Annotated in this window: 42 protein-coding genes, 1 other RNA gene and 2 pseudogenes (1 of these 45 running past the window's edge); 10 read left to right on the top strand and 35 right to left on the bottom strand. The window is 77.1% G+C overall.

Translation table 11 applies throughout. The features are described 5' to 3' along the window. Positions 1-874, bottom strand: the 5' end (the start) of a protein-coding gene (locus tag ACFY07_RS22405) for an immune inhibitor A domain-containing protein (RefSeq protein WP_390870969.1). Its footprint begins 1,502 nt before the window's first position; 874 of the gene's 2,376 nt are visible here — the first part of the coding sequence; it begins with the start codon at positions 872-874; its stop codon lies beyond the left edge, outside the window. 430 nt (positions 875-1,304) lie between these two features. On the opposite strand from ACFY07_RS22405, the gene ACFY07_RS22400 reads away from it, so the two are divergent. Further along, positions 1,305-1,601, top strand: coding sequence for a hypothetical protein (locus tag ACFY07_RS22400; RefSeq protein WP_390870967.1), 297 nt, complete (start codon positions 1,305-1,307; stop codon positions 1,599-1,601). Positions 1,602-1,806: 205 nt separating this feature from the next. On the opposite strand, the gene ACFY07_RS22395 is transcribed toward ACFY07_RS22400, so the two are convergent. After that, the gene (locus ACFY07_RS22395; RefSeq protein ID WP_390870965.1) at positions 1,807-2,499 is read right to left on the bottom strand and encodes an RDD family protein; all 693 of its coding nucleotides are present in this window, start codon (positions 2,497-2,499) and stop codon (positions 1,807-1,809) included. 76 nt (positions 2,500-2,575) lie between these two features. Continuing rightward, positions 2,576-4,663: an RDD family protein gene (locus ACFY07_RS22390; RefSeq protein WP_390870963.1), complete on the bottom strand. Its 2,088-nt coding sequence runs from the start codon at positions 4,661-4,663 to the stop codon at positions 2,576-2,578. Between the two features lie 387 nt (positions 4,664-5,050). Between ACFY07_RS22390 and ACFY07_RS22385 the strand changes: the two genes are divergently transcribed. Then, positions 5,051-5,458 (top strand): SsgA family sporulation/cell division regulator, encoded by a 408-nt coding sequence (locus ACFY07_RS22385; RefSeq protein ID WP_230745648.1) that lies wholly within the window; start codon positions 5,051-5,053, stop codon positions 5,456-5,458. 76 nt (positions 5,459-5,534) lie between these two features. Here the strand turns inward: ACFY07_RS22385 and ACFY07_RS22380 are convergent, their stop codons facing one another. From ACFY07_RS22380 to ACFY07_RS22370, 3 genes are all read right to left on the bottom strand, one after another. After that, positions 5,535-6,887 (bottom strand): glycosyltransferase 87 family protein, encoded by a 1,353-nt coding sequence (locus ACFY07_RS22380; protein ID WP_390870961.1) that lies wholly within the window; start codon positions 6,885-6,887, stop codon positions 5,535-5,537. 314 nt (positions 6,888-7,201) lie between these two features. Further along, positions 7,202-8,638 (bottom strand): sensor histidine kinase, encoded by a 1,437-nt coding sequence (locus tag ACFY07_RS22375; protein ID WP_390870958.1) that lies wholly within the window; start codon positions 8,636-8,638, stop codon positions 7,202-7,204. Further along, a complete protein-coding gene (locus tag ACFY07_RS22370; RefSeq protein WP_390870956.1) occupies positions 8,635-9,375 on the bottom strand; it encodes a response regulator transcription factor in 741 nt (246 codons plus the stop codon). Before ACFY07_RS22370 ends, ACFY07_RS22375 begins: the two co-directional genes overlap by 4 nt. Before the next feature lie 75 nt (positions 9,376-9,450). On the opposite strand from ACFY07_RS22370, the gene ACFY07_RS22365 reads away from it, so the two are divergent. Then, positions 9,451-10,011 carry a hypothetical protein gene (locus ACFY07_RS22365; RefSeq protein ID WP_390870954.1) on the top strand — a complete coding sequence of 187 codons (561 nt, stop codon included), beginning with the start codon at positions 9,451-9,453 and terminating at the stop codon, positions 10,009-10,011. A 165-nt stretch (positions 10,012-10,176) separates the two neighbouring features. Here the strand turns inward: ACFY07_RS22365 and ACFY07_RS22360 are convergent, their stop codons facing one another. Together ACFY07_RS22360 and hppD are read right to left on the bottom strand one after the other, a co-directional pair. Further along, entirely contained in the window at positions 10,177-11,541 is a 1,365-nt protein-coding gene (locus tag ACFY07_RS22360) for an FAD-binding oxidoreductase (RefSeq protein WP_390870952.1), read from the bottom strand. A 198-nt stretch (positions 11,542-11,739) separates the two neighbouring features. After that, positions 11,740-12,888 carry a 4-hydroxyphenylpyruvate dioxygenase gene (gene hppD / locus ACFY07_RS22355; protein ID WP_230745629.1) on the bottom strand — a complete coding sequence of 383 codons (1,149 nt, stop codon included), beginning with the start codon at positions 12,886-12,888 and terminating at the stop codon, positions 11,740-11,742. 177 nt (positions 12,889-13,065) lie between these two features. On the opposite strand from hppD, the gene ACFY07_RS22350 reads away from it, so the two are divergent. Next, positions 13,066-13,545 (top strand): Lrp/AsnC family transcriptional regulator, encoded by a 480-nt coding sequence (locus ACFY07_RS22350; RefSeq protein WP_390870950.1) that lies wholly within the window; start codon positions 13,066-13,068, stop codon positions 13,543-13,545. A gap of 39 nt (positions 13,546-13,584) precedes the next feature. On the opposite strand, the gene ACFY07_RS22345 is transcribed toward ACFY07_RS22350, so the two are convergent. The 6 genes from ACFY07_RS22345 to ACFY07_RS22320 form a co-directional block, all read right to left on the bottom strand. Beyond that, the gene (locus tag ACFY07_RS22345) at positions 13,585-14,388 is read right to left on the bottom strand and encodes a S16 family serine protease (RefSeq protein WP_230745625.1); all 804 of its coding nucleotides are present in this window, start codon (positions 14,386-14,388) and stop codon (positions 13,585-13,587) included. Positions 14,389-14,676: 288 nt separating this feature from the next. Then, positions 14,677-15,327: an IclR family transcriptional regulator gene (locus ACFY07_RS22340; RefSeq protein ID WP_230745623.1), complete on the bottom strand. Its 651-nt coding sequence runs from the start codon at positions 15,325-15,327 to the stop codon at positions 14,677-14,679. A gap of 347 nt (positions 15,328-15,674) precedes the next feature. After that, positions 15,675-16,112, bottom strand: a complete 438-nt coding sequence (locus tag ACFY07_RS22335; protein ID WP_390870947.1) for a DUF2752 domain-containing protein — start codon at positions 16,110-16,112, stop codon at positions 15,675-15,677. Between the two features lie 4 nt (positions 16,113-16,116). Next, positions 16,117-16,383 carry a TM2 domain-containing protein gene (locus ACFY07_RS22330; RefSeq protein ID WP_374228223.1) on the bottom strand — a complete coding sequence of 89 codons (267 nt, stop codon included), beginning with the start codon at positions 16,381-16,383 and terminating at the stop codon, positions 16,117-16,119. 198 nt (positions 16,384-16,581) lie between these two features. Then, on the bottom strand, positions 16,582-18,366 hold the full coding sequence (locus ACFY07_RS22325; RefSeq protein WP_230745612.1) for a DEAD/DEAH box helicase: 1,785 nt from the start codon (positions 18,364-18,366) through the stop codon (positions 16,582-16,584). Between the two features lie 111 nt (positions 18,367-18,477). Continuing rightward, entirely contained in the window at positions 18,478-20,037 is a 1,560-nt protein-coding gene (locus tag ACFY07_RS22320; RefSeq protein WP_390870944.1) for an MFS transporter, read from the bottom strand. A 123-nt stretch (positions 20,038-20,160) separates the two neighbouring features. Here ACFY07_RS22320 and ACFY07_RS22315 point away from each other — a divergent pair, with 123 nt between their 5' ends. Then, positions 20,161-21,069, top strand: coding sequence for an alpha/beta fold hydrolase (locus tag ACFY07_RS22315; protein WP_390870942.1), 909 nt, complete (start codon positions 20,161-20,163; stop codon positions 21,067-21,069). 169 nt (positions 21,070-21,238) lie between these two features. Here ACFY07_RS22315 and ACFY07_RS22310 read toward each other — a convergent pair whose 3' ends face one another. The 6 genes from ACFY07_RS22310 to ACFY07_RS22285 all read right to left on the bottom strand — a co-directional run bounded on the left by ACFY07_RS22310 (position 21,239) and on the right by ACFY07_RS22285 (position 28,751). Next, positions 21,239-23,662 (bottom strand): xanthine dehydrogenase family protein molybdopterin-binding subunit, encoded by a 2,424-nt coding sequence (locus ACFY07_RS22310; protein ID WP_390870940.1) that lies wholly within the window; start codon positions 23,660-23,662, stop codon positions 21,239-21,241. Next, complete coding sequence (locus tag ACFY07_RS22305; protein WP_390870937.1) at positions 23,659-25,053, bottom strand: (2Fe-2S)-binding protein; 1,395 nt, start codon at positions 25,051-25,053, stop codon at positions 23,659-23,661. Before ACFY07_RS22305 ends, ACFY07_RS22310 begins: the two co-directional genes overlap by 4 nt. Further along, positions 25,050-25,943, bottom strand: a complete 894-nt coding sequence (locus ACFY07_RS22300) for an FAD binding domain-containing protein (protein ID WP_390871072.1) — start codon at positions 25,941-25,943, stop codon at positions 25,050-25,052. Before ACFY07_RS22300 ends, ACFY07_RS22305 begins: the two co-directional genes overlap by 4 nt. 346 nt (positions 25,944-26,289) lie before the next feature. After that, complete coding sequence (locus tag ACFY07_RS22295) at positions 26,290-27,666, bottom strand: family 20 glycosylhydrolase (protein ID WP_390870935.1); 1,377 nt, start codon at positions 27,664-27,666, stop codon at positions 26,290-26,292. 44 nt (positions 27,667-27,710) lie between these two features. Then, positions 27,711-28,007, bottom strand: a complete 297-nt coding sequence (locus ACFY07_RS22290) for a DUF3039 domain-containing protein (RefSeq protein WP_230745603.1) — start codon at positions 28,005-28,007, stop codon at positions 27,711-27,713. Positions 28,008-28,181: 174 nt separating this feature from the next. Continuing rightward, a complete protein-coding gene (locus ACFY07_RS22285; RefSeq protein WP_390870933.1) occupies positions 28,182-28,751 on the bottom strand; it encodes a YqgE/AlgH family protein in 570 nt (189 codons plus the stop codon). Positions 28,752-29,067: 316 nt separating this feature from the next. Between ACFY07_RS22285 and murA the strand changes: the two genes are divergently transcribed. After that, positions 29,068-30,408, top strand: a complete 1,341-nt coding sequence (gene murA / locus ACFY07_RS22280) for a UDP-N-acetylglucosamine 1-carboxyvinyltransferase (RefSeq protein ID WP_230745599.1) — start codon at positions 29,068-29,070, stop codon at positions 30,406-30,408. A 293-nt stretch (positions 30,409-30,701) separates the two neighbouring features. Here murA and ACFY07_RS22275 read toward each other — a convergent pair whose 3' ends face one another. After that, on the bottom strand, positions 30,702-32,249 hold the full coding sequence (locus ACFY07_RS22275) for an ATP-binding protein (RefSeq protein ID WP_390870931.1): 1,548 nt from the start codon (positions 32,247-32,249) through the stop codon (positions 30,702-30,704). Between the two features lie 408 nt (positions 32,250-32,657). Between ACFY07_RS22275 and ACFY07_RS22270 the strand changes: the two genes are divergently transcribed. Continuing rightward, positions 32,658-33,392: a hypothetical protein gene (locus ACFY07_RS22270; protein ID WP_390870929.1), complete on the top strand. Its 735-nt coding sequence runs from the start codon at positions 32,658-32,660 to the stop codon at positions 33,390-33,392. A gap of 162 nt (positions 33,393-33,554) precedes the next feature. On the opposite strand, the gene ACFY07_RS22265 is transcribed toward ACFY07_RS22270, so the two are convergent. The 11 genes from ACFY07_RS22265 to ftsE form a co-directional block, all read right to left on the bottom strand. Beyond that, entirely contained in the window at positions 33,555-33,836 is a 282-nt protein-coding gene (locus ACFY07_RS22265; protein ID WP_055585110.1) for an HU family DNA-binding protein, read from the bottom strand. A 455-nt stretch (positions 33,837-34,291) separates the two neighbouring features. Continuing rightward, positions 34,292-35,770: an NAD-dependent malic enzyme gene (locus ACFY07_RS22260; protein WP_230745586.1), complete on the bottom strand. Its 1,479-nt coding sequence runs from the start codon at positions 35,768-35,770 to the stop codon at positions 34,292-34,294. A 424-nt stretch (positions 35,771-36,194) separates the two neighbouring features. Next, positions 36,195-38,423, bottom strand: a complete 2,229-nt coding sequence (locus tag ACFY07_RS22255) for a HelD family protein (RefSeq protein WP_390871069.1) — start codon at positions 38,421-38,423, stop codon at positions 36,195-36,197. A 417-nt stretch (positions 38,424-38,840) separates the two neighbouring features. Beyond that, positions 38,841-39,431, bottom strand: coding sequence for a CGNR zinc finger domain-containing protein (locus ACFY07_RS22250; protein ID WP_390870927.1), 591 nt, complete (start codon positions 39,429-39,431; stop codon positions 38,841-38,843). Between the two features lie 231 nt (positions 39,432-39,662). Beyond that, entirely contained in the window at positions 39,663-40,910 is a 1,248-nt protein-coding gene (locus tag ACFY07_RS22245; protein ID WP_390870925.1) for a uroporphyrinogen-III synthase, read from the bottom strand. Between the two features lie 279 nt (positions 40,911-41,189). Continuing rightward, positions 41,190-42,635 (bottom strand): nitrate/nitrite transporter, encoded by a 1,446-nt coding sequence (locus ACFY07_RS22240; RefSeq protein ID WP_390870923.1) that lies wholly within the window; start codon positions 42,633-42,635, stop codon positions 41,190-41,192. A 222-nt stretch (positions 42,636-42,857) separates the two neighbouring features. Beyond that, positions 42,858-43,228, bottom strand: a transfer-messenger RNA (tmRNA) gene (ssrA, locus tag ACFY07_RS22235). 164 nt (positions 43,229-43,392) lie between these two features. Further along, a complete protein-coding gene (gene smpB / locus ACFY07_RS22230; RefSeq protein WP_390870921.1) occupies positions 43,393-43,869 on the bottom strand; it encodes an SsrA-binding protein SmpB in 477 nt (158 codons plus the stop codon). Positions 43,870-43,972: 103 nt separating this feature from the next. Beyond that, positions 43,973-45,373 carry a S41 family peptidase gene (locus ACFY07_RS22225; RefSeq protein ID WP_390870919.1) on the bottom strand — a complete coding sequence of 467 codons (1,401 nt, stop codon included), beginning with the start codon at positions 45,371-45,373 and terminating at the stop codon, positions 43,973-43,975. Positions 45,374-45,528: 155 nt separating this feature from the next. Continuing rightward, positions 45,529-46,437, bottom strand: a complete 909-nt coding sequence (ftsX, locus tag ACFY07_RS22220) for a permease-like cell division protein FtsX (RefSeq protein ID WP_390870917.1) — start codon at positions 46,435-46,437, stop codon at positions 45,529-45,531. Positions 46,438-46,458: 21 nt separating this feature from the next. After that, positions 46,459-47,148, bottom strand: a complete 690-nt coding sequence (ftsE, locus tag ACFY07_RS22215; RefSeq protein ID WP_230745571.1) for a cell division ATP-binding protein FtsE — start codon at positions 47,146-47,148, stop codon at positions 46,459-46,461. Between the two features lie 346 nt (positions 47,149-47,494). Between ftsE and ACFY07_RS22210 the strand changes: the two genes are divergently transcribed. After that, entirely contained in the window at positions 47,495-47,689 is a 195-nt protein-coding gene (locus ACFY07_RS22210; protein ID WP_390870914.1) for a hypothetical protein, read from the top strand. Between the two features lie 139 nt (positions 47,690-47,828). Here ACFY07_RS22210 and prfB read toward each other — a convergent pair whose 3' ends face one another. The 3 genes and pseudogenes from prfB to ACFY07_RS22195 all read right to left on the bottom strand — a co-directional run bounded on the left by prfB (position 47,829) and on the right by ACFY07_RS22195 (position 53,389). Continuing rightward, positions 47,829-48,938 carry a peptide chain release factor 2 gene (prfB, locus tag ACFY07_RS22205; RefSeq protein ID WP_390870912.1) on the bottom strand — a complete coding sequence of 370 codons (1,110 nt, stop codon included), beginning with the start codon at positions 48,936-48,938 and terminating at the stop codon, positions 47,829-47,831. A 1,075-nt stretch (positions 48,939-50,013) separates the two neighbouring features. Then, positions 50,014-51,279, bottom strand: a pseudogene (locus ACFY07_RS22200) (serine/threonine-protein kinase); the annotation flags it as partial. 166 nt (positions 51,280-51,445) lie between these two features. Further along, positions 51,446-53,389: a protein kinase gene (locus ACFY07_RS22195; protein WP_390870910.1), complete on the bottom strand. Its 1,944-nt coding sequence runs from the start codon at positions 53,387-53,389 to the stop codon at positions 51,446-51,448. 564 nt (positions 53,390-53,953) lie between these two features. Here ACFY07_RS22195 and ACFY07_RS22190 point away from each other — a divergent pair. Next, on the top strand, positions 53,954-56,938 hold the full coding sequence (locus ACFY07_RS22190) for an FtsK/SpoIIIE domain-containing protein (RefSeq protein WP_390870908.1): 2,985 nt from the start codon (positions 53,954-53,956) through the stop codon (positions 56,936-56,938). Positions 56,939-57,336: 398 nt separating this feature from the next. After that, a pseudogene (locus tag ACFY07_RS22185) lies at positions 57,337-57,671 on the top strand (carbohydrate ABC transporter substrate-binding protein); the annotation flags it as partial.

Here is a 57,671-nt window from a genome sequence, read left to right as displayed (position 1 = left end):
CCTCGCCGGCGTGCACGATCTGGAAGTGGTCGATGTAGCCGTCGGGCTCGTTGAAGTTGCCGTCGCCGTCGTAGTCGTACCGGTCCCACTGGTCGTAGGACGCGAGCTCGGCCTTGATGTCGGCGGTGGTGCGGCCCTTCGCCTGCTGGTCGGCGACCCAGGTGTTGACGCCGTCACGGATCAGCTGCTGCGCGTTGGCGCAGACGTGCGCGCCGCAGTAGTCGCTGCCGTAGCGGGCCTCGTTCCACGGGACCTTGACCCAGTCGGTGACGTCGCCGTCGACCGAGTAGCGGCCCGAGGACTGCTTCTCGTAGTAGGTCTTGAGCGAGTCGCCGGCCTTGCTGAAGTACATGTCCTGGTAGTGCTGCTGGTTGTAGTCCGGCAGCCAGTCCGTGGAGTTGTCCTTCGTGCGGTCCGGGGCGGCGATCGTGTTGTGCGCCGGGCCGGGCTGGCCGCCGTACTTGACGACGGCGGGCTTGGGCCCGCTGCCGTCGGGGTCGTACATGGTGGTGTTGTCCACCTGGTCGCCGAACTCGACCAGGATGGTGAAGATCTTGTCCGTACGCTCACGGCCGAGCTCGACGTACTTGTCCCGGGCGAGCTTCACGGTCTCGCTGCCGTTGCGGTTCTCGACCTTGGCGGTGCCGTCGAGGACCTTCTCCAGGGCGGCCTTGCGCTCGGCCTGCTGCTTGACGCCCATCGGGCCCGGCAGGTCGTGGTCGACCTTCTGGACCTGGGTGTCTGCCGGGTCGTGGCTCACCGGGGCGGCGTCCTGACCGGCGGCGGAGGCCGTGCCGGGCAGCGCCGCAGCGGCGAGCGCGGCTATGAGCGCCGCGGTCGCGGTACCCGCGACGGCTCTCTTGGTCGTCTTCAACGTGGTGACGTCCTCCCCATGACTGCCTGGTCCCTGGAGTCTGGCGGTGGCCGCCCAGTGAACCAGTGAGTACCAAGTGGAGGACATTTGATCGGACCGGTACGACAAAAGAAAGACCTTGACCCGCACATGACTTTGGCTTTAGGCTCCGCGCCCGCGTGCGCCCCTGACGGCACGTCACGGATGCACCCGTTGCGTGACGACTGCCACAGCCCGTCCACCGGGAGGTGAGCCCGTGCGCCCCCCGTGCACCCCTCCACGGGGGTTAGTCTGGTCTCACCAGCACATGCACCGGGTATCTGCACAGCGGATCTGCTGACGTCCCGACCGCCGTCCGCGCATCGCGCAGCACACGCACGGGAGGCACGGGCGGGGGGCCGGCCGATCCCACCCCGCCCCGCACACCCCCGATGCGAAGGACGGAACCGCCATGCCCCGCCCCACCCCCGCCCAGATCTGCTGGGGAACCCTCGCCGTCGTCTCCGCCACTACGGTGCTGCTCGCCGTGTCCGGCGCCGACAGCGTCCCCGCCGTCACCGTCCTGGTGGTCTTCGGACTCGCCCTGGGCACCCTCGCCACCGCGCTCCTCGTCCCCGGCCGCGCCCCCCGGGACAGCCGGGACGTCGCCCCGGGCGCCGTGCCCGGCGCAGCGCCCGGCGTACCGGGCCGGCGGATCCCGGCCGCCGCGGAGCGCGAGTACGCCGAACCGTCACCCGGGCGCCGCTGAGGCACGGCCGGAAGGGCTCCGGACGCCGCGCCCGGCGCGGCGCGGATGCCCGGAGTACCGGCGCACCCGCGGTCCTGCACGAAGCCGACCGGGCGTCAAGACGTGAAAGCGCCATGTCGACACGTCACCGGTCCGCCGCAGGGACGGGCGGACCGCACCGGTGCACCGCCGGGCGGTCGGGCCGCCGGTCCGCCGGGCCGCCGGCTCACGGGGCGGTGGAGACCACCACGGTCCGCACCGCCTTGTCGTGCACGCACTGCCGGTAGGGCTGGTCGAAGAGGCACAGTCCTCCGTCGACGACCACCCACAGGCCGCAGCACAGCATCGAGGGCAGGGTGTAGACGGCCGCCCTGCCCCACGCCTCCCCCGGGGTGGGCACGGCGCCGTCCGCGAGCCGGGCCACCCGCACCTTGACCGCCTTCTTGCCCAGCGTCTGGCCGTCGCGCGACAGCATCAGGCTCTCGTAGACCCAGTAGACGAGGCCGAAGACGAGGGAGAGGGCCACCTCGCCGCTCCGGGTGCCCCAGTCGAAGAACCATCCGAAGAGCAGGCCGCAGACGACGCTCACCAGGACGGCGTCGATGATGCGGGCCAGCAGCCGCCTGCCGCGGTTGCCGAGCGGCGGCATCCCCGGCACCGGGCCGCCGCCGGGCTCGCCGTGGGGCGGGGCCTGGCCGTAGGGCGGGGGCGGCGCCTGGCCGTAGGGGGACCCCTGGCCCTGCGGGGGCCACTGCCCCGGCGGGGGCTGGCCGCCCGGCGGGGGCTGCTGCCCGTACCGGGGCTCGCCGCCCGGGGGCGGCGGGGGCGCGGCGCCGGGCGGGGGCGGCTGCTTGTCGAACGACGGCGGGCCGGAGCCCTCCTGCTCGGGGCCCGGTCCGGGCGGCTCCTGGGTGCTCATGGTCCGAGTAGAACACCGGGGGAACGCCGCCATCCGGACACGGACGCGCCGATACGGCCAAGCGGGTCAACGGGTCTCAGTCGTCCGCCGCGACGAAGGTCCCGCCCGCCTTGTCGTGCCAGCACTGGCGGAGCGGGCGGTCGAAGAGGCACCACAGCGAGTCCAGGAAGCCGCCGAGCAGCACCGCGCCCAGCAGCTGCTGCACCAGCCAGCGGCGCACCGAGGCGCCGAGGCCCGGAGGCCGGCGGGACTCCGTGTCCAGCACCCGCACCCGCAGCAGGCGCTTGCCCGGAGTGCGGCCCCAGCGGGCCGTGGGGACGGCCTCGTAGAGGAAGCCGATGCAGAGGACCACCAGCAGGAACAGGCCCGCCTTGCCGAGCACCGTCGGATCGATGAGCCACACCCGCACGGACCGGCCGGACGCCTTGGCGGCGTCGATCTTCTCCTGCAGGTGGTGCACGGCGGAGGACGCGAGCGGGATGCCCACGGCGGCGGCGAGGGCCGCGACGACGAGGGTGTCGACCGCGCGGGCGCACAGGCGCCTGGCGTACCCGGCCGGCCGGGCCCTGCGGCGCTCCTCGGCGGCCGCCTGGCGGCGGGCCGCGGCCTGCGACGGCGCGGGGCGCGGGGCGGCCGGCGCCGCGTCGGCGGCAAGGGTCCCGGGGGCCTTCGGCGGCGCGGCGTCGGAGGGGCGGGGGGCGGCGTCGCGGGTGGGGATCCTCGTCCGGGTCGCCTGGTCGGCGGGGGCGAGGGCCGGGGCGGGGGCCGGAGCGGGAGCGGGGGCGGGGGCGGGGACGGCGGAGGGCCGGGTGCCGGAGGAGCGGTCGCAGGGCGCGGCGGGGGAAGGCCGGTCGGCCGCGCTGGCAGCGCCGGCGCTGCCGGCGGCGGGCTTCCCCGACGCCGGGGCGGTCGGGTTCGCGGACGCCGCGGGTGCGGGCGCGTCGGTCCCGGCGGACGCCCCGGCCAGGCCGGATGCGGGCTTCCCCGGCGCGGCGGGGGCAGCGGCGGCGGCCGACGCGTCCTCGGTCCGGGGGGCGGCAGGGCGGCCGGTCCCGGCGTCGGCGACCCCCCAGGAGACCCACCGGGGCTCCGCCTCGGACTCCATCAGTCCGCGCTGTCTCAGCGCGTCCGCCTGCCAGCCGGACCGGGCGTCCCGCCCCTCCGGGGAGCCCTGCGCACCGGCCGGGGGCCCCGGTTCGGCCCGGTCGGTGGCGGGGGCCGCCGCTCCGGCCGGGGTCGGGGGCACGGCTGCGACCGCGGCCGCGGTGTCGTGCCGGGCGGGGCCGCCGGGGGCCGGGGACGGCTCGGGGGTGGCGGCCCGGGACCGGGGGGTGTCCGCGGCCGGGGACGCCGGGGCCGCCGCGGCGGGGGACGCCTCCGGCAGCGCGGGCCGGGCGGCGGGGGGCGCCGCGGCCTCCGGGACGCCGGCCCGAGGGGCGTCGGACCGGGGGGCGTCGGCCGGTGCGGGCCCCGGCTCCTGGACCTGCACGGGGGCCGGGCGGCGGACGACGGGGTGGGCGGGGGTCGCCCAGGGGCTCTGCTTGCGGTCGTGGGCCGGGAACGGCGAGGCCGGGGCGCCCGACGGGAGCGCGGCCGGGACGGGCCCGGTGCCGGGGCCGGTCGTGAACGACGTGCCGCCGGTGGTCTCGTCGAAGAAGACGGGGCCGGACTCGTCGAGCCGGGCCGGTCCGGCCCAGCCGCGGGCGGGGCCGGGCGGCAGGGCGGTCCGCTCGGCGGCGGGACCGGCCGGGGAGGCCGCCCGGGGGCCGGAGGACGCCGCCGGCGCCGCCGCCCCCTCGACCGTCGGGGGGTCTGCGGGCTCCCCCGGGCCAGGGGGCTCGGCGGCGGCCGGGGGTGCAGCGCCGCCCCTGGGCTCCGCGGCGGCCGGGGGCTCCGCGGCGGCCGGGGCGCCCTCCTGCGCGGCCCCGCCCTCCGTCCCGCCGGGGACCGCCGGGGGCGGGACGGGCCGCGCCGTCGGCACCTGCCGCCGCGCCACCACGCGGGGCGGGGCGAGGACCTCCCCCGGCCGGGGCGCCGGCCGGGTGGTGCCCGGGGCCCAGCCGTGCCCGTCCCAGTAGCGGACGAAGCCGGGGATGGACGGGTCCGGGTAGTAGCCGGGCACCGGCGCCCCGGCCGTGGTGCCGGAAGAGGGTCGGTCCGTCATCTGTCCCCTGTCCCGTGGTCCGCTCTGGCTGTCGGGTGGTGGCCCCGCTCCTGGTACGCCCTCCCCCCGCCGCGGGTTCGAGGGCGGCGGCGGGACGCGGGGACCGCCCGGGCACGCATCGGTACAGGACGCACCCGAGCAGTGACAAAGCGTAGTACCCGCACGCCTCCCGGTGGGGCCGTTGCCGAAGGAAGACCCGGTCGGGGGGCCCGCCGCGCCCCCGGTGGACGGCGGCCGTCCGGCGCGGCCCCGCCGGACAGGGGAGGTACCGGACGGCGGAAGGCGTGTAAGAGTGCTCCGTCCGGGGGCTCTCACGTATCACGGACCGGTGGCGGGGCAGACGCGTCATGCCGCCGGGAGGCTCCGGTGCAGAGAGGAAGTCACCCCATGGAGACCTTGGTCGAGCACGAGCTCGAGCTGAACCTCGTGCTCTCGCCCGAGCGGAGTGTCCCCGTGCCCGCCCGCCTGTCGTACGGCGCGCACGACCCCTACGCCGTCCACATCACCTTCCACCTCGGCTCGGAGACCCCGGTGACCTGGGTGTTCGCCCGGGAGCTGCTGGCCGAGGGGACCTTCCGGCCGTGCGGGCAGGGCGACGTCCGGGTGTGGCCGGGCCGCGCCGACGGGCGGGGGGTGCTCAACATGGGGCTGAGCTCCCCGGCGGGCGACGCGCTGCTGGAGGCGCCGCTGGCGGCGGTCACGGCGTGGCTGGAGCGCACGCACCGGCTGGTGCCGCCCGGCAGCGAGGGCGACACGCTGGACCTCGACACGGGGCTGGCGCAGCTGCTGGCCTGACCTGCGGGACGGCCGGGGCCCGCAGGACGGGCCCCGGGCTGCGGCGTGCGGCGGCCCGGTCCCGGCCGCGCCGCCGTCAGCGGACGGGGGCGGTCTCGCGGCGCACGCCCGGCCGCTGGGCGGGCAGCGTCGCCGGGGTGCGGCGCAGGGCGGCCCGGCGGCTGCGGACGCGGGCCGCCGCGAGGGCGAGCACGGCGAGGCCGAGCAGCGGGTAGAGGGCGGCCGGGACCTGCTGCCAGACCGGCAGGTCCAGGTCGCGCGGCCCGTGGTGCGGCACCAGCCACATGCCGTAGGAGCAGAAGCCGAGGAGGACGACGCCCAGGATCGGGCGCCACCGGAGCCTGCGGACGGCCTCCGGCCGGGACCTCTCGTGGGCGGCCTCGGCGCCGAGCAGGACGGCGAGCGGCACGCACCACACCCAGTGGTGGGTCCAGCTGATCGGGGAGACCAGCAGGGCGGTGACCGCGGTGCAGACGACGCCCCAGGCCTCGGCGCGCGGCAGGTGCGGCGCGCTGCGCCCCGCCCACGCGGCGACGGCGAGGCCGAGGACCGCCGCCGCGGCGCCGGCCGCGAGGCCCGCGGTGCCGGGCTCGGCGGTGTGCAGGAGGCGGGCGACGGCGCCGCGCACGGACTGGTTGTCGACGATCTCGGTCTTGCCGACCCGGCTGGAGTCGAAGAGGTAGGTGGTCCAGAAGCCGTGGGAGGCCGCGGGGAGGGCGGTCCAGCCGATCGCGACGGTGACGAGGTAGGCGCCGAAGGCGGTGAAGGCGGCCCGGACCCGGCCGGTGAGCAGCAGGTACACGGCGAAGAGGCCGGGGGTGAGCTTGATGCCGGCGGCGATGCCGATGCCGACGCCCTTGGCGCGGCCGGCGTCGGACCGGGTGAGGTCCCACAGGATCAGGCAGAGCAGGGCGAGGTTGACCTGCCCGTAGCGCAGGGTGGTCCAGACGGGCTCCAGCCACACGCCGAAGCCGGTGGTGAGCAGGACGGCGGCCGGGCGCAGCTCGCGGCGCGGCCAGCCGGCCAGCCGGCAGGAGAGCCAGGCGGCGGTGCCGAGGAGGAGGGCGTTGCCGCCGGTGACGAGGAGGCGCAGCAGGCCGACGCCCGCCCACGCTGTCGGCACGAAGAGCATCGCGGCGAACGGCGGGTAGGTGGCGGGGAGGTCCCACTGGGAGACGCGGATGGTGTAGAGGTCCGTGCCGTCGAGCACGGCCCGGCCCTCCGCCCGGTAGACCAGCATGTCGATCATGGAGGTGCCGACGAGGTGCCGCACCACGGCGTACAGCGTCAGGGAGAGCGCCGCGGCGGCCGCGGCGGCCAGTGTGGGGCGGCGCGGCGCCTCGCGCAGCGCCCGGAGGAACGCCGGACCACCGCCCGCACGTCCCGCTCCGGCCGTCCCTGCCGGCCGTTCCTGCTCCACCACTGCCACGTCCGCACTCCGTTCCCACGTCGAACCCCGCGACCCTACCCGATGGCTCCGGCGCACCCCGGGGCCCGTGGGGAGGACGGACCGGCCCCGCGGCCCGGTTCCGGGGCACGTCCGGGGCGCCTGCCCCGGGGCGGCGGGACGCACACGGCGCCGGACGCGGCGGGCGGGTACCGGAACGGGGTGCCGGTACCCGCGGGCCCCGGCCTGCGGGCGGGCACGGGCCGGCGCGGGCCGGCGCGGGCCAGGCCGGTGCGGGTCCGCGCGGGCCGGCGGACCCGGTGCGGGTCCGCGCGGGCCGGGCCGGTGCGGGCGGGTCAGCGGCGGGAGGCGGCCCGGGCGCCGCCGCGGCGGCGGGAGGCGGGGCGGCGGGCGCGGGCCAGGCGGCGGCTGAGGCCCTCGGTGCGGGCCTCGGCGCGGGTCCGGAGCCGCAGCCGGATCTCGGTGCCGCCGAGCAGGGCGGACCGCCCCACGGCCATGTCGCCGCCGGTGGCCTCGGCCATCTTGCGCACGATGTCGAGCCCCAGGCCGGTGGAGCCCTCGCCGCCCTGCCCCTCGCCGCGGCGGAGCGCGGCCTCGGGGTCGGCGATGCCGGGTCCGGCGTCGGAGACCATGAGGATGACGGCCTCGTCGCCGGTGTGCACGTCGACGGAGAAGGCGGTGCCCTCCTTGGTGTGCCGGAAGACGTTGCCGAGGAGCGCGTCGACGGCGGCGGCGAAGTCGCCGCGCTGCACGGGGACCACGGCGGGGGCGTCGGCCCCGGCGAGCTGCCAGGCGCGGCCCTCGTCCTCGGCGAGCGCGGACCAGAAGCCGACCCGCTCGCGGATGACCTCGGCCGCGTCGCAGCCCACCGAGACGGCGGGCTGGTCGTCGACGGTGCGCCGGGCGGCGCGGATGATCTGGTCGACCTCCCGCTCCAGCTGGGCGACGGCGTGCCGGGTGGCCTCGGCGGCGTCGCCCTCGCCCAGGGAGGCGGCGTTGAGCCGCAGCACCGTGAGGGGGGTGCGCAGGCGGTGGGAGAGGTCGGCGGCCATCTCCCGCTCGGCGGCGAGGAGGTGGACGACGCGGTCGGCCATGGCGTTGAAGGCGACGGCGGCCTCCCGCAGCTCCTGCGGGGTGCCCTCGGCGCGGCGGCCCTCCACCGGCACCCGCACGGCGAGGTTGCCGGAGCCGAGCGAGCGGGCGGCGGCGGCCAGGCGGCGGGCGGAGGAGACGATGCGGGCGCCCATCCGGTCGGCGACGGCGACGGAGATGGCGACCAGGGCGAGCGCGACGAGGCTGAGGACGATCCAGGCGGTGGCGACGCCGCGGGTGAGGTCGTCCTCGGGGACGAACACCTCCACGACGGCCTTGCGGTTGATGTCGACCGCGATGGGCTGGAGGAGGGTGAAGCCGCCGGGCACCCGGACGGTGAAGGAGCGGCCGCGGCGGATCGCGGTGGCCAGGTCGCCCTCGGCCGCGCGGGCGGTGCCGACGGTGGAGAGCGCCTGCGGGGCGACCGTGCCGCTGGGCGGGGGGATGTGGACGGCGACGCGGCGGTCGGCCCCGGCCTGGGTGGAGGCGACGGCGCGCTGGAGGGCCTCGCGGTCGGTGGTGATGGCGAGCGCGGGGCCGAGCGCGGCGGCCTGCCGCTCGGCCGCGGCGAACGCCCGGTCGCGGGCCGTCTCACGGACCATCAGGCCCAGCGGGATGAGGAAGGCGAGCGCCACCATGGTGGTGCCGGCGATGGCGGCCTTCACCAGGGCCCATCTCACCGGTGGTGCCCCCAGGCGGTGTCGGCGGGGGCGTGGGGGGCGTGCGGGACGGCGTCCGACGGGGCCTCCAGGCGGACGCCGACGCCGCGCACGGTGTGCAGGTAGCGGGGGCGGGAGGCGGTCTCGCCGAGCTTGCGGCGCAGCCAGGACAGGTGCACGTCGATGGTCTGGTCGCCGCCGTAGGTCTGCCGCCACACCTCGGCGAGCAGCTCCTTGCGGGGGACGACGACGCCGGGCCGGGCGGCGAGGAAGGCCAGCAGGTCGAACTCACGGCGCGTCAGGTCGAGCATCGCGCCGTCGAGGGCGGCCTCGCGCCGCTGGAGGTCGATGTAGAGGCCGCCGACGCGGAGCAGCTGCGCGGTGGGCGACGCCCCGGCCCCGGCGCGGCGCAGCACGGCGGCCATGCGGGCGGAGAGGTGCTCGCCGGAGAAGGGCTTGGTGAGGTAGTCGTCGGCGCCGTCGTTGAGCAGCCGGACGATCTCCGCCTCGTCGTCGCGGGCGGTGGAGATGATGACGGGGACGTTGGTGAGTCCGCGGATCATCTTGAGGGCCTCGCTGCCGTCGAGGTCGGGCAGTCCGAGGTCCAGGATGACCAGGTCGCAGCCGACCTGGGCGACCTCCCTCAGCGCCTCCAGTGCGGTGCCCACGCTGCGGACGGCGTGGCCGGCGTCGGAGAGGTGCCGGATGAGGGCGGAGCGCACGAACGGGTCGTCCTCGACCACGAGCACAGTTGCCATGGCCCGCACCGTACGCCATACGGGTGATTCGCGTGCATGACATCGCGAGGCTCGCGATACGGCAGTATTGCGACGGTGCGGAGAGGGATCCTGCAGACCGGCGCGTGGGCGGCGGCCACCGGCGCGGCGGTGTCGCTGTCCTGGCTCGGTGTGCACGCGGTGCTGTCGGACGGCGCGTTCGACCCGCCGCGGACCCCGGCCGTCCCGGCGCCCGGCGCCCCGGACGGTCCTGACGCGTCGTCGACCCGGCTGCCGGAGGGCGAGCTGGGGCCCGCCACGGCGCGGGCGCCGCAGCCGTCGCGGACACCGCAGGCGCGCTCCTCCCCCTCGCTCGGGCGGGCGGGGAGGGTGCCCGGTCCGCGGCGGCCGGACGCCCCGCCGTCCGCGGGGGGCGCCTCCCCGGGGGTGCCCGGCGGCGACGTGCGGAGCGTGTCGGTGGACGGCGAGCGGGTGGCGGTGGAGTTCCACCCCGACTCGGCGGAGCTGGTGTCGGCGGCGCCCGAGCCGGGGTGGGAGATGCAGGTGTGGCACGGCGACGGGTGGCTGCGGGTGGACTTCTCCCGGGACGGCGTCACCGACTCGGTCTTCGTCACCTGGAACGGCCACCCGCCGGCGGTGCAGACCGTGGAGGGGTGACGGACCGTCGGTTCCCCGTGAGCCCCGGGCGCCCCGGGCGCCCCGGGCGCCCCGGGCGCCCCGGGCGCCCCGGGCGGGCCGGGCGGGCCGGGCGGGCCGGGCGGGCCGGGCGGGCCGGGCGGGCCGGGCGGGCCGTACCGCCTCGCCGGCCCGGCCGACGGGGCGTCAGACGACCTTGCCGGGGTTGAGCAGGCCGAGCGGGTCGAAGACGGAGCGGATGCCGCGCTGGAGCTCCAGGCCGACCGGGCCCAGCTCGCGGGCCAGCCACTCCTTCTTCAGCAGGCCGACGCCGTGCTCCCCGGTGATGGTGCCGCCCAGCTCCAGGCCGAGGGCCATGATGGCGTCGAAGGACTCCCGGGCGCGGGCGGCCTCGGCCGGGTCGGCGGCGTCGAAGACGACCACGGGGTGGGTGTTGCCGTCCCCGGCGTGGGCGCAGACGCCGATGGTCAGGCCGTGGCGGTCGGCGATCGCGGCGACGCCGTCGATCATCTCCGCGAGCCGGGAGCGGGGCACGGCCACGTCGTCGATCATGGTGGTGCCGAGCCTCTCCATGGCGGGCAGCGCCTGGCGACGGGCCTCCAGCAGCAGGTCCGACTCGGCGGCGTCGGCGGCCGGCACGACCTCGGTGGCGCCCGCCGCCCGGCACAGCTCCCCGACCGCGTCGAGGTCGGCGGCCGGGTCCGGGGTGTCGAACGCGACCAGCAGCAGCGCCTCGGTGGTCTCCGGCAGGCCCATCCGGGTCATGGCGTTGACGGCCCGTACGGTCGTGCGGTCCATCAGCTCCATCAGCGACGGGGTGTGCCCGGAGGCCATCACCGCGCAGACCGCGTCGCAGGCGGACCCGGTGGAGGGGAACTCGGCGGCCAGGACGAGCTGCGGCGCCGGGGCGGGCCGCAGCGCGAGGACCGCCCGGACGACGATCCCGAGGGTGCCCTCGGCGCCGACGAAGAGGCGGGTCAGGTCGTAGCCGGCGACGCCCTTGGCGGTGCGGCGGCCGGTGCGCAGCAGGCGCCCGTCGGCGAGGACGACGTCCAGGCCGAGGACGTACTCGGCGGTGACGCCGTACTTCACGCAGCACAGGCCGCCGGAGCCGGTGCCGATGTTGCCGCCGATCGTGCACGACTCCCAGCTGGAGGGGTCCGGCGGGTAGGCGAGGCCGTGCGCGGCGACGGCGCGGGAGAGGACGGCGTTGACGACGCCCGGCTCGACGGTGGCCGTGCGGTCGACGGGGTCGATGTCGAGGATGCGGTCCATCTTCGTGAGGGAGAGGACGATGCAGCCGTCGACGGCGTTGGCCGCGCCGGACAGGCCGGTGCGGGCGCCCTGCGGGACGACGGGCACCCGCAGCCGGGTCGCGGTGCGCATCACGTGCTGCACCTGCTCGACGGTGGCGGGGTGGACGACGACGGCGGGTGCGCCGGCGTCGCAGAAGCCCGCCATGTCGCGGCGGTAGGCGGCGGTGACGTCGGGGTCGGTGGCGACCGCGTCGGGCGGAAGGCCCTCGAGGAGCAGTTCGACCAGGTCGCTCATGGGTGCGTCGCCTCCCGGGCGCGGTGCGTGGGTGTCCCGGAGATCCACTCTTCCGTGCACGGCGGGTCCGGACAAGCCCCCCGGGTGGGCGGCGGGGCCCGGCGGTGTTCCGCCGGGCCCCGCCGCAGGCCGCTCGCGCGCCAGCAGCCGGCCAGAGGCCGCCGCGCCGACTCCGGCCGCTCGCGCGCGAGCAGCCGGCTAGAGGTTGCCGCGCCTTTCCTGCTCGCGCTCGATGGCCTCGAACAGCGCCTTGAAGTTGCCCTTGCCGAAGCCCATGGAGCCGTGCCGCTCGATCATCTCGAAGAAGACCGTCGGCCGGTCCTGGACCGGCTTGGTGAAGATCTGCAGCAGGTAGCCGTCCTCGTCCCGGTCGGCGAGGATCTTCAGCTCGCGCAGCTGCTCCAGCGGCACGCGGGTCTCGCCGACCCACTCCCCCAGGGTGTCGTAGTAGCTGTCGGGGGTGTCGAGGAACTCCACGCCCGCCTCGCGCATGGCCCGGACGGAGGCGACGATGTCGTTGGTGGCGAGGGCGATGTGCTGCACGCCGGGGCCGCCGTAGAACTCCAGGTACTCGTCGATCTGCGACTTCTTCTTCGCGACGGCCGGCTCGTTGAGCGGGAACTTCACCTTGCGGGTGCCGTCGGCGACCACCTTGGACATCAGTGCGGAGTACTCGGTGGCGATGTCGTCGCCCACGAACTCCTTCATGTTGGTGAAGCCCATGACCCGGTTGTAGAAGGACACCCACTCGTCCATGCGGCCGAGCTCGACGTTGCCCACGCAGTGGTCGATCGCCTGGAAGAACCGCTTGGCGGGCGGCGCGGCGATCGGCCCGCGGGCGGTGTAGCCGGGCAGGTACGGGCCGTCGTAGCCGGAGCGGTCGACCAGGGTGTGCCGCGTCTGGCCGTAGGTGGCGATGGCGGCGAGGACGACCGTGCCGTGCTCGTCCTTGAGCTCGTACGGCTCCTCCAGGGAGGTGGCGCCGTGCTCGACCGCGTAGGCGTGGGCGGCGCGGACGTCGGGGACCTCGATGGCGAGGTCGACGACGCCGTCGCCGTGGGCGGCGACGTGCTCGGCGAGGAACCGGCCGTGGTCGGTGTCCGGCTTGATCACCGAGGTGAGGACGAACCGGGCGCCGCCGGACTCCAGCACGTAGGAGGCGGTCTCGCGGGTGCCGGTCTCCGGGCCCGCGTAGGCGGTGCAGCGCATGCCGAAGGCGGTGGAGTAGTAGTGGGCGGCCTGCTTGGCGTTGCCGACGGCGAAGACCACCGCGTCCATGCCCCGCACCGGGAAGGGGTCGGCCTGGCCGGCGTGCGAGGGGCTGGTGAGCGGAGTGGTGTCGGTCATGGCGGCCTCCCTGTGGGGCGTACGCGTTCCGGTACCCGGGTTGTGCAGCTGTGTGCGCTCACCGTGGCGCCGCTCACACGGTTGCGCAACCGTTCGCCGGAGGGCTGGTCAGTCTGTACAGCGGTACTGCGGCCGGTGCAGCATTCCTGTACAGGTTGCGCACCGACGGGAGACGCCGTGGACGACACCCCTCTGGACGGCCTCGACGGCCGCCTCATCACCCTGCTCGCCGAGGAGCCCCGGATCGGGGTGCTGGAGTGCTCCCGGCGGCTCGGCGTGGCCCGCGGCACCGTGCAGGCGCGGCTGGACCGGCTGCGGGCCCGGGGGGTGATCCGCGGTTTCGGCCCGGAGCTGGAGCCGGCGGCGCTGGGCTACCCGGTGACGGCGTTCGCGACGCTGGAGATCGCCCAGGGGCAGGGCCGGGCGATCCGGGCCCACCTGGCGTCGGTGCCGGAGGTGCTGGAGCTGCACACCATCACCGGGCAGGGGGACATGCTCTGCCGGATCGTGGCCCGCTCGAACGCCGACCTGCAGCGGGTGATCGACCGGGTCGTGGGGTTCGACGGCATCGTGCGCGCCTCCACGGCGATCGCCCTGGAGAACCCGGTGCCGTACCGGGTGCTGCCGCTGGTGGCGCAGGCGTCCGGCACCGGCTGAGGGCCGGAAGGCCGGGGGCCGGAGGAAAGCGCCGGAGGGTCAGCAGGAAGGGACGGGGCCGCCGTTCCGCAGCGCCGCGAGGGCCTTCAGGGCGCCGTCCAGGGTGTCGACCGGGACCAGCCGCAGCCCCTTCGGGGTGTCCACCTTGGCGTCGGAGCACTCGGCGCGCGGGACGAGGAAGACGGTGGCGCCGTCGCGGGCGGCGGCCCGGGTCTTCAGCGCCACCCCGCCGACGGGTCCGACCCGGCCGGCCTCGTCGATGGTGCCGGTGCCCGCGACCACCCGGCCGCCGGTGAGGTCGCCGCCGTGGCCGTCGCCGTCGAGCCTGTCGATGATGCCGAGGGTGAAGAGCAGGCCGGCGCTGGGGCCGCCGACGTCGGCGAGGTCGAGGGAGACCTTCACCCGGCCGGGTGCCAGGTGCAGGTGGCGCAGGGCCACGGCGGTGGCCGCGTCCTGGGACTGCCGCATGTCGGCGGTGTTCTGCTTCTCCACCTCCTCGGTGGAGCGGCCGGAGGGGTAGACGGCCTCGCTGGGCACCACGGCGCGGGCCGGGTCGGGCCACGCGGCGAGGGCGTCGGTGAGGCTGATCTCCTCGCCCGGCGCGGTGGCGGCGATGGTGGTCATGCGGAGCTGCCCGCTGGTGCTGCGCACGGGGGCGCCGGTGATGGTGATCACCTGCTTGCCCCGGTACCGGCCGAGGGTGTCGGCGGTGATGCCGGGCTGCATGATCGTGTACGGCAGCGGGGCGAGCGCCGCGACGGCGTACAGCGCGGCGAGCAGCAGGGCGCAGAGGGCGAGGGCACGGACGCGGGGGGAGGGCAGGGCTGCAGGCACGTCCGGCATCAAAACACAGCCGGCGCGGGAGTGTGCACGCGGACCGCCCGGCTCGCCGGTCACGGCGGGGCCCGGCGGACGGCCGGGCGGCCGGGCAGTCGTGCAGGCGGGCGGCCGTGCAGTCGGTCGTGCAGGCGGGTGGCGGCCGGCCGGGCAGGCGGCCGGGCGCACCCCGGGCGGGCCGGCACCCTGCAGGCCCGGGGGCCCGGCGCGGGCGGCCCTGCGGGGGCCGGCGCCGGTCCGGGGCCCTGGTGCGGCCCGCGGCGGTGCGGGACGGCCCGGGGCCGGCCCGGGGCCTCAGCGCAGGGCGTCCGCGACCTCGGTGGCGGCCTCGACGACGCGCGGGCCGACGCGCTCGGGGACGAGCCCGCTCAGCATGACCACGCCGACGCTGCCCTCGATGCCGCTGAGCCCCACCAGGGCGGCGGCCGCACCGCAGGCGCCGGACTGCTCCTCGGCCCGGGTGATGACGAACCCCGGGTCGGGCCGGTGCCCGTTGCCGGTGGCGCGGGCGGCGAGGATGGCGCGGCCGGCGGCGCTGTCGTCGAGGGCGTGGCGCAGGCCGGTGCGGTACGCGACGTGGAAGTCGGTCCAGCTGGGCTCGACGACGGCGACGGCGAGCGCCTCGCTGCCGTCGACGAGGGTGAGGTGGGCGGTGGCGCCGAGGTCCTCGGCGAGGCTGCGCAGGGCGGGCAGTGCGGCCTCGCGCAGCAGGGGGTGCACGCGGTGGGCGAGCCGCAGCACGCCGAGGCCGACACGGGCGCGGCCGCCGATGTCGCGGCGGACGAGGCCGTGCTGCTCCAGGGTGGCGAGGAGCCGGTAGACCACGGTGCGGTTGACGCTGAGTCGGCCGGCCAGCTCGGTCACGGTCAGGCCGCGCTCGGAGTCGGCGAGGAGCTTGAGGACTCTGACGCCCCTGTCGAGGGTCTGGGAGGTCTCGGCGGTCACGACGCTCGTTCCTTTCCGCGGCGGTCACCGGTCCCGACGGAGGGACGGGCTCCGTTCGGACGCGCAGGGGCAGGCGACGGCGTCGTCGGCGTCGTCGGCCCCGCGGCGCTTCCCCCGTGGAAGCGTGCACGAAAGGTAGTGAGCCGGAAGCACTCAGCGGAAGTGGTTGTCCAAAATTCGGTCATGATCGTGACACCGCAGCGGTTCCATCACGGACATCCCGGTCGAAACGTCCGGTCACCGAGACCTTTCCGTGTCCTGGAGCGGCCCGGGGTCCGGAGTCCGGACACGCACCGTCTGCGGCACGGCCGGCGGGAGGCGGGGACCCGGTCCGCCGGGGTGCGGGCTCAGAGCAGGTTGCGGAGGACCGTCCAGGCGGCCGCGGCGCCCAGGACGCCGAGGGTGCCGGTCCGGCCGAGCCGCGGCCGGTACCGGCGCCCGCGCAGGCCGTGCCCGAGCCACCGCCCGTACAGGAGGGCGACGGCCGGCAGGGCGGCCAGCAGCGCGGCGTTGTCGTGCCAGGCGGCGGCACCGTGACCGTGCATCAGGTCGTAGGCCATCCGGGTGCCGCCGCAGCCGGGGCACAGCAGGCCGGTGACGAGGTGCCAGGGGCAGGGCGGCAGGAGCTGCCCGGGGCGGTGGGGGTCGCGGCTCCAGAGGTACGCCGCGCCGGCCGCGGCAGCGGCGAGCACGCCGAGCGGCCCGGCGGCGGGGTGGGGCCGCCGGGCCGCTCGGGGGCGCCCCCCGCCCGGCGGGCCGGGAGGGGGCGCGGAGGTGCCGGACACCGGGTCAGCCGCGCAGCACGCGGCCCTGGGCGTCGGTGCGGTCGTTGCTGACGAGGAAGAGGACACCGTCGATCAGCGCCCAGACGCCGAGCCCGCCGCAGGTGAGCAGCTGGGCGATGCCCATGCCCACGTGGCCGGTGTAGAAGCGGCCCACTCCGAAGCCGCCCAGGAAGAGCTGCAGCACGCCCGCGACGATCTTCGACTTGTCGGAGAGCGGGCGGCCGTTGGCGTCGACGGGCTGGGGGGCGCCGGGGGCGGTGGGGTGGGACACGGGGTTCTGGTCTCCTCGGGGTGGGCAGCACGGAGCACCGGACGCGGGGTCCGGGCTCCGGGAAGGGTCGTGCCGCGTGGCGGCGAGCGGCACACTAGCCGATCATCGGACCGGCTGTCTCCGCCGTTTCTCCCCCGGTTCCGCGCAGTCCCGCACACGGGCGCTCCGCCGCGCACCCGCTCCCGCCCCCGTCCCCGGTCACCGCGCGGCGGAGGCCCACTCGCGGATCTTGGCGATGCGCCCCTTGAGCTGGCCGGCCGTCGCCTGCGCCGTCAGCGGCCCGCCGCACACCCGCCGCAGCTCGTTGTGGATGGTGCCGTGGGGCTGGCCGGTGCGGTGGTGCCAGGCGGCGACCAGGGTGTTGAGCTCCTTGCGCAGCTCGCGCAGCTCCTGGTGGGTGACGACGGGCCGGTTCTCGGCGGGCACCTCCAGGAGGTCGGCCTCCTCGGCCGGCTTCGCCTTGCTGCGCTGGATCTGCCGGTGCTGCCGCTTCTGCAGCAGCATCTGGACCTGGTCGGGCTCCAGCAGGCCGGGGATGCCGAGGTACTCCTCCTCCTCCTCGCTCCCGGGGTGGGCCTGCATGCCGAACTCCATGCTGTTGTACAGCACCCGGTCGAAGACCGCGTCCGACTCCAGCGCCTCGAAGGAGAACCCCTCCTGCTGGCCGTCCGGCTCGTCCTTGGCCTGGTTGGCCTGGGCGACGAGGGCGTCCTCCTCGTCGAAGAGCCCCTCGCTCTCCTTCTTGGGCCGGTCCAGGACGTGGTCGCGCTGGAGCTCCATCTCGTTGGCGAAGCCCAGCAGCATCGGCACCGACGGCAGGAAGACCGAGGCGGTCTCGCCGCGCTTGCGGGCGCGGACGAAGCGGCCGACGGCCTGGGCGAAGAAGAGCGGGGTGGAGATGGAGGTGGCGTACACGCCGACCGCGAGCCGGGGCACGTCGACGCCCTCGGAGACCATGCGGACGGCGACCATCCACCGGTCGTCGCTCTCCGCGAAGTCGGAGATCCGCTGGGACGCCTCGGCCTCGTCGGAGAGGACGAGGGTGGCGCGGTGGCCGGTGAGCTCGCGGATCATCTTGGCGTAGGCGCGGGCGGCGGTCTGGTCGGAGGCGATGACGAGGCCGCCCGCGTCGGGGACGGCCTTGCGGACCTCGGTGAGGCGCCGGTCGGCGGCGCGCAGCACGTTGGGCATCCACTCGCCCTGCGGGGACAGGGCGGTGCGCCAGGCCTGGGCGATGGCGTCCTTGGTCATGGGCTCGCCGAGCCGCGCCTCGACCTCGTCGCCGGCCTTGGTGCGCCAGCGCATGTTGCCGCTGTAGGAGAGGAAGATCACCGGCCGCACGACGTGGTCGGCGAGGGCGTGCCCGTAGCCGTAGGTGTAGTCGGCGACGCTCTTGCGGATGCCGTCGGAGCCCGCCTCGTAGCTGACGAACGGGATGGGGTTGGTGTCCGAGCGGAAGGGCGTGCCGGTGAGGGCGAGCCGCCGGGTGGCGGGCTCGAACGCCTCGAAGCACGCCTCGCCCCAGGACTTGCTGTCGCCCGCGTGGTGGATCTCGTCCATGATCACCAGGGTCTTGCGGCCCTCGGTGCGGTTGCGGTGCAGCATCGGGTTGACGCCGACGCCCGCGTAGGTGACGACGATGCCGTGGTAGTCCCGGGAGAGCGGCCCGGAGGAGTACGCCGGGTCGAGCCGGATCCCTATCCGCGCCGCCGCCTCGGCCCACTGCTTCTTCAGGTGCTCGGTCGGGGCGACCACCGTCACCTGCTGCACCAGGTGGTTGTGGAGCAGGTACGACGCCAGCGTCAGCGCGAACGTCGTCTTGCCGGCGCCGGGCGTCGCGACCGCGAGGAAGTCGCGCGGCTGGGTCTCGACGTACTTGTCCAGGGCCCCCTGCTGCCAGGCGCGGAGCTTCCCCGCCGTGCCCCACGGGGCGCGTCCGGGGAAGGCCGGGGAGAGGTGGTGGGAAGTGGTCGCGGTACTCACGGTCTCCGAGGGGTTCGTCGGGCATCGCCCCAGGTCAGAGGCGCAACACCCAGCCGGTCTGTCGTCGGACAACCCGCCAAGACTACCGGCCCCGCGGGCGTCGGGTGCCCGTCACACCCCGTCGGGCGCCTCCGGGGACGGCGGCTCCGCCGGCGCACCGGCGGGCGTGCCGGGCACCGCACGGGCCGCCGCCGGGCGGGTGCGGCCGGAGAGCGCCGCGCCGAGCAGCGCGACCGCCGTCATCACGGCGAACACCACGGCGAAGCCGCCGGTGCTGCCCGTGCCCGCCCCCGCGCCCCCGGCGGTCGCGGCGGCCTGGGCGGCGCCGCCGAGCGCGGAGAAGAGCACCCCGGCGAGGCCGACCAGCAGGATGTTGCCGAGGGCGTCGCAGACCTGGAGGGAGGCCGAGTTGGCGCCCGCCTCGTCCGGGGCGGACAGGCTCATCATGAGGACGCTGATCGACGAGACCGCCATCCCCATGCCGATGCCGCCCACCGCCCAGGCGGCGGCGACCACCGCCGCCGGCACCGCCGGGACCAGGGCCAGGGCGGCGCCGGCGATGGCGGCCGCGGTCAGCGCGAACCCGGCCCGGATCATCGCGTGGCGGTGCCGCTGGGCGGCGGGGCGGCCCTGCAGCCAGGAGCCCAGCGCCCAGGTCAGGCCGCCGCTGGTGAGGGAGAGCCCGGCCAGGGTCGGTGTCAGGTGCCGCTCGGTGACCAGCATGAGCGGGATGAACGCCTCGGCCGCGAAGAACGCCCCCGCCGCCACGCCGCGCATCAGGATCACGGTGGGCAGCCCGCGGGCCGCCCGCAGGGTGCCGGGCGGCAGCAGCCGGGTCACGGCGGGCAGGAGCAGCGCGGCGCCCGCGGCGGCGGGCAGCAGTGCGAGCGCGTCCAGGCGCTGCCCGGCGTACTGGAGCAGCCCGGCGCCGACCGAGACGGCGAGGGCGAGGCGGATGCGGCGGCGGTCGAGGTCCCAGGAGGGCGGGGGCGCGTCGCCGCGCTCCCGCCCGGCCCGCTCGGCTCGGCGCAGTGCCGGGCCCATCACGGCGAGGGGCAGCAGCACGAGCACGGGGATGGCGAGGAAGACCCAGCGCCACCCGAGGTTCTCGGTGACGGTGCCGGCGACCGCCGGGCCGACGATCGAGGGCAGCACCCAGGAGGCCGAGAAGGCCGCGAAGACCGAGGGCCGCAGCCGCTCGGGGTAGGCGCGGCCGACCACCACGTACAGGGCGACGATCACCAGCCCGGCGCCGAGGCCCTGCACCGCGCGGCCGGCCACGAAGGGCCACATGCCGACGGCGGTGCCGGCGACCAGCAGCCCGGCGGCGAAGACGGCGATGCCGGTGAAGAGCGGCGCCATGGGGCCGCGCCGGTCGCACCACTCCCCCGACACCACCATGGCGAGCAGGCTCGTGGTGAAGAAGCCGGAGAAGGCGAGGGCGTACAGGCCGAGGCCGTGCAGGTGCTGCGCGGCGACCGGCATGGCGGTGTTGACGGCCGTGGCCTCGAAGGCGATCAGCAGGACCACGGAGACGATGCCGAGGGTGAGGGCCCGGTAGGGGCCGGAGAGCACCCCGCCGGCCTCCGCCTCCGGTTCCGCCGCTGTGCCGGGGCCGCCGGAGGGGTCGTCGGGTCGGCGTCCGGTGCGCGGGGAGGAGGCGGTGGTCATGGGGAAAAGGGTAAGGCCTCACTGCACCTTTTGCTCCTGACCTTTGGTCCGGTCGGCTGTCGGCCCGCGGTCCTGGTCCCCCGGGCCGCGTCGGACCGGGACGGGCGGGGAAGACGAGGTCACATGACCACGGAGCGCTACGCGTCGTACGACGGCACCTCCCTCGCCTACCGCGTGCTGGGCCCCGGGCCCGACGACGGCCCGCACGGCGGCACGGGGGACGGCGGCGGGGGCGCCGCACCGGTCCTGGTGTGCCTGGCGGGCGGCCCCGGGCGGGACGCCGCCTACCTGGAGGACCTCGGCGGACTGGACCGGGCGCTGACGCTGGTCGTGCCCGACCTGCGGGGCACCGGCGAGTCCCAGGTCGGCGTCGACCCGGCCGGCTACTCCTTCCCCCGGCTGGCCGAGGACGTCGAGGCGCTGCGGGCGCACCTGGGCCTGGAGCGGATCGCCCTGCTCGGCCACTCCGCCGCCGCCGTGGTCGCGCAGGCCTACGCCGCCCGGCACCCGGAGCGGCTGAGCCGCCTCGTCCTGGTCACCCCCGGCACCCGGCTGCAGGACCGCCCGACCGCCGACGCGCAGGAGATCTTCCACAGCCGGTCGGACGAGCCCTGGTACCCGGAGGCGGTGGCGGCCCTGGAGAAGCTGGCGACCGCGCACGAGCTCGCCGAGATCAAGCGGCTGCTGACGCGGGTCGCGCCGGGGACGTACGGGCACTGGGGGCCCCGCCAGCAGGCGCACGCCGCCGCCGAGGGGGACCAGCTGCACCCGGTGCCGCGGGCCGCCTTCTGGCAGGGCGTCGACGACGCGGCGCGGCGCGCGGTCGCCGACGCCCTGGGCGGCCTGGCGGTCCCGGTGCTGGTGGTGACCGGCGACCGGGACGGCGCGAGCGGGGTCGCGGCGGGCGGGGTGGTGGCGGCCCAGTTCCCCGACGCCCGCCACACCACCCTGCCCGGCTGCGGCCACTACCCGTGGGTGGACGAGCCGGAGGCCTTCCGGCGGCTGGTCGCGGGGTTCGTCGCGGGCGGGTGAGCCGGGCGCGGGGCGGGTGCGGGGCGGGTGCGGGGCGGGCGCGGGGCGGGTGCGGAGGGCGGACGCGGCCGGTCCGCCGGGCCGCCGTCGAACCGGTGCGGGTCCGGCCGCGTACGTACGGGCAACGGTGTGGTGAAGCGACAGTCCCGCAGGGCGGCCGGCGCAACGGTCAGACGACGGCGTCCTGCGGCCGGACAGGAAGGCGGGTGACGGGCCGTCCCGTGGCAGCACGGACGGCGGCGGCCACGGCGGCCGGGGCGACCACGGCGGGTGCAGCCCCGACCGCCTTGGCCCCGAAGCTCGCCACCACGTCGCGCTCCTCCAGCAGCGCCGCGATCCGCACCTCGGGGGTGTCCAGCGCGGTCGGCAGCCGGTAGCCGGTGAAGGACGGGTTGACCAGGCGGCCGTCCTCGGCCTGCAGCTCCTCCAGGAGGGCCAGGCCCACGCCCTGGGTGACCCCGGCCTCGATCCGGGCCTCGATCTGGCGCGGGTTCAGAGCCCGGCCCACGTCCTGGGCCACCGTCACGTCGACCACGCGGACCGCGCCCAGCTCGATGTCCACGTCGACCACGGCCCGCATCGCGCAGAAGGCGACGGAGACGAAGGCGTCGCCCTGCCCCGCGTCGTCCAGGGGCTCGGTGGGGTGGGGGCGGCACTGGGCGGTGGCCCAGAGCTCCTTGCCCTCCAGCGCCTCGGAGACCGGCATGCCGAGCACCCCGTCGTACGAGGTGATCTTGCCGTCGGCGATCTGGAGCAGCTCCGGGGACATGCCGAAGTTGGCCGCGATGGGCTGGAGCAGCTGGTGGCGGACCATCAGGGCGGCCTTCTCCACCGCGCCGCCCGACACCCAGGTCTGGCGGCCGCGGGCGGTGGGCCCGGCGGCGGGCTGGTCGGTGTCGACGGGCGCGATCCACACGTCGGTGACGCCCAGCACGTCCTGCACGACCTGCCGGGCCAGCGTGGCGAAGCCCTGGCCCGCGTCGACGGCGGCGCAGATCACGGTGGCCTGCTCGCCGCTCACGCGGACGGTGGCGGTGGAGACCTCGTCGGCGCCCTCGGCGCCCAGCATGTGCACCATGCCCACGGCGTAGCCGATGCCGCGGCGCACCGCGGCCGGGTCGCCGGCGCCGTGCGGGCCGCCCGGCAGCAGCCACTCGGTGTCGGGCTCGTCCACCGGGAGCGGCGGCAGCGGCTCGGCGGCGACCGCGTCCAGCAGCGCGCCCACGGGGGCGGGGCAGGTGACGGCCTGTCCGGTGGGCATCAGGTCGCCGGTGGCCATGGCGTTGCGGCGGCGGATCTCCAGCGGGTCCACGCCCAGCTTGGCGGCGAGCTTGTCGAGCTGGGACTCGTAGGCGAAGCACGCCTGGAGCGCGCCCTCGCCGCGCATGCGGCCGGCGGGCGGGTTGTTGGTGCGCACGGCCCAGGCGTCGACGAAGACGTGGGGGACGACGTAGGGCCCGGCGGAGAAGGCGGCGGCCGCGGCCAGCGCCTCGCTGGAGACGTCGGCGTAGGCGCCGCCGTCCAGCAGGATCTGCGCCTCCACCTTGACCAGGTGGCCGAGGGAGTCGGCGTGGTGGCGGTAGCGCAGCAGCGCCGGGTGGCGGTGGGCGTGGGCGTGGAAGGACTCCTCGCGGCCGAGCGCCATCTTGACCGGGCGTCCGGTGCGCAGCGCCAGCAGGGCCAGGGTGACCTGGAAGGAGAGGTCCTCGCGGTCGGCGGTGGCGCCGGGCACGCCGGTGACGACCAGCCGCACCCGGTCGGGCTCCAGGCCCAGGCAGGCGGCGGCGCGGTCGCGGTCGCCGTGCGGGTCGGTGGAGGCGACGTGCAGCTCCACGCCGCCGTCGGGGCGGGGCACGGCCAGGCCCGCCTCGGCGCCGATCGGCGCGGGGTCCTGGCGGCCGACCTGGTACAGGCCCTCCACGACCACGTCGCCGACGGCGTCCGGGTCGCCGAAGCGCAGCGGCAGGTGGCGGAAGAGGTTGCCGTCCGGGTGCAGCGGACCGGCGTGGAAGGACTTCTCCGGGTCGGTGACCGGCTCCAGCACCTCGTACTCGACGGCGACGGCGGCCGCGGCCAGCCGGGCGGTGTCGGGGTGGTCGGCGGCGACGGCGGCGACCGGCTCGCCCTGGTGGCGGACGACCTCGGCGGCGAGCACCGGCCGGTCGGCGATCACCGGGCCGTGCGGGGCCCCGGCGGCGCGGCCCCCGTGGTCGGACGGCAGGTCGGCGGCGGTCACCACGGCGTGCACGCCGGGCAGGGCCAGGGCGGCCGTGGCGTCGACGGAGACGATGCGGGCGTGCGGGTGCGGGGAGCGCAGCACGGCGCCCCAGAGCAGCCCCTCGGCCCACAGGTCGGCGGCGTAGGGGTAGACGCCCAGGGCCTTGGGCAGGGCGTCCTGGCGGACCGGGGAGCTGCCGAGGCCGAACGGCTCCGGCTCCGGGGCGGCCTCCTCCGCCGCGGCGCCGGCCGCGGGTTCGGCCGGGGCGGCCGGGGCTCCGAACACGTTTCCGAGGACGCCGCCGGCCGCGCTGCCGGGCTCGGGGGCGGGTCCGGCGCCGGGGGCGCCTGACGCGGTGTCGGTGGGGGCGGTCATGCGCGGTCATCCTGGGGAGTGGGGGTCCCCCCGGCCGGGGGCCGGGGGAGGCTGCCGTCGGGGGCGGGGGTGCCGTACGGCGGCGTCCCGTGGTCGGGGTGCGCGCCGTACTGCGGTCCCAGCCCGTGCGCGGGATCGTAGGCCGCCTGGCCGTCCGGCGTGTAGAGGTCGGGCACGGGGGCGGTGTCCGCGCCGTGGCTCTGCCGGTAGGGGTCGGGGTGGTAGGCGCCGGCGTACGGCTCCTCGGCGTAGACGCCCGTGCCGTAGGGGTCGGGCGCGTAGGTGCCGTAGGCGGCGGGGGCGGGCTCGCCGGCCTGCGGGGCCGCGGCGGCCTCCAGGACGGCGTCGAGGGGGCCGAAGAGGGGGTCGACCTCGGCAGGGGGCGGCGGGGCGGCGGCCGGGCCGCCGGGGGCGGGCTCGAACCCCGGGTGGGGGACGTCCGCGTACACGGGCGGCTCGGCGCCGGGGTCCGGAAGGGGGGCCTCGGGGACGTCGGCCGCGGGGGCGGCCGGGTCCGCGGCCGCGGGGGCGGCCGGGTCCGCAGGCGCGGGGGCGGCCGGGGCCGCAGGCGCGGGGGCGGCCGGGGCCGGGTCCGCAGGCGCGGGGGCGGCCGGGCCGCCGTCGGCCTGCGCGGGCGCCTCGGACGCGGGGGCGGTGTGCTCCGGCTCGGCGGCGGCCGCGGCGCGCTCCCCGGCGACCGTGCGGACGGCCCGCAGAACGCCCTGGTAGCCGGTGCAGCGGCACAGGTTGCCGCAGAGCGCCTCCCGGGCCTCCACGTCGCTCGGCCGGTGGTTGCGCTGCAGCAGGTCGTGGACGGCCATGGCGAGGCCCGGCACGCAGTAGCCGCACTGCACGGCGCCGCTCTCCGCCAGCGCCCGCTGCACGTCGGAGGGCACGCCGTCGTCGACGAGCCCCTCGACGGTCTGGATGTCGCCGCCCGCGGCGAGGGCCGCGGGCACGAGGCAGGAGGCCACCAGCTGGCCGTCCACCTGCACCGAGCAGGCACCGCACTCACCCTGCTCGCAGCCGTCCTTGGCGCCGGCCAGGCCCAGCCGCTCGCGCAGCACGAAGAGCAGGCTCTCGCCGATCCAGGCGTCGGCCACCGGGCGGTCGGCGCCGTTGACCCGCAGCGTGTACGAGGCGCAGGGCCGCTCCGCGCCCCCCACCGGCGTCCCGTACGCGGGCGTGCCGTGCCCGCCGTGCTCCTCCGCGCCCGGCTCCTCCGCCCCGTAGGGGGTGTCGCCGTACGGGGTGTCGCCGTAGGGGGCGTCGCCGAACGGGGCGTCACCGAACGGGGGGGCGCCGTCGTACGGGCCGCCGGGGCCGGGCGTGCCGTACCCCTGCGCCGCGTCGGTGTCCTGCCCGCCGTCCGGGGTCGGGTGGTCCGTCACTTGAGCGCCCTCCCCAGTGCACGTCGGGCCAGAACCGCCACCGTACGCCGGAGCCGCTGGGCCGCGGCGGGCGGCCCCCCGGCGGGGGCCGGTCCGTCGCCCGCCCCGGGGGCGGGGCCGCCGGGGTCGGCCAGGGCCTGCGGGTCGGGCACGCAGGCGCCCGCGACGTACTCGCCGAAGGCGGTGAGGGCGGCCGGGTCGATGCCGCGCTCGCCGTCCCAGTCGATGCAGGTGGAGACCCACGCCTCGGCCTCCAGCGGCCGCAGCGGCACGGGGGCGACGGCTCCCACCGCGCAGCGGACGGCGCGGCGGGCCGGGTCGAGGACGAGGGCGACCGAGGCGGCGGCGCGGGCGGGCCCGCTGCGGCCGGTGGCCTTGAGGTAGACCTGCGGGGCGTGCAGCAGCGGCACCCGCACCCAGCCGAGGAGTTCGCCCGGGCGCATGGGGTCGAGGCCGGTGAGCAGGTGGCTGACCGGGACCTCGCGGGAGCCGGCGGGGCCGGTCAGGGTGACGGCGGCCTCCAGGGCGGCGAGCACGGGGAGGGTGTCGCCGGCCGGGTCGGCGGTGGCGATGTTGCCGCCGAGGGTGCCGGAGTTGCGGATCTGCGGGGGGCCGGCGGTGCGGGCGGCGTCGGCGAGGGCGGGGATGAGGGCGGCGAAGTCGGGGCGGCCCATGCGGGCGTGGGTGAGCCCGGCGCCGAGGACCGCGGTGCCGCCGTCCTCGTAGCGCCAGCCGCGCAGTTCGCTGATCCGGCCGAGGCCGACGAGGGCGGGCGGGCGGAGCAGCCCGGCGTTGACGGCGCCCATGAGGTCGGTGCCGCCGGCGACCGGGACGGCGGCCGGCGCGGCGGCCAGCGCCTCGACGGCCTCCTCCAGCGTGGCCGGCAGCATGATGGTCCGGTTCACCCTGTCCTCACCGCGCTCTGCTCGCTCACGAAGCCGCCCCTTCCCCGCCCGTACGGTACGTGCAAACCCTCCGGGCGGGGCAACTCTGGCACACAATGCACGGTGATCATTGACGGGGTGCGGGGGCGCTCCTCCGCGCCCGGCGCACGCCCGCGCACCAAAGCCCCCCAAGCCGGGCGGACCGGGCACGCCGGCGACCACACCCGTCCTGACGGACGGGCCGCGGCGGAGGTTCCCCGGGCGGGCGGCGCGCCGGTTGACGGCCGGTCGGCCGCGGACCCCCGGTCCCCTGGGCGGTCCCGGGGGCGGGCGGTGGCCCCGGCCCTCCGCGTCAGACGGCCGGGCGCCCCGCCTCCCCGGGCCGGTGCCGCCACGGGTGCGGGCCCCCGGGCGGCAGGCACTCCACGCCCATCGCGTCCAGGCGGGCCAGGTGGACCGCCAGGCGCCGCCCGAAGCCGTCGAGGTCGCGCTCGGCGGGGTCGGCCGGCAGCTGGGACCAGGCGACCTCGGCGAAGGCCGCGAGGCGGGGGAAGAGGAGGCGGTCCAGGTCGCGGGCGTCCCCGGCCGCCTCGTTCCACAGCTCGGCCCGCACGCCGACGACGCGCCGGGCGGCCTCCGGGTCGGCGCGCAGCTCCGGCGGGACCGGTTCGAGGCGGTAGACGTCGGCGACCGTCAGCACGCGGTCCGCCGTCCCGGGCGCGTCGCGGGCGCCGGACCGCGGGCGGTCGAGGCGCGCCTGCTCCGGGCACACCACCACGTCGCGCCCGGCGGCGGCCGCCGCGGCGGCCGCGGCCGCGGACCGCACCGGGACCGCGCCCCCCTCCCCGTCCGGCCACGACCCGCCGTCCCCGGGCGGGGGGCTCCCGCCGCCGGGGGCGGCGGGGTGCCCGAAGACCTCCCGGACCTCCTCCAGCGCCTCCGCGGCACAGCCGGGCCCCCCGGCGGGCGCGCCGCCCCCGTCCGCCCCCGGGGGGCCGGCCCCGGGCAGGCCGATGCCGGGGACGACGGCGATCTGCCGCTCGGCGGCGTACGCGGCGATCTCACGGAGGTCGTCACGGCTGTACCGGCCTCCGTGCGCCGGGCCTCCGCGCGACAGTCCGTCGCGGGCCCCGCCGGGACCGGCCGGGGCCCCCTCGGCCGGGGCGGCGACGGCGTCGGGGTGGAGGCGGAGCCGGAGCACGTTGAGCTTGTGGGCGGCCATCAGGTCGAGGTACCGCAGCACGTCGCGCCGGGGCAGGAAGCGGCGGGCGGCGTCGAGCAGCAGGCCGCGCCGGGCGAAGCGGGGCGCGTCCTGGATGCGGCAGATGGGCAGGTGCCAGGAGCGGCCGGCCAGCGGGGCGCGCCGGTAGGCGTCCGGGCCGAGGAGCTGCCGCAGGGTCTGGGCGCCCCAGAAGACCCCGGCGGGGCCGCCGCCGAAGACGTCGGCACCGTTGGGCGACACCATGACCTGGTAGCCCTCCGGTCCCAGCTCCTCGGTGACCAGCGGGTGGACGGCGAGCCTGACCGCGTGGGCGGGCCCGCCGGACCCGCCGGACGCCGCCTCCGGCGGGAGGAGCGGGAGGCCGGTGGCCGCGCCCAGCTCGGCGCGCAGCCACCGCTCGGCCCGCCCGGCGCCCGGCCCGGCCGACAGCGCGGTGCCGGGCCCGAGGGCGATGCACTGGCCGTCCCCGTACCGGTGGGCGTCGAGCGGGTCGGGTAGCAGGTCCATACGGCCATCCTGCCCCGCGGGGCACCGGACGGCAGGGCGGACCGTCAGCCCTTGCCGCCGCCCTTGCCGCCCTTGTCCTTGTCGCCGCCGCCGAGCGGCATCGACTCGAAGATCTCCTTGCACATCGGGCAGACCGGGTACTTCTTCGGGTCGCGGCCCGGGACCCAGACCTTGCCGCAGAGCGCGACCACCGGCGAACCGGAGAGCGCGCTCTCCATGATCTTGTCCTTCTGGACGTAGTGCGCGAAGCGCTCGTGGTCGCCGTCCCCGTTGGACACCTGGGGGGTCGGCTCCACAAGGGTGCCGGTGCCGTGGCCGCGCTCGGGCTCGAGAGTGCTCATACGACCCAAGTCTAGGTGCCGCACCCGGGGTCGCCGCCAGGCCGCCGGGCCGGTCGCGGGCGGATCCGGGGGAGTTCCGGGGAGGGTTCCGGGACGGGGCCCGGGAAGGGCGCCGAGGCGGGGGCGCGGACCGCGCGGGGCGGGGGCCGGCCGGTGCGGCCCCGGGGCGGCCGCTCAGTTCATCGTCGGGTCGTCCGGATAGGTGGCCATCATGGCCAGCTCGCCGCGCTGGCGGCGCAGCACCGAGCGCCAGAGCTGGTCCGGCTCGGGGCAGGAGACGTCGCCGGGCTCGCACTCCACCACGTACCAGGCGCCCTCGACCAGCTCGTCCTCCAGCTGGCCCGGGGACCAGCCGGCGTAGCCCGCGAAGACCCGCAGCGAGCCCAGCTCGGCGGCCAGCAGCTCGGGCGGCGCCTCCAGGTCCACCAGGCCGATGGCGCCGTGCACCCGCCGCCAGCCCAGGGGGTCCTCCTCGGCGGGCTCGCCCGGGACCACGGCGATCGCCAGGGCGGAGTCCAGCGACACCGGTCCCCCCTGGAAGACCACGGGGGGATCGCCCGCGAGCTCCGCCCAGGGCTCCAGGACGGCGGAGACGTCGACCGTGGTGGGCCGGTTCAGGACGACCCCCAGCGACCCCTCCTCGTCGTGGTCGAGGAGGAGCACCACGGCCCGCTCGAAGTTGGGGTCGGTCAGCGCGGGCGCCGCGACGAGCAGCCGCCCGGTGAGCGAGGAGACCTCGGTCATGGACCCATGATCCCGCATGGGACCGCCGCACGGATAGCCGACGCGGCCGGGGGTAGGTGCGGTCGGCCGGACTCCCCGCGGACGGGCCGGAGTGACATACCTCACATCCGATCCGTCCGCCCGGCGGGTTTCAACCGCCCCTCAGACCGTCCTCGCCACAGGGGAACCGGCCGGACGGCCATTACCATCTTCAGGAAGCGGAGGGCCCGGCCGGAGCCGCGGGCGCCCTCCCCGCCGAGGGCGGCACCTCCCCGCCCGCCGCCCCTCCGTGCGAGCATCACCCCGCACCGACCGCACACCCGGGAATGCGAGAGACATGACCGACGACGTCCTGCTTGTCCACGGCGGCACCCCGCTCGAGGGCGAGATCCGTGTCCGCGGCGCGAAGAACCTCGTGCCGAAGGCCATGGTCGCCGCCCTCCTCGGGCACGAGCCCAGCCGCCTGCGCAACGTCCCCGACATCCGGGACGTCAAGGTCGTCCGCGGCCTGCTGCAGCTGCACGGGGTCACCGTCCGCCAGGGCGAGGAGGAGGGCGAGCTGATCCTCGACCCCTCGCACGTGGAGAGCGCCAACGTCGCCGACATCGACGCCCACGCCGGCTCGTCGCGCATCCCGATCCTCTTCTGCGGCCCGCTGCTGCACCGCCTGGGCCACGCCTTCATCCCGGGCCTGGGCGGCTGCCACATCGGCGACCGGCCGGTCGACTTCCACCTGGACGTGCTGCGCCAGTTCGGCGCCGTGGTGGAGAAGAACGCCGAGGGCCTCTACCTCACCGCCCCGCAGCGCCTGCGCGGCACCAAGATCCGTCTGCCGTACCCGTCGGTCGGCGCCACCGAGCAGGTGCTGCTCACGGCCGTCCTGGCCGAGGGCATCACCGAGCTGAGCAACGCCGCGATCGAGCCGGAGATCGTCGACCTCATCTGCGTGCTGCAGAAGATGGGCGCCATCATCTCCATGGGCACCGACCGCACCATCCTCATCACCGGCGTGGACCGCCTCGGCGGGTACAACCACCGCGCCCTGCCGGACCGCCTGGAGTCCGCCTCCTGGGCCTGCGCCGCCCTCGCCACCCACGGCGACGTCTACGTCCGCGGCGCCCGCCAGCTGGAGATGATGACCTTCCTCAACACCTTCCGGAAGGTCGGCGGCGCCTTCGAGGTCGACGACGACGGCATCCGCTTCTGGCACCCCGGCGGCGAGCTCAACGCGATCGCCCTGGAGACCGACGTCCACCCCGGCTTCCAGACCGACTGGCAGCAGCCGCTGGTCGTCGCGCTCACCCAGGCCACGGGCCTGTCGATCGTCCACGAGACGGTGTACGAGTCGCGGCTGGGCTTCACCTCGGCGCTCAACAAGATGGGCGCCCACATCCAGCTCTACCGCGAGTGCCTGGGCGGCACCCCCTGCCGCTTCGGCCGCCGCAACTTCCAGCACTCCGCCGTCGTCTCGGGCCCGAGCCGGCTGCAGGGCGCCGACCTGGTCATCCCCGACCTGCGCGGCGGCTTCTCGTACCTGATCGCGGCGCTCGCCGCCGAGGGCACCTCCACCGTCCACGGCATCAGCCTGATCAACCGCGGCTACGAGAACTTCATGGAGAAGCTCCGCGCGCTCGGCGCCAAGGTCGAGACCCCGGCCGAGGCGGCCGCCGCGGTCTGACCCGCCCCGCACGCACGCCCCGCACGCACGCCGCGGCCGGGCCCCGGACACGCCGTCCGGGGCCCGGCCGCGCGTCGTCGGGGACCCGCCGGGGGACCGCTCGGCGCCGTACCCGCCGGAACGGCGCGCACGCCCGGCGGGCAGGTCGCCGGCCCAGCGGCCGCCGGTCGCGGAAGAAGCCGCCGCGGGGGCCGTCGTCGGGCGGGGTGGCGGCCCGGACCACGCCCTCGGCGCTCACCGCGGCCGGGCGGGCGCCCGTCCGCTCCCGGACCGCGGGGCGGCCCCGGCCGGTCTCACGACCCGTGGTAGAGCCGGTCCGGGTCGACGAGCAGGGCCTCGCCGCGGGCGGCGGCGGCCTCCAGGGCCGGGGTGAAGCCGGCCGCGCCGTAGAGGGCGGGCAGGGTGCGGGAGGTGTCCTCGCCCCGGACGGCGAGCAGGTCCAGGGCGCGGCGCAGGTGGGCGAGGTCGGGGAGGTCCAGCGGGCGGTCCCAGGCGGTGGTGCCGACGGAGAGCAGGGCGCCGGGGCGGCGTCCGGCGGGGCCGCGGACGGCGAGGTCGACGGCGAGGGCGGCGCCGTCGCGGCCGGAGTCCGCGGCGGTGCCCGGTCCGGCGGCGGCCGGCTCGCCCGGGAAGGTGCCGGGGCCGGCGTGGTCCAGGACCCACTCGCGGCAGATCCGGGTGAAGTGGGGGCCGACGACCCGCGTGCGGAAGGTGCCGCGCAGTTCCGCCCACACCCGCGCCGCAGGCTCCTGCTCCAGCCGGGAGCGGTGGGGCCGCAGGACGGCGTGCTCGAAGGCCAGCAGCGGCTCCGCGATGCACAGGTGGACCCGGTGCGGCTGGAAGGCGTCCGGCGCGGCCTCGATCAGGCCGCAGTCCTGGAGCGGCACCAGGGCGTGGGAGACGTCCTCCAGCCGCAGGCCGAGGCGGACGGCGACGTCGCCGCGGCCGGTGCAGCCGGCGGCGACGGCGGCGAGCACCGAGTGGCAGACGGCCCGGTCGGTGAGGGCGGGCTCCTCCTCGACGAGGTGCGCGGCCTCGTGGAAGAGCGGGACGCGCGGCTCGAGGACCGTCCGGACGACCCAGGCGTCGAAGTCGCCGGGGCCGGCGGGCGCGTCGTCGCGGACGTAGGCGTACCGGTAGGCAGGGGTGCCGCCGACGACGGAGTGGAGCAGGACCGCGAGGTGCGGGTCGTCGGCGCCCCAGAGGCGGGCGGCCCGGCGGAAGCCGAGCGGGCCGACGGAGAGCCGCAGGGCGGCCAGGCCGTGCAGCGGCGAGGTGGCGCTGAACAGGCGGTTCATCACGGACAGGGCGCTGCCGCTCAGCAGCAGCCGGGCGCGGCCGCGCCGCTGCCCGTCGTGGTCGCGGGTCCAGGCGCGCAGCACGGTGGAGGGCAGCGCGGGGCTCTGCCGGACCAGGTGGGGGAACTCGTCGAGCACGACCGGGACGGGCCGGTCGGCGCCGAGGGCGAGCAGGGCGTCGAGGGCGTCGTCCCAGCCGGTCCAGCGGGCGGGCCGGGCGGCGCCGGTGTGCCGGGCGAGCTCGTCGGCGAGGCGCTGCAGGGACTCGGACTCGGCGGCCTCCTGGGCGGCGAAGTAGAAGCCGTCCGCCGCCCGGGTGAGGGCTTCGAGGAGGAAGGTCTTGCCCTGCCGGGACCGGCCGGAGACGACGCCGAGGGTCGAGCCGGGCCGCGGGTCGCGGGCGAAGTCCGCCAGCGCCGCCCACTCGGCGTCGCGGTCGAAGACCTCCGGCGGCTTGGGGAGGGCCGGTCCGGGGGTCCGGGGGGCATCGGGGACCCCGGGCGCGCCGGGGGTCCCCGGGGCCTCGGGGTGGTGGACGTCCATGGGCCCGTCCCGTCGTCGGTGGCTGCTCCTCACTCCGGAGTACACCCCGGGGGCGCCGGACGCGCGACCCGGGGCGGTCCGGGGCCGGGCCGTGCCGGGCCGTGCCGGGCCGTGCCGGGCCGTGCCGGGCCGTTGCCGCCCGGCGCACGGCGCGCTCCCGGACTCCGTCCGGGAGGTGCCCCCGGGCACGGCACCGCGCCGCGCCGGGGCCGGCCCGGTACGCCCGGGACGCGGCCGGTCCCCCGCCCCGCGGTGCACCGCGCGGGGCCCTCCCGCCCTCCGGCGGGCGGGAGGGTCCCGCGCGCGCCTGACCGGCGCGCACGGCCCGGCACCGCCTAGCCTGGGGTGGGGGCTGCCGGCCCGGACCGCCGCGGGACGCCGCCCGGCCGCCGCCGGAGGTGGGTGGGCATGGGCCACTGGTGGTACCGGAACATCGTCGAGCCGGGCAAGCTGCCGCTGCTGCTCTGCCTGCTGGCGTTCGTGCTGACCTTCCTGGCCACCCGCACCGTCACCCGGCTGATCCGGGCCGGGCGCGGCCCCTTCCGCAACGTCAGCAGCGGGGGCGTCCACATCCACCACGTGGTGCCGGGGATCCTGCTGGCGGTGACGGGCGGGTTCGCGGCCGTGGCGGCGCCGGGCCAGGGGGCGGGGAAGGCCGCGGCGGGGGTGGTGTTCGGCGTGGGCGCAGGGCTGGTCATGGACGAGTTCGCGCTGGTGCTGCACCTGCAGGACGTCTACTGGACCGAGGAGGGCCGGCGCTCGGTGGAGATGGTGGTGCTGACCGCCGCGGCCGTGGGGGTGGTGCTGCTCGGGGCGGTTCCGCTGGGGGTGGACGAGGTGGGGCAGGCGGAGCGGGCCGACCGGGCGTCGCTGGTGTCGACGGTGGCGGTCAACTTCCTCTTCGTCGTGGCCGCGCTGGCGAAGGGGAAGTACCGGCTGGGGGTGATCGGCGTGCTGGTGCCGGTGGTCGCCCTGGTGGGCGCGGTGCGGCTGGCCCGGGTGGACTCGCCGTGGGCGCACCGCCTGTACCGGTCGGAGCGCAAGCGGGAGCGGGCCGCCGCCCGGCAGGCGAGGCACGACGCGCGGTGGGGCGGGGTGCGCCGGCGGCTGGAGGACTGGCTGGGCGGCACGCCCCGGGGCTGAGCGGGGCCGGGCCGGGCCCGGCGGCGTGGGGCGGGGCAGCCGTGCGGCCGGGCCCCGCAACGGCCCGGGAACGCCCGGGGCCGGGGCGGGCGGCCTCGTGGAGAGCCGCCCGCCCCGGCCCCGGGGTGGTGCGTGGTCCGGCAGGGCGCGGGCCCTGCCGGTTCACTTGCCGGAGGCGGAGGCCTTCAGCTTGGAACCGGCGGAGACCTTCACGCTGTAGCCGGCCGGGATCTGGATCGGGTCGCCGGTCTGCGGGTTGCGGGCGGTGCGCGCCGCGCGGTGGGTGCGCTCGAAGGTCAGGAAGCCGGGGATGGTGACCTTCTCGTCGCCCTTGGCGACGATGTCGCCGACGACCTCGGCGAAGGCGGCCAGGACGGCGTCCGCGTCCTTGCGCGTCACCTCGGCGCGCTCGGAGAGCGCGGCCACCAGCTCACTGCGGTTCATGTGTACTCCTGTGGTCTGATCGCGTGGCGGCTCCCGGAGGGCCCGGCAAGCGGGGTCCGGTCCGGCAGCCGCTCCGCACGTTGCGGCGGGCAGGGGTCCGGCTCCGCTGTCCCAAGCCGCTTCCACCGCCTGCCCGGTAACGAATCCTGCCCCCACCAGCACCGAGAAAGCCAATCCGGCACCCGGGAGGGTCACACGGACAGCGCCGCCCGCCGGAGCGGTGACGGGGCCGTCCGCGCCGTCCGAGGCCGGGAGGGCGCTCGGCGGGCTCTCGCCGGGCACCTGGGGGACGTTCCGGGGCGTGTCGGACGTTTCCGCACGTGTCCGGCACGTCTCACCGGTGCAGGGCTACCGTACGCCCTGGCACCGACAACCCCAAACAGGCCCCTGCCCTTGTGTCGCAAGGGCAGGGGCGTCCCGCGGGCCCCGGCGGGCGCGGGTGCGGGGGGCGGCGGTCAGAGGACCGGGTGGGTCCCGTCGCCGCCCTCGGTGATGCCGACGGTGCCCGCCGGGACGTGCGCCGGAGCGCTGCCGGTGGCGAGGGCGGCCTCCCGGACGGCGGCGGCGACCGTCTTGGCGACGTCCGGGTGGAAGACGCTGGGGATGATGTAGTTGGCGTTGAGCTGGTCCTCCTGCACGGTGGCGGCGAGCGCCCGCGCGGCGGCCAGCATCATCTCGGTGTTGACGTTGCGGCTCTGCGCGTCGAGCAGGCCGCGGAAGACGCCGGGGAAGACCAGCACGTTGTTGATCTGGTTGGGGAAGTCGCTGCGGCCGGTGGCGACCACCGCGGCGGTCTGCCGGGCGACGGCCGGGTCCACCTCGGGGTCGGGGTTGGCCAGGGCGAAGACCACCGCGTCGTCGGCCATCGCGGCGACGTCGTCGCCGTCCAGCACGTTGGGGGCGGAGACGCCGATGAAGACGTCCGCGCCGCGCACCGCGTCCTTGAGGGTGCCGGTGATGCCCTCGGGGTTGGTGTGCTCGGCGATCCAGCGCAGGGCGGTGCCGTCGGCGACCTCGCCGAGGTCGCCGCGGCCGGTGTGGACGACGCCGTGCACGTCGGCGACCACGGCGTGCTCCACGCCCGCCGCGAGCAGCAGCTTGAGGATGGCGGTGCCGGCGGCACCGGCGCCCGACATCACCACGCGGACCTGCGAGATCTCCTTGCCCACGACGCGCAGCGCGTTGGTGAGGGCGGCGAGCACGACGATGGCGGTGCCGTGCTGGTCGTCGTGGAAGACCGGGATGTCCAGGGCCTCGCGCAGCCGGGCCTCGATCTCGAAGCAGCGGGGGGCGGAGATGTCCTCCAGGTTGATGCCCGCGAAGCCCGGGGCGATGGCCTTGACGATCTCGACGATCTGGTCGGTGTCCTGGGTGTCCAGGCAGAGCGGCCAGGCGTCGATGCCGGCGAACCGCTTGAAGAGGGCGGCCTTGCCCTCCATGACGGGCAGCGCGGCCTTGGGGCCGATGTTGCCGAGGCCCAGCACCGCGGAGCCGTCGGTGACGACGGCGACGGTGTTGCGCTTGATGGTGAGGCGGCGGGCGTCCTCGGGGTTCTCGGCGATCGCCATGCAGACCCGGGCGACGCCGGGGGTGTAGATCATGGAGAGGTCGTCGCGGTTGCGGATGGGGTGCTTGGCGGACATCTCGATCTTGCCGCCGAGGTGCATGAGGAAGGTCCGGTCGGAGACCTTGCCGATGGCGACGCCGTCGATGGCGCGCAGCTTCTCGACGATCTCCTCGCCGTGGGCGACCGAGGAGGCGGCGACGGTGACGTCGATGCGCAGGCGCTCGTGGCCGGAGGCCGTGACGTCGAGGCCGGTGACCGATCCGCCGGAGGACTCCACGGCGGTGGTGATCATGCTCACGGCGTTGCCCCGGGCGGGCAGCTCCATCCGCACAGTGATCGAATTCGACACGCTCGGCACCGTCGCCATCGACGTCCTTCTTCCCTGCACTCGCTTCGCACACCGTCTGTGCTGTTCAGGGATCCGATGCTGCCACCTACCGGCGGGTAGCCGTAAATACGGTCTCGAACACCGGGACGGGCGGCGGGACGGCCGGGTGGGCCGGGCGTCGCGCGGACGGCCCCTCCCCGCTGCCCCGAACGGGGGTTCCCCGGAAAATCCCGCGCGACGGGAATGGCCTCCGGGGGCCATGGGTTAGTCTGGATACGGCACCGGCCCGATCCAAGCCCCCGGGCCCAACCTTAGTCGCTTCGAGCGACCACTTGCCGCGAGGCGAGCATGGCGGGTCGGTGTCGCAGACCAGGCGGAGGCCGGGTCCCCTCGGGGACCCGGCCTCCGTGCTCTCCCGGCGCCCTCCCGACCGCCCCGCGGGCGGTGGCCGGGCGCCGGAGCCTCAGCGCAGCAGCGCCGGCACGCCCTCGCTGTCGGGCAGGTCGTCCGGCCCCGACAGCACGGTGAGCCGCTGGGTGGCGCGGGTCAGCGCCACGTACAGCACCCGCAGCCCGGCCTCGGACTCCCCCGCGATGCCCGTCGGGTCGGCCACCACCGTCGCGTCGTACTCCAGGCCCTTGGCCTCCAGGCTGCCCAGCGCCACGGCGCGGTCGCCCAGACCCTCGATCCAGGCCGCCGCCTCGGCCCGCCGGTCCATCGGGACCACCACCGCGACCGTGCCGTCCACCTCGGCGAGCAGCCGCTCCACCTCGGCGCGGGCCGCGGCCGCGAACGCCCCGTCCGCGGCGCCCGCCGCCGTGAAGCGCGGCGCCACGCCGGTCGAGCGGACGGCCTCCGGCGACGGCGTGCCCGGCGCGGCCAGCGCCAGCACCCGCGCGGCGACCTCCGCGATCTCGGCGGGGTTGCGGTAGTTGGTGGTGAGGGTGTGGCGGCGGCGCGGCTTGCCGCCCAGCACCTCGTCCATCGCCTCCCGGGCCTCCTCCGGGCTCGGCCAGGAGGACTGCGCGGGGTCGCCCACGATGGTCCAGGTCGCGTACCGGGCCCGGCGGCCGACCATCCGCCACTGCATGGGCGTGAGGTCCTGCGCCTCGTCGACGATGACGTGGGCGTACTCGGTGCGCTCCGCCGCCCCCTCGCGGCGGGACCGGGAGCGGGACATGCGGTCGGCCTGGGTGGTGACCTCGTCCAGGCCGGTGAGCTGGTCCAGGGGGTCGGCCTCGCGGACCCGCGGCCGGGCGGGCTCGCCCAGCAGCAGCCGCAGCTCGTCGGCGAGGGCGGCGTCGTGCGCGGAGAGCGCGCCGGTCCCGTCGTCGGCGAGGTGCCGCCAGGAGGCCGCGAGGACCCGGACCTCCTCCGGGGAGAGCAGGCGCCGGGCGAGCCGCCCCAGGGTGCGGGTGCTGCGCAGCACCGCGAGGACCCGCCGCGGGGTGAGGTCGGGCCACCAGGCGGCGAGGAAGTCCTGGAAGGCGTCCAGGTCGGCGACGTACTCGTCGAAGGAGTCCCGCTCCTCCTGCCGGCGCTCCCGCTCGGCCCGGTCGGCGGGCTTCGGCCGGTGCCGGGTGGCCTCCGACCACAGGGCGTCCAGCAGCAGCCGGCGGGCGCGGGGGCGGAGCAGGTTGACCGGGGTGGTGCCTCCGAGGACGGTGCGGCGGACGTCCCGCAGCCGGTTGGCGTCCAGCCGCAGCACCTCGCCGAGCGCGACCACGCGCAGCTCGGACGGGGTCGCCGGGCCGTCGAGGGCGGCGCGGGCGGCGCGGCGCAGCAGCGGCACCATCCGGGAGGAGCCCTTGATGCGGGCGGCCTCCGGGGTGTCGTAGGTGGTGGCCTCGACCCCGTCCGCCAGGCTGCCGACCGCCCGGATCGCGACCTGCCCCTCCTCGCCGAGCGACGGCAGGACGCCCTCGGTGTAGGAGACCAGCAGCGGGGTGGGGCTGACGACGAGGATGCCGCCCGCGTAGCGGCGGCGGTCCTGGTAGAGGAGGTACGCGGCGCGGTGCAGGGCGACGGCGGTCTTGCCGGTGCCCGGGCCGCCGGTGACCAGGGTGGCGCCCGCGGCGGGGGCGCGGATGACCTCGTCCTGCTCGCGCTGGATGGAGGAGACGATGTCCCGCATGGTGTGCGAGCGGGCCCGGCCCAGCGCCGCCATGAGCGCGCCGTCGCCGACGACGGCGAGGTCGGTGGGCAGGTCGGGGCGGAGCAGGTCGTCCTCGACCCCGATGACGCGGCGGCCCTTGGAGCGGATGACGCGGCGGCGCACCACCCGGCCGGGCTCCCGGGGGGTGGCCCGGTAGAACGGCGCGGCGGCGGGGGCCCGCCAGTCGATCACCAGCGGGCCGTACTCGGCGTCGAGCACGCCGAGGCGGCCGATGTGCAGGGTCTCGGCGATGGCCGGGTCGTCGGGGTCCAGCGGGGTCTGGGAGGGGATGCCGTGCTCCTCGGGCCGGTCGGCCTGCTGGAGGTCGATCCGCCCGAAGAGGAAGTCCTCGAACTCGCTGTTGAGCCGGTGCAGGTGGGCGCCCGCGCGGTACACCTGGGCGTCGCGCTCGGCGAGGGCGCCGGGCGTGCCGACCTGGACCCGCTTCGCCGCGTCCTCCAGCAGGTACTCGGCCTCGGCGAGCTTCTCCTCCAGCCGGCGGTAGACCACGTCGAGGTGCCGCTGCTCCTCCGCGATCTCGCGGTCGCGGACGGTCTCGTGCGGGGCGGCCGGGGTCGCGGCCGCGACGGGGTCCGTGCCGGCGGCCCCGGGTGCGGCCGTGCCGGCGGCCGTGTCGACGGTCGTGGTGGTGTGCCGGGCTGTGCCGTGCGCGCCCAAGGAGCCCCCTGTCGTACGCGTCCTGCGGACTGTGCTGTGCCGATGGTGGTGTGCGGCGGTGCCGCGCCGGGTGGTCAACGCGCGGCCGACCGCCCGGATTCCCCCCGTTCGTCCGCCGGCTGCGGAAGCAGCGGACGGAAGATCTTACGCCGCGCGGGGGCCGGACACCGCACCGGGCCCGGCCGGGGCGTGTGCGGCAGGCGGGTCCGTGCCGGGAGGACGGGCGGCGGGCGTACGGCGGGCGGCGGGCGTACGGCGGGCGGCGGGCGGGAGCGGTCAGGCGGGCCCCAGGGCGCGCCGCCGGTGGCGGGCGACCCGCTCGCGGTTGCCGCAGGCCGCGCCGGAGCACCAGCGGCGGCGGTGGCCGCGGGAGGTGTCCACGTACACCAGGTCGCAGCCCTCGCCCTCGCACTGCCGCAGCCGCGCCACCGTCTCCGGGTCCGTGAGGAGGTCCGCCGCGTCGCGGGCGACCGCGGAGAGCAGCCCGGCGCAGCCGGCCGGCGCGGCGAGGCGCCGCACCGGCTCCCCGTGCGGCCCCAGCACGAGCCGGGGGACGGGCGTGGGGGGCAGGCACAGGACGTTGAGGCGCTCCACGTCGGCGGGGTCGGTGCGGCCGTCGAGGGCGGCGTGCACCATGCGGTGCAGCAGGGCGCGCAGGGCGGTGAACCGCTCCAGCCAGCGGTCGTCGACCGCGAGGGGCGGGTCGCCGCGCGGCACGAGCCCGGCGCCGACCAGCCACCGGGCGAGGCCCGCCCCGCTGTCCAGCCGGTCGGCGGGCCCGGGTCCCGGTCCGCGGCCGGCGGTGGCGAGCAGGTCGAGGCAGGTCCGGCCGGTGTCGAACCGCAGTCCGTACGACGACGCCGCCATGGCTCACCGCGTCCTTCCGCCCGCCGGTGGTCCCTCCCGTCCAGCGTGCCCGACGAAGGCGCGCCGGGCCAGCAGGCGGACGGAGGCGGGACCCGGGGGACGGGCGCCGCGGCTCACGGAGGGCTCACGGGGGCCTGCGACGGCTTCCGAGGGAGGAGCGGGGGGCGTACGGGCGGCGGCCGGGGCCCGCCGTGCGCCGGGCGTGCACAGGTCGGGCGCGCCGGGCCCGGGTCAGGGGCGGCGTGCCGGGCGCGGGCCGGTGACGGCGGGCGCGGACCCGGCGTACTTGCCTCCGCCCGGCCCGCACGCCTCCCCCGTCTCCCCCGGGTCGGCGACCGGGTCGACCGCCAGCCGGTAGCCGCGCTTGACCACCGTGGCCACGATCCCGGGCACGCCCAGGGCCGCCCGCAGCCGGGCGACGGCGGTCTCCACGGCGTGCTCGTCGCCGCCCGCGCCGGGCAGGGCGCGCAGCAGCTCGGCCCGGGGCACCACCCAGCCGGGCCGCCGGGCGAGGACGCGCAGCAGGGCCATGCCGGCGGGCGGGACGGGGCGCAGCACGCCGTCGACCAGGGCGGCCCGGCCGCGCAGCTCCAGGCGGTGCCCGGCGGCGGAGAGCCGGCGGGCGCGGGCGGGCAGCTCGGCGGCCAGGGTCTGCACCATGGCGCCGAGCCGCATCCGCCCCGGCCGCACGGCGGGCACGTCCAGGGCGTCCAGCGGGGCCGCGGTGACCGGTCCGACGCAGGCCGGGAGGACGTCGCGGCGCAGCGCGTGCAGCAGCCCGGCGGTGAGGCCCCGCTCCCGGGCCCGGTCGAGCAGGCCGAGGACGGCGGGCGCACTCGTGAAGGTGACGGCGTCGAGGGCGCCGGCGCAGCAGGCGTCGAGCAGCCGGTCCAGCGGTGCCGGGTCGGCGGGCGGCTCCCAGCGGTACACGGGGACGTCGACCACCTCGGCGCCGGCCGCCCGCAGCGACGCGGCCAGGTCGGGGAGCGGGGCGCCGTGCAGCTGCACGGCGATGCGCCGGCCGTCGACGCCCTCCGCCAGCAGCCGCTCCAGCACCTCGACGGAGGACTCCGAGGAGGGCGACCACTCCTCGCGGAGGCCCGCGGCGCGGATGGCGCCGCGGGCCTTGGGGCCGCGGGCCAGCAGCTCGGCGCGGCCGAGCCGGTCCAGCAGGCCGTCGCCGAGGCCCCATCCGTCGGCGGCCTCGATCCAGCCGCGGAAGCCGATGCCGGTGGTGGCGACCACCACGTCGGGCGGGTCGTCGACCAGGTCCCGGGTGGCGGCGAGCAGCCGGGCGTCGTCGGGGAGCGGGACGATCTGCAGCGCCGGCGCCCGCAGGACGGCGGCACCCCGGCGCTGGAGGAGGGCGGCCAGCTCGTCGGCGCGCCGGGCGGCGGTGACCCCGACGGTGAATCCGGCGAGCGGCGGGACGGCCGGGCGCGCCTCGTCGGCGGGGGGCGGCGGTGTGCGACCGGGCATCGGGGCTTTCCCATCGGTACGGGTCCCTGGCGGTCGTACGCCTCAGGAACGGCGGTCTTCCGGCGGTGGGCCTGCGCGCATCGTGCCCCGCGCCGGTGTCGCGGGCGGGTCGCCGTGGTTTCACGGCTGTTTCACCGCTGCGCCCGGGCGGGGCCCGTACGGCGGGAGGGGTCCGCCGTACGGGCCGCGGGCGGGGATGCGCCCCGGCGGGCCGCGGCCCCGGGGTCCGTGGGCCGCGGGCCGGTGCCCGTGGCCCGGTGCCCCGGGGCGGGGGCCCTCTCAGACCTCGGCGAGGGCGGGGCGCGCCGGGTCGGCCCCCTCCCCTGCGGCGGGCGCCGGGGAGGCGGCCGGCCTACGGAGGTAGACCGCCCAGGTGAGGGCGGAGCAGACGGCGTAGGCGGCGAGGAAGGACGCGAACGCCGGGGAGCCGGTCCCCTCCGTGAGGAAGGACTGCCGGAAGGCGAGGTTGATGAGGAGGCCGCCGAGGGCGCCGACCGCGCCGATCACCCCGATCGCCGCCCCGGACAGGCGGCGGGCCCGGGCGGCGGCCTGCGCGGCGGTACCGCCGTCGGCGAGGGCGCGGGCGTCGGCCTCGGCCCGGAAGATGCCGGGGATCATCCGGTACGTCGAGCCGTTGCCGATCCCGGAGAAGACGAAGAGGCCGGTGAAGCCCGCCAGGAAGACCGGCAGCGACCTCACCGAGGAGGCGTACAGCACCGTGCCGGCCGCGGCGGCCATCGCCCCGAAGGTCCAGAAGGTGACCCGGGCGCCGCCCCGGCGGTCGGCCAGCCGGCCGCCGACCGGGCGGACCAGCGACCCGAGCAGCGGGCCGACGAAGGTGAGCTGGGCGGCCTCCAGCGGGGTGCGGCCGAACTGGTTCTGCAGCACCAGGCCGAAGGCGAAGCTGAAGCCGATGAAGGAGCCGAAGGTGCCGACGTAGAGCACCGACATGATCCAGGTGTGCCGCTCGCGGACCACCTCGCGGAGGGCGCCGGTGTCGGCCCTCACGGGGGCCAGGTCGTCCATGAAGAGCGCGGCGCAGACGGCGGCGACCACGATCAGCGGGATGTAGACCCCCAGCACGATGCGGGGGTGCCCGGCCCCGGCGGTCGCGATCACCGCGAGGGCGACCAGCTGGACGACCGGGACGCCGATGTTGCCGCCGCCCGCGTTCAGGCCGAGCGCCCAGCCCTTGCGGCGCAGCGGGAAGAAGGCGTTGATGTTGGTCATGGAGGAGGCGAAGTTGCCGCCGCCGAGGCCGGTGAGCGCGCCCACCAGCAGGAAGGCGGTGTACGGGGTGCCGGGCTCCATCACCAGGGCGGCGGCGCCGGCCGGCAGGAGCAGCAGCAGCGCGGAGACGACCGTCCAGGTGCGGCCCCCGAAGCGGGCCACCGCGAAGGTGTACGGGATCCGCACGAAGGAGCCGACCAGGGTGGGCACCGCGACCAGGAAGAACTTGCCCGCCGGGTCGACGTGGTAGGCGGGCCCCATGAAGAGGACCATCACCGACCACAGGCTCCAGACGGAGAAGCCGATGTGCTCGGAGAGGATGGAGAAGGCCAGGTTGCGGTGGGCGGTGCGCCGCCCGGTGCGCTCCCAGAACGCCTCGTCCTCCGGGTCCCACTCGTGGATCCGGCGGCCGCCGCGGCGCGCCGCCGGCGTGCCCGCGGCGCCCGCGCCTGCGGCCGTACTCGTGCCCGTGCCCGTGCCCATGCCCGTGGTCATCAGCGTCTCCCGTGTGCGTCCTGGGCGTCCTCCGACGCTCCGACGCTAGGAGCCCGCCGTTTCGGGCCCGTGGCGGCGTGTGAAGCCTGCGGAACCGTCCGTTCACCCGCCGCCCGCACCGCCTGTGAGCCGGGCGCGCGAGGAGGGGGCGTGTGCGGGGCGGCCCCAGGACACGCGAAGGCCGCCGTCCGGAGCGGACGGCGGCCTTCGCGTACATGGGTGTGGTGGAGGTGCCGGGAATCGAACCCGGGTCCTGTGGAGTTGATTCAGGGCTTCTCCGAGCGCAGTCCGCTGTGCTTTTCTCAGCCCCGGCAGTCACACGGACAAGCTGCCGACGGGCTCAGTCACTGTTTGTTGTCCCGAACTACCCCGCGACCGGGAAGAACGGTGAGTTCCCTAGCTGATGCCAGGATCCGGGGCGGGAACAGACCCGGTCTGACACCTTCAGGCTCGCTGCTCAGGCAGCGAGGGCGAAGGAATCGCGCTTGGTGTTGGCGATTATTTGTTTGCGGCAGATGGTTAACGAGATCATTGCCGCGTTCCTCGGCTCGCTTCCCCTGTTTCGACATCCCCAGTCGAAACCGATCACCCCCATGTGGACTTCTCAAAGAGCTCCGGCGGACCCTCGCGGGACCTCCGGCGCACTGCCATCGTACGGGTCAACGCCGGAGGGGTCCAGCGCATTCCCCGCCGGCGGCGGGCCGCGCCCGGCGCTCCCCCGCAGGCCGGGGGCGCGGACGGCGGTGCGGTGCCGCCGTCAGCCGGTGCGGCGGTTGGCGCGGGCGACGGCGCGGGCGGCCTCGCGCTTGTCCTGCTTCTCGCGCAGCGCCTGCCGCTTGTCGTACAGCTTCTTGCCGACCGCGACCGCGACCTCCAGCTTGGCCCGGCCGTCCTTGAAGTAGAGCGACAGCGGGACCAGCGTGTGGCCGGTCTCCTTCGTCTTCGCCTCCAGCTTGCGGATCTCGTCGCGGTGCAGCAGCAGCTTGCGCTTGCGGCGCGCCGCGTGGTTGGTCCACGTCCCCTGGGTGTACTCGGGGATGAAGAGGTTGTCGACCCACGCCTCGCGGCCGCTGATGTAGGCGTACCCGTCGGTGAGGTTCGCCCTGCCCTCGCGGAGCGACTTGACCTCGGTGCCGGTGAGGACCATCCCGCACTCGTAGGTGTCGAGGATGGTGTACTCGTGCCGGGCGCGCTTGTTCTGCGCGACGAGCTTGTGTCCCTTTTCCTTTGCCATAGCGCGCACATTGTCGCATCCGGCGGGGCCGGACGGGAGTCCATTATTGCCGGGTCCGCCGCCACCGGGCCGGCGGCGGCGGGGTCGGCCGCCACCGGGTCCGCTACCGGCGGCCCCCCGGGCCGCCGAGGCCGGAGAGGACGGCGAGCGCCAGCTCGTCGGCCCGGCCCGGCCCCTCGCCCGCGGGGACGGAGACGTCGGGCTCGATGCCGGTGCCGTCGGGGGAGCGGCCGCCGGGGGTGTACCAGCGGCCGACGGTGAGCTCCAGGACGGAGCCGTCGGCCAGCCGGCTGGGCTCCTGCACGGTGCCCTTGCCGAAGGTGCGGGACCCGACGACCACGGCGCGGCAGCGGTCCTGGAGGGCGCCGGTGAGGAGTTCGGCGGCGCTCATGGTGCCGCCGTCGACCAGCACGACCAGCGGGGTGCGGGTGTCGCCGCCGGACTCCGCGACCAGGTCGCGGTCGCTGCCGCGGACCCGGTAGGTGCCGACGGGGCCGCCGTCCAGGAAGGCGGAGGCGGCCCTGACCGCCTCGGCCACCAGGCCGCCGGAGTTGCCCCGCAGGTCGAGGAGGAGCCCCCCGCCGTCGCGGGCCGGCCGGGCCGCGGCGCGGCGGACGGCGGCGACGACCTCGTCGCCGACGCCGGAGGTGAAGGCGTGGACGGCGATGCGGGTGACGCCGGGCCCCGGGTGGTCGACCGCGACGTCGTGGGCGGCCAGTAACGTCCGGCGCAGGACGACCTCGCGGACGGGCGCGTCGCCGCGCCGCACGGCCAGGGTGACGGTGGAGCCCACCCGGCGTCCGGCGGGGGCGGCGAGGTCGGCGCTGCGGCCGGCCGGGTCCTGGCGGCTGGCCCGCCCCGCCACGGCGTCCGCGCCTCCGTGGCGGCCCGCGCCGTCCGGGCCGTCGGCGGTGCCCGTGCCGGCGGTGCCCGCACCGGCAAGGCCCGCGCCGTCGGCGTCCGTGCCGGCAGTGCCCGCGCCGTCGGCAGTGCCCGTGTCGTCGGCGTCCGTGCCGGCGCCGGTGCTGCCGCGCAGCCGGGCGACGACCTCGGTCACCGGCATGGCACCCGCGGGCTCGCCGTCGATGCGCAGCAGGCGGTCGCCGGGGCGGATGCCCGCGCGGTCGGCGGAGGTGCCCGGCCCGACGCGGGTGACGGCGACGCCGCCGTCCTGCTCGCGGTGCACCCACAGGCCGACGCCGACGTACTCGCCGTCCAGGCTCCGGGAGAAGTCCGCGTACTCCTCGGGGCTGTAGTAGGCGGCCCACCGGTCGCCGCTCTCCTCGACCAGGCGGCGCGCCTGCGCGGGCGGGACGGCCTGCCCGGCGAGTCCGCCGTCGAGCCGCACGGGGTCGGCAGGGCGCGCCGGGGCCCCCTGGCGGGGGGCGGGGATGCCGCCGGGGGCCTGCCCCCAGGCGCCGGTGGCGGCACCGGTGGCGAGCACCGCGCCGAACACCAGCGACAGGGTGGCCCCCTGGCGCATCCGTCGAGACGTACCGGACATGGATCTGGAGTGTAGGCCAGGAAAAGGCCCGTATCGGGGCACTGCGTCACGGAAGGTGGGGAACGTCACCGTACGTGACCGGGCCCGGACCGCCGGCACGGGCGGCCCGGGCCCGGTGGGGCGCCTGGGGCGGGTGCGGGGGTGAACCCCCGGGGTCAGACCTTCAGGTACTTCCGCAGGGTGAAGAACGCGGCGACCGCGGCCATCGCCATGCCGATCACCACCAGCAGCGGGATGACCCGCATCACCTCGGGCAGGCCGATGAAGTGGATGAACTGCACGCGCTGCTGCAGCCAGGAGTGCACGAAGACGTTGCCCAGGAGCAGCAGGCCGGAGGCCAGGCCCGCACCGAGCAGCGCGGCGAACGCCGCCTCCGCGATGAACGGCATCTGCACGTAGAAGTTGGAGGCGCCGACCAGGCGCATGATGCCCGTCTCCCGGCGCCGGCTGAAGGCGGACACGCGGACGGTGTTCACGATCAGCAGCAGCGCCACGCAGACCATCAGCGACATCACCCCGAAGGCCACCGTCTGCAGGCCGTTGAGCAGCCCGAAGAGGTTGTCGAGGATGCGGCGCTGGTCGGAGACCGACTGCACGCCGGGCTTGCCGGCGAAGGCGCTGGCGATGACGTCGTACTGCTCGGGGTTCTTCAGCTTGACCTGGTAGGACTCGGGCAGGCCCTCCGCGCCGACGACCTTGGCGAGGGGGTTGTCCGGGTTCATCTCCTTCCAGTGCTGGTAGGCGCCCTGCCGGTTCTCGAAGATGACCTTCTCGACGACCGGGAGCTTCTCCAGGTCGGCCTTGATCTGGGCCTTCTGCTGGTCGGTGGCGGCGCCGCCCGCGCAGGAGGCGTAGGTCTTGGCGTCCCCCTTGTTGCAGAGGTACACCGCGACCTGCACCTTGTCGTACCAGTACCCCTTCATGGAGTCGACCTGGTCGCGGACGAGGAGGCTCGCACCCGCGAGGGCGAGCGAGAGCGCCACACTCACCACGACCGCGATGGTCATCGTCAGGTTGCGTCGGAGTCCTACACCGATCTCCGAGACGACGAACTGGGCTCTCATGATGTCCTTTGCTGCTTGCGGTCAGTGCTGGTAGCCGTAGACGCCGCGCGACTGGTCGCGGACCAGGTGGCCCTTGTCCAGCTCGATGACGCGCTTGCGCATCTGGTCGACGATGGCCTGGTCGTGGGTGGCCATGAGCACGGTGGTGCCGGTCCGGTTGATGCGGTCGAGCAGCTTCATGATGCCGACCGAGTTCTGCGGGTCGAGGTTGCCCGTGGGCTCGTCCGCGATCAGCAGCATGGGCCGGTTCACGAAGGCGCGGGCGATGGCCACGCGCTGCTGCTCGCCGCCGGAGAGCTCGCCCGGCATGCGGTCCTCCTTGCCGGCCAGGCCGACCAGGTCGAGGACCTCGGGCACCACCTTGCGGATGGCGCCCTTGGGCTTGCCGATGACCTCCAGGGCGAAGGCCACGTTCTGAGCCACCGTCTTGTTCGGCAGCAGGCGGAAGTCCTGGAACACGGTGCCGAGTTGACGCCGCATGTGGGGGACCTTCCAGTTGGAGAGCTTCCCCAGGTCCTTGCCGAGCACGTGGACGTCGCCCTGGCTCGGACGCTCCTCGCGGAGGATCAGCCGCAGGAAGGTGGACTTCCCGGAGCCGGACGACCCGACGAGGAAGACGAACTCGCCCTTCTCGATCTCCAGGGAGACGTTGTCCAGGGCCGGTCGGTTCTGCTTCGGGTAGGTCTTGGAGACGTTGTCGAATCTGATCACGGCTGCATCACGGTTCGCCAGTCTAGGAGGACAGGAGCGGCGTCCACCGCTCCCCCGGTGGTGGACCATACGCGAACGGCGCGGGTGAGTGCAGGCGCGGCCGAGGCAAAGGTGGGGGAGTTCACGGTCAAAAAGGGAGGAAAACCGCCTTTGCCCCGCAGGCCTGCGGGCCGCGCGGCGCACGCCCCCGGCGCCCGCCCCCGGAAGGTGCGGGGCAGGGGGGCTCCGGGCGCCGGAACCTGGCACAGTGGAGGGGGTGAACCGAAGGGTCCTCCCAGCCGTCTCCGGGGAAGACAGGGAACAGAACCGGCTGCCCGGCGCGTTGGCAGGATGAGGAGGAGATCGCATGACATGCGACCGTCTGGTGTGCGCCAACTGCGCGGGACCGGTGAGCGAGGGGCGGTGCCCGGTGTGCCGGGCCAACCGCGCACGGCTGCAGCAGCAGCAGAACCCGTTCGCGGCCGTCTCCCCCGCGACCCTGGTCGTCCTGCTGGCGGCGATGATCGCCGTCCTGGTCGTGGCGCGGCACGCCTTCGCCTGAGCCCGCCCGACCCCCGCCGACGCCCGCCGGGCGTCCCCCTCCTGTGCACGCCGAAGGCCCCGGGGCATCCGCCCCGGGGCCTTCGCCGCGTCCACCGCCCGCACCGGCCCACCGCCCGCGACCGGGCGGGAGGCCTCGGTCAGGCGGAGACCTCCTGCTGCTTGCGCCAGCGGATACCCGCCTCGATGAAGCCGTCGATGTCGCCGTCCAGCACGCTCTGCGGGTTGCCGACCTCGAACTCGGTGCGCAGGTCCTTGACCATCTGGTACGGGTGCAGCACGTAGGACCGCATCTGGTTGCCCCAGGAGCTGCCCTCGCCCTTGAGGGCGTCCATCCTGGCCTGCTCCTCCTGGCGGCGCCGCTCCAGCAGCTTGGCCTGGAGGACGTTCATGGCGCTCGCCTTGTTCTGGATCTGGGAGCGCTCGTTCTGGCAGGAGACCACGATGCCGGTCGGGATGTGGGTGATCCGCACCGCCGAGTCTGTGGTGTTGACGCCCTGGCCGCCGGGGCCGGAGGCGCGGTACACGTCGACCCGCAGCTCGGACTCGTCGATGTCCACGTGGTCGCTCTGCTCGACCACCGGCAGCACCTCGACGCCCGCGAAGGACGTCTGGCGCCGGCCCTGGTTGTCGAAGGGCGAGATGCGGACCAGGCGGTGGGTGCCCTGCTCGACGGAGAGGGTGCCGTAGGCGTACGGCGACTTGACGGCGAAGGTCGCCGACTTGATGCCGGCCTCCTCCGCGTAGGAGGTGTCGTAGACCTCGGTCGGGTAGCCGTGGCGCTCGGCCCAGCGCAGGTACATGCGCATCAGCTGCTCGGCGAAGTCCGCCGCGTCGACGCCGCCGGCCTCGGCGCGGATGTTGACCAGGGCCTCGCGGGCGTCGTACTCGCCGGACAGGAGGGTCCGGACCTCCAGCTCCTCCACCGCCTTGCGGACGGCGGCGAGCTCGTTCTCGGCCTCGGCGCGGGTGTCGGCGTCGTCCTCGGCCTCGGCGAGCTCGAAGAGCACCGAGACGTCGTCGATCCTCCGGCGCAGCGTCTCCACCCTGCGCAGTTCGCCCTGCAGGAAGGAGAGCCTGCTGGTGACCTTCTGCGCGTTCGCCAGGTCGTCCCAGAGGTCCGGCGCGGCGGCCTCCTCCTCGAGGCGCGCGATGTCGGCCCGGATCTTGTCCAGGTCGAGGACGGCCTCGATCGACCCCATGGTCGACTCGAGGGACTTGAGCTCTTCGGAAGGATCGACTGCTGCCACGCCCCCAGCGTAATGGCTCCGCGGCCGAACCGGCCGCCGACCACCCCGGCCGGGTCCGCCGGGCGGCCCGGCGGGGGCGGGTCGCGCCGGGGCGCCGCGCTGGTCAGACCGTGCGGACGTACCGCAGGGTGCCCTTCCCGGTGCGGGCGAACAGGCCGATCCGCCCGCCCTCCGCGACGGGGCCGGGGGCGTACCGCCCGGCCGCGCCGGGGCCCGGGACGGCGCCGGTGCGCCAGGCCCGCCCGCCGGAGTGCGAGGCCGCGACGGCGAGGCCGCCCGACGGGCCGCGGCCGAAGACGTACAGGCCGCCGTCGTCGGCGACGGCCGGTTCGGCGCGCTCCCCGCCGCCGAGGCCCGGCACGGGCTCGGCGGGGTGCCAGGCGCCGCGCAGCGCGGTGACCCGGAGCACGGCCGAGTCGGCGGCCCGTACGACGAAGGCGTCCAGCCGCCCGGCGCGGCCGGCGGCCAGCCCGGGGGTCCCGGTGATCCGCCCGGCGGTCGGCACGGTGGCCCAGGCGCTCCAGGTGCGGTGCACGTAGGAGGCGGTGGCCAGGTCGGAGCCGATCCTGGCGACCAGGTCGATCCGGTCGTCGGAGTCGTCGGCGGCGGCCGCGGGGGGCGAGTCGAGCCGGGTGCGGCCGTCGAACTGGATCCACGGGGACCAGCCGCCGCCCGCGTAGGTGCGCTGGTAGAGCAGCCGGTCCGTGCCCAGGGCGAAGAGCACGATCCGGCCGTCGGACATGGCCACCGGCGCGGGGTCGCCGGTGACGTGGATGCCGGTGAGGAGCCGCCAGCCGCCGAAGCTGCTGCCGCCCCGGGTGATGTACCGGACGCCGCCGTCGCGGTCGGTGGCGAAGGCGAAGGTGAAGCCGTCGACCCGCACCGCCCGCACGCCCCCGGTCAGCGGGGCCGGCGGGGCCGGGACGGTCTGCCAGGACGCCCACCGGGGCAGGTCCGCGGTCTCGTCCCCGGAGCCGGCGTCGGAGGCGTCGGCGGCCGCGGGCGCGGTGGGCAGGCCGGGACCGCGGCGGCCCTGGCCGGAGTCGTTGTTCGGGGCGGCGGCGCCGGTGGCCGTGGCCCCGGTACCGGGCCGTCCCGCGCCGTTCCCGTCGTCGCCGCCGCCGGAGAGGGCCGCGTAGGCGCCGACCGCCCCGGCCGCCACCAGGACGGCGACCACCGCGGCCAGCAGCCGGCGGCGGCGCATCACGACGGAGCCGGGTCCGGCGGGGTGGCCGCGGTGGCTGCGGGCCCGGCCGGGAGCCGCGCCCGCCGCGCCGCGGCGCTCGCGCTCGGCCCGCGAGGCGGCGGCGAAGGAGGCCAGCTCGTCGGCGCTGGGGCGGCGCAGCGAGGTGTGGGTGTCGCGGGTGGAGTCGGGCTGCGGGCCGGGGACCAGCGGGACGGCGGCGCCGCGCCGCCGGGGCCGGGCGGCGGGCGGCTCGGCCTCGGGCGCGGCCTCCTCGGCCGGGGCGGCGTCCGCGGGGTCGCCGCCGGGCGAGGCGACGGCCAGCGGGGGCAGTCCGGCGAGGGAGGGCAGCTGCTCGCGGAGCCGGTCGGCCATCTCGGTGGCCCGCAGCCGGGAGGCCGGGGCCTTGGACAGGCACTCGGCGATGATCCGCCACAGGCCGTCCGGCAGGCCGGGCAGCGGCGGCACGGTCTCGGTGACGTGGCGGCGCAGGACCGCGCCGGTGTGGCCGCCGCCGAAGGGGGTGAAGCCGGCCAGCAGCTCGTACAGGACGGTGGCCAGGGCGTAGATGTCGACGGCGGCGCGCGGCTCCAGGCCCTCGATGATCTCGGGGGCGAGGTAGTCGGGGGTGCCGATGATCCGGGTGGCCCGGGTGCGGCGGGGGGCGTCGACGAGCCGGGCGATGCCGAAGTCGGTGAGCTTGGCGCGGGGGGCGCCGCCGGGGCCGGGCGAGGAGGCGAGGTCGAGGAGGACGTTCTCCGGCTTGACGTCGCGGTGGACGATCCCGGCGGCGTGGGCGACCGCGAGGGCGTCGGCGACGTCGGCGGCGATCGCGACGGCGGCCTGCGGGGCGAGGACCCCGTCGCGCTCCAGCCGGGAGCGCAGGTCGGTGCCGTGGACGAGCTCCATGACCAGGGCGAGGTCACTGCCGTCCACGACGAGGTCGCGGATGCCGACCACCCGGGGGTGGTCGAGGCTGGTGAGCGCGGTCCGCTCCTGGACGAAGCGGCCGACGAGGACCTGGTCGGAGGCCAGGTCCTCGCGCAGCAGCTTGACGGCGACGGGCCCGTCCGGGCCCTCGCCGAGCCACACGGTGCCTGCGGATCCCCGGCCGATCACCTGGTGGACGGTGTACCGGCTGCCGATCTTGCGTGCCAATGCTGCTCCGTGAGCCGAGGGTTCGGTGCGTCGGCGCCCCAGGGGGTGCGCGGACGCGTCAGCGACCAAAGTACGCGGAGAACTGCCGCCAGGGTGGCGCCGGGCGGGGTTGACCGATCTTAAGTCGACAAAGCGTCAATACCGGTGGTGCGGCGCCGGGCCGCGCTCACCGGCCGGACGGGGAGGACGACCCGGTGAGGCTGTCCCAGTGGTCGCCGATCCACTTGACCACGGGGTGGGCGTGGTCGTACACCGTCTGCCACCACTGGGGCAGCGGGGTGAAGTTCCAGAGCGCGGCCGCCGCGATGGCCAGGATGAGCAGCACCATCAGGCAGCCCTTGAGGCAGCCGAGGCCCGGGATGTACATCCGGTTGCGGCTGCGCGGCCGGGGCTCGCGGCGCGGGGCGGGCTCGCGCGGGGGCGCGGGCTCGGGCCGGCGCGCCGGGGCCGGCTCGGCACGGCGCGCGGGGGGCTGCCGGCGCTCCGGCGCGGGGGCGGCCTCGCGGGGCTGCCGGTACGGCGGGGGCGCCGCCTGCGGCTGCTGCCGGTACTGCGGCGCGCCGCTGCGGCGGGGGTCCCCCTGCGGGGCGGCCCCGCCCCGGGGAGGGCCCTGGGGGGCGCGCCGGGGGCCGCCGTCCTGCCGGGGACCGCCCTGGTACGGGGGCGGGGCGACCTGGGGCTGCCGCAGCTGCTGCATCTCCTCGGGCTCGAAGGACCCGATCTCGGTCTGCTGGTTGCGGTCGCGGGCGGCGCGCAGCTGGGTCTGCCAGGGGTGCGGCCGGTCCTGCCCCGGACCGCCCGGTCCCTGAGGGCCGTCCGGGCCGCCGTCCGGGCCGACCGGCGGCATGACCCGGGTGCGGTCGCCCTGGCCGCCGCCCTGGTCCTGCCCGTACCCCTGCCCCTGGCCGTACCCCTGCCCGTACCCCTGGCCCTGGCCCGGCCCGGCCGTGGGCATGGCGCGGGTGCGGTCCTCGGAGCCGTGGGCCGCCGCGGCGCCCGCCGCGCCGGTCGCGCCGGTCGCGCCCATCAGGCGGGTGGCCGCCGCCGGGTCGTACCGCACGCCGTCGCCCGCGGTCGGGTCCTCGGCGCCGGGCACGCCGGGGCGGCCGAGCACCCGGGTCGGGTCGGCGTCGGGGACGCCCCCGGCCGGCGGGCCGCCGAAGGGCGCGCCGGTCGCGGGCACCGGCGCCGGGTCGGGGTCCGGCAGCAGCAGTGCGCCGACCGCCAGGGCCTCGTCGATCTGCGCCGGGGAGGAGTGGACGCCGACACCGGCCGCCACCACCCGCAGCGCCCGGGCCAGGGAGGTGGCGCCGGGCCGCTGCCGCGGGTCCTTGCGCAGGCAGCGCTCGACCACCGTCCACAGCGGCTCGGGCATGCTGCGCGGCCGCTCCGGGTCCCGGGAGAGGTGGGCGTGGAGGATCTGCAGCGGGCCGTCGCCCTGGAAGGGCGGGCGGCCGGTGACCAGCTCGTACAGCATGATGCCGGCGCCGTAGACGTCGACCGCGGAGGTCTGCGGACGGCCCTCGGCGGACTCCGGCGCCACGTAGGCGGGGGTGCCGACGAACTCCTGGGCGCGGGTGATGCCCGGGGAGTCGGCGAGCCGGGCGATGCCGAAGTCGGTGAGCATCGGGTGCATCCGCTCGCCGCCGCGCGGGTCGGCGGCGGTGGCCAGCAGCACGTTGGCGGGCTTGAGGTCGCGGTGGACGACCCCGTCGGCGTGGCTGGCGGCGAGGGCGTCGGCGACCTGGGCCATGAGCAGGGCGCCCGCGACCGGGCTGAACGGCCCGTGGGAGCGCAGGTACCGGTGCAGGTCGGGGCCGTCGACCAGGTCCATCACCAGGGCGAGCAGGTCGCCCTCGACGACCAGGTCGCGGACCCGGACGATGTTGGGGTGGGTCAGCCGCAGCAGGACGGAGCGCTCCCGCAGGAAGCGCATCACCACGTCCGGGTCGTTGGCCAGCTCCTCGCGGAGCACCTTGACGGCCACCCGCTGGCCCGGGACGGTGCCGGGCACGGCCGCGTCGTCGCGGACCAGGCCGCGCCAGACGGTGCCGGTGGCGCCCCGTCCGAGCGCCTCCTCTAGCAGGTACTTGCTGCCTACCGGACGCACTGGTGCGCTCCTCGCCGTGCCGACTCCGCGGGGCCGGCGCACTCGGCGAGTGCGGAGGCGGCCCGTGTTCCCGGCAACTCTAACCGTGTCCGACGCCGCGGGAAGGCCGGGACCGGGCCGTTCTCCCCGGCATCCCGCGAGGGCCGCCGGGCCGGTCCGGTCGCGCGCCCGCCCGGGTACCAGGACGCACGGGGGCGCGTTCCGGTTGACGTGCGCCGGGGGAAAGTCCGGCCGTCCCCCGGGGCGCGCCCCGGCGCCACCGCCCCCGGGGCGCCGGTCCTCGAACAGAAGGCCCCCCGGACCGCCGGCGTCTCGAACAGCACGTGAAGCACCGCGTGAGAATGGTCGCAAGATCATCAAATCCGGTACCGGCCGCGTACTGTCCGTGGCGGGTGGGAGGATGCTGCCACCACCCGTGCGGGAGCAGCCCGTTGGAGGCGCCGCTCCGCACCGCCGCACCGCGGCGGGCGGCGGCCCGGCCCACGGGCCACGTCCGGGCGGTCATGAGGGCCTGCGCCGTGCCGACGGGGCAGCGCCGCACGACCAGAAGGGACCGCGGACGACATGCAGATCCGGCTGACCGTCCTCCGGCCGCGCGGCGGGCCGTCCACGGACGGGCCCGCGGCCGATGTGCTCGTCACCGCGCCGGCGGGCACCACCCTCGGCGCGGTCGCCGGGGCGCTGGCGGGCGCGGTCGGGGTGCGCGGCGGCCGCACCGCCACCCACGTGCACCTGTACGCGGGCCCGCAGCGGCTCGACGAGCGCACCCCGCTGGGCAGCCCCCCGCTGGTCGACGGCGCCGTCCTCTCCGTCGACGGGCCCGCCGCCGGCCACGGCGCGGAGGGCGGCCCGGCCGCCGCCGAGCTGCGGGTCGCCGGGGGCCCCGACGCCGGCGGGGTGCACCTGCTGCACCCCGGCCGGGTCCGGGTGGGCCGCTCCGGCGAGGCCGACGTGCCCCTGGACGACCCCGACGTCTCCCGCCTCCACCTGGAGCTGCACGTCTCCCCCGACGGCTGGGTCACCGCCGCGGACCCCGGCTCCACCAACGGCACCACCCTGGACGGCGCGCCCGTGGGCGCCGAGCCGGTGCCCGTGCCCGTCGGCGGCCTGCTGCGGGTCGGCGAGTCCTCCCTGGTCCTGGCGGCGCGCACACCGCTCGCGGAGGCCCTGCGCCCGGCCACCCCCGACGGCCAGGGGCACCTGCAGCTCGCCCCGCCGCCGCCGCACCGGCCCCCGGCCGCACCGGGCGCCCCGCCGCAGGCCCCCGCCGCCGCACCGGATCCGGACCCCGAGCCGGCCCTCGGCCGCGGCCTGCGGCGGATCGGCGACACCCTGCGCCGCGGCGGCCGCGGCGCGGCGGAGGAGGCCCGCACCGCCGGCCGGGCCGCCGCCCAGGAGCGGGCGCGGGCCCGCACCCGCGAGGCGGCCGCCCTGCGGGACCGGCAGCCCGACCCCGCCGCGCTGCTGCTCGCCGCCCTGGACCGCGGCCCGCTGCTGTGGGAGCGCGGGCCGGGCCACCCCGGCTTCCTCGCGCTGCGGCTCGGCACCGCCGACCGGCCCGCCGACCACGGCGGGGTGCTCCCCGCCGTGCCCGTCACCGTGGACCTGCGGGCGGCCGGCAGCCTGGGCCTGGCCGGCCCGCGGCCCCGGCTCGCCGGGCTGGCGCGCGCCGCCGTCGCCCGCCTGGCCGCCCTCCACTCCCCCTCGGCCCTGGAGGTCGTCCTGGTCAGCGCCGATCCGGGGCGCCCGGCGGAGGCCCGCACCGAGGAGTGGTCCTGGGCGTTCTGGCTGCCGCACCTGCGGCCGTCGCAGGGCCAGGAGTGCCGGCTGCTGGTGGGGCTGGACGCCGTCCAGGCCGCCGCCCGCCTCGCCGAGCTGGCGTCCCGCCTCGACGGGCCCGTACGGCACGGCGGCCCCGCCGCGGTGCTGGTGCTGGACGGCGACCCCGGCTCGGACGCGGCCCGGCGGGACGCCGCCCTGCTGGCCGCTCGGGGCGCGGCCGCCGGGGTGCACGTGCTCGCCCTGGCCGAGGAGTCCGGGGGGCTGCCGCCGGGCCTGGGCGCGACCGCCGTCGTGGGCGGCGAGGTCGGCACCCAGCTGCGGGTGGAGCGGCCGGTGCGGGGAGCGGCCGGGCCGCGGCGCGAGACCGTCGACGGGGTGGCGCTGGACGCCGTCTCCGCCGCCTGGGCCGAGCGGCTGGCCCGGGCGCTGGCCCCGCTGCGGGAGTCCGCACCCGCCGCGCGCGGCCCGCTGCCCGCCGCGCTGCGGCTGCTGGACCTGCTCGACCTGGACATGGTCACCCCCGCCAAGATCTCCGGACGCTGGGCCGAGCCGCCCGCGACCGCCGGCCCGGCCCCCGCCGTCCTGGGCACCGCCCGCGACGGCCGGTGCACCGTGGACCTCGCCGACCGCGAACTGCTCGGCCCCGGGCTCTCCGGCGGCCCCCACCTGCTGGTCGGCGGCGCCCCCGGCTCGGGCAAGACGGAGCTGCTGCGCACCCTGGTCGCGTCGCTGGCCGTGGCCGAGCGGCCCGACCGGCTGTCGGTCGTGGTCATCGAGGGCCGGGAGCCCGCCGACCCGGCGCTGGGGCTGTACGCCTGCACCGACCTGCCGCACGTCTCCACCTACCTGGGCGCCGACGTCGACCCGGTCCGCACGGCCGAGGCGGCCGAGGCGCTGCTGGCGGAGCTGGACCGGCGCGAGGAGCTGCTGCGGGGGCGGGACTTCGGCGCCTGGTACGCGGACGGGATGCTGCGGGCCGCCGGGGCGGGCCGCCCGGCCGGCGGTGTGCGGCTGGTGCCGCAGCGGACCGCCCCGGACGGCCGCGACCCCGGCACGGGACCGGGCACGGGTGCGGGCGCGGGGCTCGGCCGCGAGCGGGACCGGGCCGCCCTCCGGACGGCGGCCGGGCCGGTGCGGGCGGTGGCCGCGTCCGCGGGCGCCCCGAACGGCGCCGGCGCACCCGCCGCCCTGGCCCAGGCCCCGACCGGCCGCCTGCTGGTGGTGGTGGACGACGTCGACGCCCTGGTCGGCGGGGAGGGGGCCGGACGGGCGGCCGCCGACCCGTCCGCGCGGGCACGCGCGGCACTGGGCCGGGCGCTGGCCGCCGTCGCGGTGCGCGGCGGGCGGCTCGGCGTGCACCTGGCGGTCTCCACCGGCCGCCCGGAGCGGACCGCGGGCACGGAGGTGGACGAGGCGGCCCTGCTGCGGATCGCGCTGCGCACCGACGACCCGGACCTCTCCCGGCTACTGGTGCACGTGGAGGACGCGGCGGCGCTCGGGGAGGACACCCCCGGCCGCGGCTACCTGCGCCTGCCCGACGGCAGGGTGACGGCGTTCCAGGGGGCCCGGGTGAGCGGGCGCATCCCGCGCACGGCCACGCTGCGGCCGACCGTGGTGGCGCTGGACTGGTCCCAGGCAGGGGCGCCGCCCGGCCGGCGGCCGGTCCGCGAGCTGGGCAACGGTCCGACGGACCTGGCCCTGTTGGCGAGCGCCCTCCAGCGCGCGGCGGGCTCCCTCGGCGCCGCGGCGGCACCGCCGCTGGTCTGACCCCCGCGGCCCGCAGCCACGGCCGTCCACCCCCGCCGGCGCCCCCCTGCCGGGCGCCGACGCGGGCCGACGGCTCGTCAGCCCGCCTTCCGGGCGGCGCGGGTGGACGGCACGGGCGGGCGGCGCGGACCGGTGGAGCGGGCGGTGGAGCGGGCGGGCCGCCGCGGGGGCATGATCCCGCCGCGGCGGGGTAGGTCGGGTGCGCACGGCCCCTGGGGCCGGGCGTCACGTTCGGGTCACGGAGGGCGCGAGCCCCCGTGCGCGCCCTTGCGACGGCCCCGGCCCCGGCGTAGGACCGTGCGGGGACGCGACGGTCCGCGCCGCTCCCGCGCGTCAGCGCCGACGCCACTCCCGTCGGCCGCGCGCTGCCGCGGTACGGGCCACGGGAGGAGCCTGTCATGAACCGAACGATTCGTCCGCACGCCGGCCGCGCCAGAGGCCGTACCGGCGGCCGCACCCGGACCGTGCTGCTGGTCACGGCCGCCACGGCCCTGGCGCTCACGGCGGCCGGCTGCAGCAGCAGCGGCGGCGACGACGGGGGAGGCACCGGGGGGAGCGGCGCCCCCAGTGCCGCCGGGACGGCGCCGTCGTCCGCGCTCAGCCTCCCCGACCTGCACGGGAAGACCCTCTCCGTGGCCGCGATCTGGACGGGTCCGGAGCAGGCGACGTTCAAGAAGGTGCTGGACGACTTCGCGAAGCGCACCGGCGCGACGGCGACGTACGTGCCCACCGG

Source organism: Streptomyces sp. NPDC001380 (assembly GCF_042895785.1).
GTDB lineage: Bacteria > Actinomycetota > Actinomycetes > Streptomycetales > Streptomycetaceae > Peterkaempfera.
The sequence above is the reverse complement of the archived record's forward strand: the minus strand, read 5'-3'. Positions and strand labels throughout refer to the sequence as shown.

Bases quoted from the DNA above. Each gene is read 5' to 3' on its own strand.
- ACFY07_RS22345 (WP_230745625.1), bottom strand. From the start codon at position 14,388: ATGCCGGACGTGCCTGCAGCCCTGCCCTCCCCCCGCGTCCGTGCCCTC.
- ACFY07_RS22285 (WP_390870933.1), bottom strand. From the start codon at position 28,751: ATGACCGAGGTCTCCTCGCTCACCGGGCGGCTGCTCGTCGCGGCGCCC.
- ACFY07_RS22320 (WP_390870944.1), bottom strand. From the start codon at position 20,037: ATGACCACCGCCTCCTCCCCGCGCACCGGACGCCGACCCGACGACCCC.
- ACFY07_RS22385 (WP_230745648.1), top strand. From the start codon at position 5,051: ATGGAGACCTTGGTCGAGCACGAGCTCGAGCTGAACCTCGTGCTCTCG.
- ACFY07_RS22250 (WP_390870927.1), bottom strand. From the start codon at position 39,431: ATGGCGGCGTCGTCGTACGGACTGCGGTTCGACACCGGCCGGACCTGC.
- ftsX (WP_390870917.1), bottom strand. From the start codon at position 46,437: ATGAGAGCCCAGTTCGTCGTCTCGGAGATCGGTGTAGGACTCCGACGC.
- ACFY07_RS22225 (WP_390870919.1), bottom strand. From the start codon at position 45,373: ATGTCCGGTACGTCTCGACGGATGCGCCAGGGGGCCACCCTGTCGCTG.
- ACFY07_RS22300 (WP_390871072.1), bottom strand. From the start codon at position 25,943: ATGCTGCCGGCCACGCTGGAGGAGGCCGTCGAGGCGCTGGCCGCCGCG.
- ACFY07_RS22275 (WP_390870931.1), bottom strand. From the start codon at position 32,249: ATGGACGTCCACCACCCCGAGGCCCCGGGGACCCCCGGCGCGCCCGGG.
- ACFY07_RS22260 (WP_230745586.1), bottom strand. From the start codon at position 35,770: ATGGCGACGGTGCCGAGCGTGTCGAATTCGATCACTGTGCGGATGGAG.
- ACFY07_RS22395 (WP_390870965.1), bottom strand. From the start codon at position 2,499: ATGAGCACCCAGGAGCCGCCCGGACCGGGCCCCGAGCAGGAGGGCTCC.
- ACFY07_RS22360 (WP_390870952.1), bottom strand. From the start codon at position 11,541: ATGAGCGACCTGGTCGAACTGCTCCTCGAGGGCCTTCCGCCCGACGCG.
- smpB (WP_390870921.1), bottom strand. From the start codon at position 43,869: ATGGCAAAGGAAAAGGGACACAAGCTCGTCGCGCAGAACAAGCGCGCC.
- ACFY07_RS22295 (WP_390870935.1), bottom strand. From the start codon at position 27,666: ATGGACCTGCTACCCGACCCGCTCGACGCCCACCGGTACGGGGACGGC.
- ACFY07_RS22290 (WP_230745603.1), bottom strand. From the start codon at position 28,007: ATGAGCACTCTCGAGCCCGAGCGCGGCCACGGCACCGGCACCCTTGTG.
- ACFY07_RS22245 (WP_390870925.1), bottom strand. From the start codon at position 40,910: ATGCCCGGTCGCACACCGCCGCCCCCCGCCGACGAGGCGCGCCCGGCC.
- ACFY07_RS22265 (WP_055585110.1), bottom strand. From the start codon at position 33,836: ATGAACCGCAGTGAGCTGGTGGCCGCGCTCTCCGAGCGCGCCGAGGTG.
- ACFY07_RS22190 (WP_390870908.1), top strand. From the start codon at position 53,954: ATGCAGATCCGGCTGACCGTCCTCCGGCCGCGCGGCGGGCCGTCCACG.
- ACFY07_RS22400 (WP_390870967.1), top strand. From the start codon at position 1,305: ATGCCCCGCCCCACCCCCGCCCAGATCTGCTGGGGAACCCTCGCCGTC.
- ACFY07_RS22310 (WP_390870940.1), bottom strand. From the start codon at position 23,662: ATGACCGCCCCCACCGACACCGCGTCAGGCGCCCCCGGCGCCGGACCC.
- ACFY07_RS22270 (WP_390870929.1), top strand. From the start codon at position 32,658: ATGGGCCACTGGTGGTACCGGAACATCGTCGAGCCGGGCAAGCTGCCG.
- ACFY07_RS22240 (WP_390870923.1), bottom strand. From the start codon at position 42,635: ATGACCACGGGCATGGGCACGGGCACGGGCACGAGTACGGCCGCAGGC.
- ACFY07_RS22210 (WP_390870914.1), top strand. From the start codon at position 47,495: ATGACATGCGACCGTCTGGTGTGCGCCAACTGCGCGGGACCGGTGAGC.
- ACFY07_RS22390 (WP_390870963.1), bottom strand. From the start codon at position 4,663: ATGACGGACCGACCCTCTTCCGGCACCACGGCCGGGGCGCCGGTGCCC.
- hppD (WP_230745629.1), bottom strand. From the start codon at position 12,888: ATGACCGACACCACTCCGCTCACCAGCCCCTCGCACGCCGGCCAGGCC.
- murA (WP_230745599.1), top strand. From the start codon at position 29,068: ATGACCGACGACGTCCTGCTTGTCCACGGCGGCACCCCGCTCGAGGGC.
- ACFY07_RS22315 (WP_390870942.1), top strand. From the start codon at position 20,161: ATGACCACGGAGCGCTACGCGTCGTACGACGGCACCTCCCTCGCCTAC.
- ACFY07_RS22370 (WP_390870956.1), bottom strand. From the start codon at position 9,375: ATGGCAACTGTGCTCGTGGTCGAGGACGACCCGTTCGTGCGCTCCGCC.